Annotated in this window: 45 protein-coding genes (2 of these 45 cut by a window edge); 30 read left to right on the top strand and 15 right to left on the bottom strand. The window is 54.2% G+C overall.

The window, feature by feature from the left end; all coding sequences use genetic code 11:
• From dmsA to L466_RS06435, 5 genes are all read left to right on the top strand, one after another.
• On the top strand, positions 1-1,433 hold the 3' portion of the coding sequence (gene dmsA, locus L466_RS06415) for a dimethylsulfoxide reductase subunit A (RefSeq protein ID WP_032681335.1). It extends 1,009 nt beyond the left edge of the window; only the last 1,433 of its 2,442 coding nucleotides appear in the window; its start codon lies beyond the left edge, outside the window; it ends in the stop codon at positions 1,431-1,433.
• Between the two features lie 10 nt (positions 1,434-1,443).
• Positions 1,444-2,061, top strand: a complete 618-nt coding sequence (locus L466_RS06420; protein ID WP_014169373.1) for a DMSO/selenate family reductase complex B subunit — start codon at positions 1,444-1,446, stop codon at positions 2,059-2,061.
• Position 2,062: 1 nt separating this feature from the next.
• Positions 2,063-2,926, top strand: coding sequence for a dimethyl sulfoxide reductase anchor subunit family protein (locus tag L466_RS06425; RefSeq protein WP_014169375.1), 864 nt, complete (start codon positions 2,063-2,065; stop codon positions 2,924-2,926).
• A gap of 274 nt (positions 2,927-3,200) precedes the next feature.
• The gene (locus tag L466_RS06430) at positions 3,201-4,349 is read left to right on the top strand and encodes an MFS transporter (protein ID WP_014169376.1); all 1,149 of its coding nucleotides are present in this window, start codon (positions 3,201-3,203) and stop codon (positions 4,347-4,349) included.
• A gap of 123 nt (positions 4,350-4,472) precedes the next feature.
• The gene (locus L466_RS06435) at positions 4,473-4,994 is read left to right on the top strand and encodes an anti-virulence regulator CigR family protein (RefSeq protein ID WP_032681334.1); all 522 of its coding nucleotides are present in this window, start codon (positions 4,473-4,475) and stop codon (positions 4,992-4,994) included.
• Between the two features lie 34 nt (positions 4,995-5,028).
• Here L466_RS06435 and pflA read toward each other — a convergent pair whose 3' ends face one another.
• The 4 genes from pflA to ycaO all read right to left on the bottom strand — a co-directional run bounded on the left by pflA (position 5,029) and on the right by ycaO (position 11,332).
• On the bottom strand, positions 5,029-5,769 hold the full coding sequence (gene pflA / locus L466_RS06440) for a pyruvate formate lyase 1-activating protein (protein ID WP_020884823.1): 741 nt from the start codon (positions 5,767-5,769) through the stop codon (positions 5,029-5,031).
• Between the two features lie 204 nt (positions 5,770-5,973).
• Positions 5,974-8,256 (bottom strand): formate C-acetyltransferase, encoded by a 2,283-nt coding sequence (gene pflB / locus L466_RS06445; protein WP_014169380.1) that lies wholly within the window; start codon positions 8,254-8,256, stop codon positions 5,974-5,976.
• 51 nt (positions 8,257-8,307) lie between these two features.
• Positions 8,308-9,165 carry a formate transporter FocA gene (gene focA, locus L466_RS06450; RefSeq protein WP_025204555.1) on the bottom strand — a complete coding sequence of 286 codons (858 nt, stop codon included), beginning with the start codon at positions 9,163-9,165 and terminating at the stop codon, positions 8,308-8,310.
• 406 nt (positions 9,166-9,571) lie between these two features.
• On the bottom strand, positions 9,572-11,332 hold the full coding sequence (ycaO, locus tag L466_RS06455; protein ID WP_032677795.1) for a 30S ribosomal protein S12 methylthiotransferase accessory factor YcaO: 1,761 nt from the start codon (positions 11,330-11,332) through the stop codon (positions 9,572-9,574).
• 127 nt (positions 11,333-11,459) lie between these two features.
• Here ycaO and L466_RS06460 point away from each other — a divergent pair, with 127 nt between their 5' ends.
• The 13 genes from L466_RS06460 (at position 11,460) to L466_RS06520 (ending at position 26,455) form a co-directional block, all read left to right on the top strand.
• Positions 11,460-12,152: a DUF421 domain-containing protein gene (locus tag L466_RS06460; RefSeq protein ID WP_020884820.1), complete on the top strand. Its 693-nt coding sequence runs from the start codon at positions 11,460-11,462 to the stop codon at positions 12,150-12,152.
• 162 nt (positions 12,153-12,314) lie between these two features.
• On the top strand, positions 12,315-13,403 hold the full coding sequence (gene serC, locus L466_RS06465; protein WP_014169384.1) for a 3-phosphoserine/phosphohydroxythreonine transaminase: 1,089 nt from the start codon (positions 12,315-12,317) through the stop codon (positions 13,401-13,403).
• A 69-nt stretch (positions 13,404-13,472) separates the two neighbouring features.
• Entirely contained in the window at positions 13,473-14,756 is a 1,284-nt protein-coding gene (gene aroA / locus L466_RS06470; RefSeq protein WP_032681333.1) for a 3-phosphoshikimate 1-carboxyvinyltransferase, read from the top strand.
• Between the two features lie 253 nt (positions 14,757-15,009).
• Positions 15,010-15,693 (top strand): (d)CMP kinase, encoded by a 684-nt coding sequence (gene cmk, locus L466_RS06475; protein ID WP_014169386.1) that lies wholly within the window; start codon positions 15,010-15,012, stop codon positions 15,691-15,693.
• A 110-nt stretch (positions 15,694-15,803) separates the two neighbouring features.
• Positions 15,804-17,477 (top strand): 30S ribosomal protein S1, encoded by a 1,674-nt coding sequence (gene rpsA, locus L466_RS06480; RefSeq protein WP_014169387.1) that lies wholly within the window; start codon positions 15,804-15,806, stop codon positions 17,475-17,477.
• Between the two features lie 171 nt (positions 17,478-17,648).
• On the top strand, positions 17,649-17,936 hold the full coding sequence (gene ihfB, locus L466_RS06485; RefSeq protein ID WP_008499965.1) for an integration host factor subunit beta: 288 nt from the start codon (positions 17,649-17,651) through the stop codon (positions 17,934-17,936).
• A gap of 215 nt (positions 17,937-18,151) precedes the next feature.
• Positions 18,152-20,416 (top strand): ComEC family protein, encoded by a 2,265-nt coding sequence (locus L466_RS06490; RefSeq protein ID WP_032681332.1) that lies wholly within the window; start codon positions 18,152-18,154, stop codon positions 20,414-20,416.
• Positions 20,417-20,452: 36 nt separating this feature from the next.
• Positions 20,453-22,201 carry a lipid A ABC transporter ATP-binding protein/permease MsbA gene (gene msbA / locus L466_RS06495; RefSeq protein WP_020884816.1) on the top strand — a complete coding sequence of 583 codons (1,749 nt, stop codon included), beginning with the start codon at positions 20,453-20,455 and terminating at the stop codon, positions 22,199-22,201.
• Positions 22,198-23,175, top strand: coding sequence for a tetraacyldisaccharide 4'-kinase (lpxK, locus tag L466_RS06500; protein ID WP_032681331.1), 978 nt, complete (start codon positions 22,198-22,200; stop codon positions 23,173-23,175). The genes msbA and lpxK overlap by 4 nt, the downstream gene beginning before the upstream one ends.
• Positions 23,176-23,219: 44 nt before the next feature.
• Positions 23,220-24,449, top strand: a complete 1,230-nt coding sequence (locus L466_RS06505; RefSeq protein ID WP_032682031.1) for a winged helix-turn-helix domain-containing protein — start codon at positions 23,220-23,222, stop codon at positions 24,447-24,449.
• 45 nt (positions 24,450-24,494) lie between these two features.
• The gene (gene ycaR, locus L466_RS06510) at positions 24,495-24,677 is read left to right on the top strand and encodes a protein YcaR (RefSeq protein WP_006174474.1); all 183 of its coding nucleotides are present in this window, start codon (positions 24,495-24,497) and stop codon (positions 24,675-24,677) included.
• Positions 24,674-25,420: a 3-deoxy-manno-octulosonate cytidylyltransferase gene (kdsB, locus tag L466_RS06515; protein WP_032681330.1), complete on the top strand. Its 747-nt coding sequence runs from the start codon at positions 24,674-24,676 to the stop codon at positions 25,418-25,420. Before ycaR ends, kdsB begins: the two co-directional genes overlap by 4 nt.
• A gap of 141 nt (positions 25,421-25,561) precedes the next feature.
• On the top strand, positions 25,562-26,455 hold the full coding sequence (locus L466_RS06520; RefSeq protein WP_032681328.1) for a YcbJ family phosphotransferase: 894 nt from the start codon (positions 25,562-25,564) through the stop codon (positions 26,453-26,455).
• On the opposite strand, the gene elyC is transcribed toward L466_RS06520, so the two are convergent.
• Positions 26,432-27,211, bottom strand: a complete 780-nt coding sequence (elyC, locus tag L466_RS06525) for an envelope biogenesis factor ElyC (RefSeq protein WP_020884813.1) — start codon at positions 27,209-27,211, stop codon at positions 26,432-26,434. The genes L466_RS06520 and elyC overlap by 24 nt on opposite strands.
• Before the next feature lie 124 nt (positions 27,212-27,335).
• Between elyC and cmoM the strand changes: the two genes are divergently transcribed.
• The 7 genes from cmoM (at position 27,336) to L466_RS06560 (ending at position 37,973) form a co-directional block, all read left to right on the top strand.
• Positions 27,336-28,115: a tRNA uridine 5-oxyacetic acid(34) methyltransferase CmoM gene (cmoM, locus tag L466_RS06530; RefSeq protein WP_020884812.1), complete on the top strand. Its 780-nt coding sequence runs from the start codon at positions 27,336-27,338 to the stop codon at positions 28,113-28,115.
• 3 nt (positions 28,116-28,118) lie between these two features.
• Complete coding sequence (gene mukF, locus L466_RS06535; protein WP_014169399.1) at positions 28,119-29,441, top strand: chromosome partition protein MukF; 1,323 nt, start codon at positions 28,119-28,121, stop codon at positions 29,439-29,441.
• Positions 29,422-30,126 carry a chromosome partition protein MukE gene (mukE, locus tag L466_RS06540; RefSeq protein ID WP_014169400.1) on the top strand — a complete coding sequence of 235 codons (705 nt, stop codon included), beginning with the start codon at positions 29,422-29,424 and terminating at the stop codon, positions 30,124-30,126. The genes mukF and mukE overlap by 20 nt, the downstream gene beginning before the upstream one ends.
• Positions 30,126-34,577 (top strand): chromosome partition protein MukB, encoded by a 4,452-nt coding sequence (mukB, locus tag L466_RS06545; protein ID WP_014169401.1) that lies wholly within the window; start codon positions 30,126-30,128, stop codon positions 34,575-34,577. Before mukE ends, mukB begins: the two co-directional genes overlap by 1 nt.
• A 176-nt stretch (positions 34,578-34,753) precedes the next feature.
• On the top strand, positions 34,754-36,577 hold the full coding sequence (gene ldtD / locus L466_RS06550) for a L,D-transpeptidase (RefSeq protein WP_014169402.1): 1,824 nt from the start codon (positions 34,754-34,756) through the stop codon (positions 36,575-36,577).
• Positions 36,578-36,753: 176 nt separating this feature from the next.
• Entirely contained in the window at positions 36,754-37,305 is a 552-nt protein-coding gene (locus L466_RS06555; protein WP_014169403.1) for a peptidoglycan L,D-endopeptidase MepK, read from the top strand.
• Positions 37,306-37,325: 20 nt separating this feature from the next.
• Positions 37,326-37,973 carry an MBL fold metallo-hydrolase gene (locus L466_RS06560; protein ID WP_020884810.1) on the top strand — a complete coding sequence of 216 codons (648 nt, stop codon included), beginning with the start codon at positions 37,326-37,328 and terminating at the stop codon, positions 37,971-37,973.
• Positions 37,974-38,023: 50 nt separating this feature from the next.
• Here L466_RS06560 and aspC read toward each other — a convergent pair whose 3' ends face one another.
• The 4 genes from aspC to pncB all read right to left on the bottom strand — a co-directional run bounded on the left by aspC (position 38,024) and on the right by pncB (position 43,866).
• Entirely contained in the window at positions 38,024-39,214 is a 1,191-nt protein-coding gene (aspC, locus tag L466_RS06565) for an aspartate transaminase (protein WP_020884809.1), read from the bottom strand.
• A 185-nt stretch (positions 39,215-39,399) separates the two neighbouring features.
• Positions 39,400-40,488, bottom strand: a complete 1,089-nt coding sequence (locus tag L466_RS06570; protein WP_020884808.1) for a porin — start codon at positions 40,486-40,488, stop codon at positions 39,400-39,402.
• A 605-nt stretch (positions 40,489-41,093) separates the two neighbouring features.
• Complete coding sequence (gene asnS / locus L466_RS06575) at positions 41,094-42,494, bottom strand: asparagine--tRNA ligase (protein WP_032677806.1); 1,401 nt, start codon at positions 42,492-42,494, stop codon at positions 41,094-41,096.
• Positions 42,495-42,663: 169 nt separating this feature from the next.
• Positions 42,664-43,866 (bottom strand): nicotinate phosphoribosyltransferase, encoded by a 1,203-nt coding sequence (gene pncB / locus L466_RS06580; RefSeq protein ID WP_025204545.1) that lies wholly within the window; start codon positions 43,864-43,866, stop codon positions 42,664-42,666.
• Positions 43,867-44,121: 255 nt separating this feature from the next.
• Between pncB and pepN the strand changes: the two genes are divergently transcribed.
• Positions 44,122-46,734: an aminopeptidase N gene (gene pepN / locus L466_RS06585; protein WP_032681327.1), complete on the top strand. Its 2,613-nt coding sequence runs from the start codon at positions 44,122-44,124 to the stop codon at positions 46,732-46,734.
• 43 nt (positions 46,735-46,777) lie between these two features.
• On the opposite strand, the gene ssuB is transcribed toward pepN, so the two are convergent.
• The 5 genes from ssuB to ssuE are packed head-to-tail and all read right to left on the bottom strand — an operon-like array spanning position 46,778 to position 51,018.
• The gene (gene ssuB, locus L466_RS06590; protein ID WP_032681326.1) at positions 46,778-47,548 is read right to left on the bottom strand and encodes an aliphatic sulfonates ABC transporter ATP-binding protein; all 771 of its coding nucleotides are present in this window, start codon (positions 47,546-47,548) and stop codon (positions 46,778-46,780) included.
• The gene (ssuC, locus tag L466_RS06595) at positions 47,545-48,336 is read right to left on the bottom strand and encodes an aliphatic sulfonate ABC transporter permease SsuC (RefSeq protein ID WP_032681325.1); all 792 of its coding nucleotides are present in this window, start codon (positions 48,334-48,336) and stop codon (positions 47,545-47,547) included. The genes ssuB and ssuC overlap by 4 nt, the downstream gene beginning before the upstream one ends.
• 9 nt (positions 48,337-48,345) lie before the next feature.
• On the bottom strand, positions 48,346-49,491 hold the full coding sequence (ssuD, locus tag L466_RS06600; RefSeq protein ID WP_014169416.1) for an FMNH2-dependent alkanesulfonate monooxygenase: 1,146 nt from the start codon (positions 49,489-49,491) through the stop codon (positions 48,346-48,348).
• Positions 49,488-50,450 carry a sulfonate ABC transporter substrate-binding protein gene (locus tag L466_RS06605; protein ID WP_020884802.1) on the bottom strand — a complete coding sequence of 321 codons (963 nt, stop codon included), beginning with the start codon at positions 50,448-50,450 and terminating at the stop codon, positions 49,488-49,490. The genes ssuD and L466_RS06605 overlap by 4 nt, the downstream gene beginning before the upstream one ends.
• Positions 50,443-51,018: an NADPH-dependent FMN reductase gene (ssuE, locus tag L466_RS06610; RefSeq protein WP_032681324.1), complete on the bottom strand. Its 576-nt coding sequence runs from the start codon at positions 51,016-51,018 to the stop codon at positions 50,443-50,445. The genes L466_RS06605 and ssuE overlap by 8 nt, the downstream gene beginning before the upstream one ends.
• Positions 51,019-51,267: 249 nt before the next feature.
• Between ssuE and pyrD the strand changes: the two genes are divergently transcribed.
• Both pyrD and zapC read left to right on the top strand, forming a co-directional pair.
• The gene (gene pyrD, locus L466_RS06615; RefSeq protein WP_020884800.1) at positions 51,268-52,278 is read left to right on the top strand and encodes a quinone-dependent dihydroorotate dehydrogenase; all 1,011 of its coding nucleotides are present in this window, start codon (positions 51,268-51,270) and stop codon (positions 52,276-52,278) included.
• A 165-nt stretch (positions 52,279-52,443) separates the two neighbouring features.
• The gene (gene zapC / locus L466_RS06620) at positions 52,444-52,986 is read left to right on the top strand and encodes a cell division protein ZapC (protein ID WP_025204541.1); all 543 of its coding nucleotides are present in this window, start codon (positions 52,444-52,446) and stop codon (positions 52,984-52,986) included.
• On the opposite strand, the gene L466_RS06625 is transcribed toward zapC, so the two are convergent.
• Positions 52,983-54,092 (bottom strand): YcbX family protein, encoded by a 1,110-nt coding sequence (locus L466_RS06625; RefSeq protein ID WP_025204540.1) that lies wholly within the window; start codon positions 54,090-54,092, stop codon positions 52,983-52,985. The genes zapC and L466_RS06625 overlap by 4 nt on opposite strands.
• 98 nt (positions 54,093-54,190) lie before the next feature.
• Between L466_RS06625 and rlmKL the strand changes: the two genes are divergently transcribed.
• Both rlmKL and L466_RS06635 read left to right on the top strand, forming a co-directional pair.
• Positions 54,191-56,299, top strand: a complete 2,109-nt coding sequence (gene rlmKL / locus L466_RS06630; RefSeq protein WP_014169422.1) for a bifunctional 23S rRNA (guanine(2069)-N(7))-methyltransferase RlmK/23S rRNA (guanine(2445)-N(2))-methyltransferase RlmL — start codon at positions 54,191-54,193, stop codon at positions 56,297-56,299.
• A gap of 12 nt (positions 56,300-56,311) precedes the next feature.
• Positions 56,312-57,671, top strand: partial view of an ABC transporter ATP-binding protein gene (locus L466_RS06635; RefSeq protein WP_014169423.1) — the 5' portion only. Its footprint extends 548 nt past the window's final position; only the first 1,360 of its 1,908 coding nucleotides appear in the window; the start codon lies at positions 56,312-56,314; its stop codon lies off the right edge, out of view.

The raw sequence follows: 57,671 nt of genomic DNA, 5'->3' as shown, positions 1-57,671 counted from the left end.
AGGCCTATATTCTCGGTCAGGGCAGCGACGGTATTGCCAAAACGCCGGAATGGGCGTCCACCATCACGGGAATTCCGGTAGACCGTATTGTTCAACTGGCACGCGAGATTGGCTCGGCTAAACCGGCCTATATTAGTCAGGGCTGGGGTCCACAGCGTCATGCGAACGGTGAAATTGCCACCCGTGCCATTTCGATGCTCGCCATTCTGACGGGTAACGTGGGCATTCATGGCGGTAACACGGGTGCGCGTGAAGGCTCCTATGACGTGCCGTTTGAACGTATGCCGACGCTGGAAAACCCGGTTCAGACCAGTATCTCCATGTTTATGTGGACTGATGCCATTGAACGCGGCCCGGAAATGACTGCGCTGCGTGACGGCGTGCGGGGTAAGGACAAACTGGATGTCCCGATCAAGATGATCTGGAACTACGCCGGAAACTGTCTCATCAACCAGCACTCTGAAATTAACCGCACCCATGAAATCCTGCAGGATGACAAGAAGTGCGAGATGATTGTGGTGATCGACTGCCACATGACTTCTTCGGCAAAATATGCCGATATTATTCTCCCGGACTGCACGGCCTCTGAGCAGATGGATTTCGCGCTGGATGCCTCCTGCGGCAACATGTCCTATGTCATCTTTACCGATCAGGCCATTAAACCTCGCTTTGAGTGCAAAACCATCTATGAGATGACCTCTGAGCTGGCGAAACGTCTTGGCGTTGAGCAGCAATTTACCGAGGGGCGCACGCAGGAAGGGTGGATGCGTCATCTGCATGAACTCTCTCGCAAAGCGATCCCTGACCTCCCGGATTTCGATACCTTCCGTGAGCAGGGGATGTACAAACAGCGTGATCCGGAAGGCCACCACGTGGCGTACAAAGCTTTCCGTGACGATCCGCAGGCCAATCCGCTGACCACGCCATCGGGCAAAATTGAAATTTATTCCGAAGAGCTGGCAAAAATTGCCTCTACCTGGGAGTTGCCGGAAGGGGATGTTATCGATCCGCTGCCGATCTACACGCCGGGCTTTGAAAACTACAACGATCCGCTGACCGCGAAATTCCCGCTGCAGTTGACCGGCTTCCACTACAAAGCACGTGTTCACTCTACATATGGCAACGTCGACGTACTGAAAGCTGCCTGCCGTCAGGAGATGTGGATTAACCCGATGGATGCCAAAGCCCGTGGGATCAGCAATGGCGACCGCGTGCGCATCTTTAACGGTCGCGGTGAGGTACACATTGAAGCCAAGGTGACTCCGCGCATGATGCCTGGCGTTGTCGCGCTGGGGGAAGGGGCCTGGTATAGCCCGGATGCGAATCGCATCGACCAGGCAGGCAGTATTAACGTACTGACCACGCAGCGTCCGTCGCCACTGGCGAAGGGCAACCCGTCCCACACGAACCTTGTTCAGGTTGAAAAGGTGTAAGGAGTAACCGATGACAACCCAGTATGGATTTTTTATTGATTCCAGCCGCTGCACCGGGTGCAAAACCTGCGAGCTCGCCTGCAAGGATTACAAAGATTTAACCCCGGACGTCAGCTTCCGCCGTATTTACGAATACGCGGGCGGTGACTGGCAGGAAGACAACGGTGTCTGGCACCAGAACGTATTTGCCTACTACCTGTCGATTGCCTGCAACCACTGCGAAGACCCGGCCTGCACCAAGGTCTGCCCGAGCGGGGCGATGCACAAGCGTGACGACGGGTTTGTGGTGGTGGATGAAGATGTCTGCATCGGCTGTCGCTACTGCCACATGGCCTGTCCGTACGGTGCCCCGCAGTACAACGCCGCCAAAGGGCATATGACCAAGTGCGACGGCTGCCACACCCGCGTGGCAGACGGCAAAAAGCCGATCTGCGTGGAATCCTGCCCGCTGCGCGCGCTGGACTTCGGTCCTATCGACGAGCTGCGTAAAAAACATGGTCAGCTGGCTGCCGTCGCGCCGCTGCCGTCCGCGCACTTCACGAAGCCAAGCATCGTGATTAAACCTAACGCCAACAGCCGCCCGACAGGGGATACCACCGGCTACCTGGCAAACCCGAAGGAGGTGTGAGATGGGAAGTGGATGGCATGAATGGCCGCTGATGATCTTCACGGTCTTTGGGCAGTGTGTGGCGGGCGGTTTTATTGTCCTCGCGCTGGCGCTGCTGAAAGGAAATCTCACTGCTGAGCAACAACAACGTTTAGTGTTGAGTATGTTTGGCCTGTGGGTGCTGATGGGAATTGGCTTTATTGCCTCTACGTTGCACCTCGGCTCGCCAATGCGCGCGTTCAACTCCCTGAACCGGGTGGGCGCGTCGTCACTCAGTAATGAAATCGCCAGCGGGGCGATCTTCTTTGCTGTGGGTGGGCTGGGTTGGCTGCTGGCAGCACTGAAGAAATTGCCGGCAGGGCTGCGCAGCGTGTGGCTGATTGTCACGATGGTGCTGGGCGTGGTGTTTGTGTGGATGATGGTGCGGGTCTATAACACCATCGACACCGTGCCGACCTGGTACAGCATCTGGACGCCGATGAGCTTCTTCCTGACGCTGTTTATTGGTGGGCCGCTTCTTGGCTTCATGCTGCTGCGCGTCGCGGGTGTTGACGGTTGGGCGATGCGTTTGCTGCCTGTCGTTTCACTGCTGGCGCTGGTGGTGAGCGCAGTCGTCACCCTGATGCAGGGCGCGGAGCTGGCAACCATTCACAGCTCTGTTCAGCAGGCGTCTGCCCTGGTGCCGGCATACGGCTCGCTGATGGCCTGGCGCGTGGTACTGCTGGTGGCGGCACTGGTGTGCTGGATTGTGCCTCAGCTTAAGGGGTATCAACCCGCGCTGCCGCTCCTGTCACTGGCTTTTGTGCTGGTCCTCGCAGGTGAACTGATCGGCCGCGGTGTGTTCTACGGTTTGCATATGACCGTAGGTATGGCCGTCGCCAGTTAACGTTGCAGTGGGTGAGATAAAGCCGGGACGGAGCGCCCGGCTTTTTTTATTTTAATCATGAAATTTTTCGACTGACGTTTTGTTTTCACTTCGGGCATTAATAAATAAAAACAGATACATAATTAATATCTATAGCAGGCGTTGCATTAGCAGGATAAGTTTTTTAAATCGACAGGGAACATATCGTGCGTGGCGGTGAAACCAGTGGATTGACTTTGTTTTTGCCAGTGGCATGATGCGCACGAAATCTGAACTTCCTCACGGTTTTTAATCCATGACCATCTATACCCGGCCAGTGCTTTTATTGCTCTGTGGCCTGCTTCTGCTGACCCTGGCGATCGCAGTGTTAAATACGCTCGTCCCGCTGTGGCTCGCCCATGAAAACTTACCGACCTGGCAGGTGGGTATGGTCAGCTCGTCCTTTTTTACCGGCAACCTGCTGGGTACGCTGGTTACAGGAAGCCTGATTAAACGCTTTGGTTTTAACCGCAGCTATTATCTGGCCTCGCTGCTCTTCGCTGTCGGATGTGCCGGGCTGGGCCTGATGGTCGGCTTCTGGAGCTGGATGGTATGGCGCTTTATCGCCGGAGTGGGTTGCGCGATGATTTGGGTGGTGGTTGAAAGCGCGCTGATGTGCAGCGGCACATCACGTAACCGCGGACGCCTGCTGGCAGCCTATATGATGGTTTATTACATCGGTACCGTGCTTGGTCAACTGATGGTGAGCAAACTGCCAACCGACCTGATGAGCGTTCTGCCGTGGGTGACGGGAATGGTGCTGGCAGCAATCCTGCCGCTGCTCTTTACGCGCATTGTGAACCAGAACAGCGAACACCAGGAAGCAACCCACGTCTGGCCAATGCTGAGACTGCGTCAGGCGCGCCTTGGCGTTAATGGCTGTATTATCTCCGGAATTGTGCTTGGTTCACTGTATGGCCTGATGCCGCTTTATCTGAACCATCAGGGCGTCAGCGATTCCGGGATCGGTTTCTGGATGGCGGTGATGGTGAGTGCGGGGATCGTCGGTCAGTGGCCGATTGGACGCCTGGCCGATCGCTTTGGTCGCCTGTTGGTGCTGCGTGTTCAGGTTTTCGTGGTGATCATGGGTTGTCTCGCCATGCTCAGCAATGCGGCGATGGCGCCTGCGCTGTTTATTCTGGGTGCCGCAGGTTTTACGCTCTATCCGGTCGCGATGGCCTGGGCCTGTGAGAAAGTTGAACATCACCAGTTAGTGGCAATGAACCAGGCGTTGTTACTGAGCTATACCATCGGCAGCCTGCTGGGACCGACCTTTACCGCGATGCTGATGCAGAATTACTCCGACAATTTGCTGTTTATTATGATTGCCAGCGTATCGTTTATTTATCTCTTAATGCTGCTGCGCAAAGTGGGAGAACACCCGACGCCTGTGGCGCATGCCTGATTAATAAAAAGCCAGTCGATGACTGGCTTTTTTGTCCCCATCACATATAAGACTTTTACGTATTGTTTGTTTATTGCACCAGGCGATAATTCAGGTGAGTTCTATCACTAAAAGGCAACAATCATGTCTACTCGTCGTTTTACCACTACCGCTCTGGCAGTAGTGTTGTCTTTAACGTTTGCTACAGCTCCGGTCATGGCTAACCCGGGTAACGGGAATGGCAGTGGTCACGGGAACAGTGGCGGACAAGGTAATGGCGGCAGTCACGGCAATTCCGGTAGTCATGGCAACGGAAATTCCGATACCCACGGTAATAAACAAAATAACGGTCAGGAAAATCCAGGTAAATCGAATAAAAGCGTCAGTGACGATGTCGACACCCGTGTGAGCTTCGATCATGCCCGTCACCTGGCACTCAATTACGGCTTAACAGGTTATGAGTCACTGCCTCCGGGTATTGCGAAGAACCTCGCACGCGGTAAACCGCTCCCTCCGGGCATTGCGAAGAAAACCGTGCCGGCCTCTATGCTGGGCCAACTTCCTTCCTATCCTGGTTATGAATGGCGTGTCGTCGGTGACGATCTGGTCTTAATTGCGCTGAGTACTGCGGTTGTGACCACCATTATTAATGGCGTCTTCAGATAATATAAAAAAGGCCCGGTTCTCACCGGGCTTTTTCTTAATACATTACCTTGTGGCCGTACTGTTCAAGAATACCTTTCACGCGTTCCATCGTCTCTTTCTTCGGCGGCTTAACGCCATCGAGTTTATATTCTTCGCCCATGGCGACCCACTTGTGTTTACCCAGTTCGTGGTAGGGCAGAAGCTCAATTTTCTCAACGTTGCCCATATCGCGGGTAAATTCTCCCAGCCGATGCGCGGAATCGTCATCATCTGACCAGCCAGGTACAACAACATAGCGGATCCAGGTTTTGATGCCTTTCCCGGAGATGTATTTGGCGAACTCCAGCGTACGGTGGTTGGAAACACCCACCAGATTTTGGTGGATCTCATCGTTCATCTGTTTGAGATCGAGCATCACCAGGTCGGTGACGTCGAGCAGTTCATCAATGACCGGATCGTAGCGGCGGACAAAACCGTTTGTATCGAGACAGGTATGAATGCCTTCTTTGCGACAGGCGCGGAACCAGTCGCGCACGAATTCGGCCTGCAGAATGGCTTCACCGCCGGAAGCGGTTACGCCGCCGCCCGATGCGTTCATAAAGTGACGATAGGTCACCACCTCTTTCATCAGTTCTTCGACGGTCACTTCTTTGCCGCCGTGCGTATCCCAGGTGTCACGGTTATGGCAGTACAGGCAGCGCATCAGGCAGCCCTGGAAAAAGGTGATAAAGCGGATACCCGGGCCATCGACAGTGCCACAGGATTCAAAGGAGTGAATGCGACCAATAATTGACATTGCGGTGATATCTCCAGCATCGGCCCGTCCGGGGCCTGTGTATGCACAGCTCAAAACCGGCTGTGTTTAAGTCTGTTTTGGCTGTTATCCATAGAGTATAGATAGCGGACAAAAGAGACTGTGATGGAGAGAGTGTTAAAAAGGCCCCACGTATGTGGAGCCTTTATTGTACGCCTTTTAACGCGTGATTTCAGTCAATTCCACTTACATGGACTGAGTGAAAGTACGGGTGATAACGTCCTGCTGCTGTTCTTTCGTCAGGGAGTTAAAACGTACTGCGTAGCCGGATACACGGATGGTCAGCTGAGGATATTTCTCAGGGTGTTCCATCGCATCAAGCAGCATTTCACGGTTCATTACGTTCACGTTCAGGTGCTGACCACCTTCAATGGACGCTTCGTGGTGGAAGTAACCATCCATCAGACCCGCGAGGTTGGTTTTACGTACTTCGTCGTCTTTACCCAGCGCATTTGGCACGATAGAGAAGGTGTAAGAGATACCATCTTTCGCGTAAGCAAACGGCAGTTTAGCAACGGAGGTCAGAGAGGCAACAGCACCTTTCTGGTCACGACCGTGCATTGGGTTAGCACCAGGACCGAATGGCGCACCTGCGCGACGACCGTCTGGGGTGTTACCGGTTTTCTTACCATACACAACGTTAGACGTGATGGTCAGAACAGACTGAGTCGGGATAGCGTTACGGTAAGTGGTCAGTTTCTGAATTTTCTTCATGAAACGTTCAACCAGGTCAACCGCCATGTCATCAACGCGAGAGTCGTTGTTACCAAACTGCGGATATTCGCCTTCGATTTCGAAGTCAACAGCCAGACCGTCTTCGTCACGAATTGGTTTAACTTTCGCATATTTGATTGCAGACAGGGAGTCAGCCGCAACGGACAGACCTGCGATACCACACGCCATGGTGCGGATAACGTCACGGTCATGCAGCGCCATCAGAGAGGCTTCGTAGCTGTACTTGTCGTGCATGTAGTGGATAACGTTCAGGGCAGTGACGTACTGTTTAGCCAGCCAGTCCATGAAGTGATCCATACGCTCCATGACTTCATCGAAGTTCAGAACGTCGCCTTTGATTGGTTCAGACTTAGGACCAACCTGCATTTTCAGTTTTTCATCAACGCCGCCGTTGATTGCGTACAGCATGGTTTTCGCCAGGTTTGCACGCGCACCGAAGAACTGCATTTGTTTACCAACAACCATTGGGCTTACGCAGCATGCGATAGCATAGTCATCGTTATTGAAGTCCGGACGCATCAGGTCATCGTTCTCGTACTGCAGAGAAGAGGTGTCGATGGACACTTTAGCGGCGAATTTCTTGAAGTTCAGAGGCAGTTTTTCAGACCACAGAACGGTGATGTTCGGCTCCGGAGAAGGACCCATGGTGTACAGGGTGTTCAGGAAGCGGAAGCTGTTTTTGGTAACCAGAGTACGGCCATCAACACCCATACCACCGATAGATTCCGTTGCCCAGATTGGGTCACCAGAGAACAGCTCATCGTATTCAGGGGTACGCAGGAAGCGAACCATACGCAGTTTCATGACCAGGTGGTCAATCATTTCCTGAGCGTCTTGCTCGGTGATTTTGCCCGCTTTCATATCACGTTCGATGTAAGCATCCAGGAAGGTGGATACACGACCGAAGGACATTGCTGCACCGTTCTGAGACTTAACAGCGGCCAGGTAGCCGAAGTAGGTCCACTGGATAGCTTCCTGAGCGTTGGTTGCAGGACCAGAGATATCGCAGCCATATTTAGCCGCCATTTCTTTGATCTGACCCAGCGCGCGATGCTGTTCAGCGATTTCTTCACGCAGACGAATAGTCGCTTCCAGGTTTACACCGTTTTCCAAATCAGACTGCAGGGAAACAAACTGCGCGTATTTGTCTTTCATCAGGAAGTCGATACCGTACAGCGCAACGCGACGGTAGTCACCGATGATACGGCCACGGCCATAGGCATCTGGCAGACCAGTCAGAACGCCAGATTTACGGCAGTTCAGAATGTCTTTGGTGTAAACATCGAATACACCCTGGTTGTGGGTTTTGCGGTATTCGGTGAAGATTTTTTTCAGCATTGGGTCCAGCTCGCGGTTATACGCTTTGCAGGAACCTTCAACCATTTTGATACCACCGAACGGGATGATCGCACGTTTCAGTGGTGCTTCAGTTTGCAGACCAACGATTTTCTCAAGGGCTTTGTTAATGTAGCCAGCATCGTGAGAAGTGATGGTAGAAGCAACGGAGGTGTCAAAATCAACTGGCGCGTGAGTGCGGTTTTCCAGTTTTACGCCTTCCATTACGCTGTCCCACAGCTTGGTGGTCGCGTCAGTTGCACCAGCCAGGAAGGATTCGTCACCTTCATACGGGGTATAGTTTTTCTGAATGAAGTCACGTACGTTTACTTCATTCTGCCAGTCACCTTTCGCAAAACCTTCCCAGGCTGTGGCTAACTTTTCATTAAGCTCGGACATGTAACACCTACCTTCTTAAGTGGATTTTTTATTTACTGCCTGAGATAACCATCAATGATGGTCGTCGCCACGCAGGTAAATGACCCAGTATGTCAACCCAACTAACAGACCCCCACCGATAATGTTCCCGATAGTGACAGGGATCAGGTTATCAGTAATGAAATTCATAATAGTCAGGTGAGAGAAACTTTCCGGGGTTGAACCAACAGCAGTCCAGAACTCCGGGCTTGCAAAGTTGCGGATTACAATTCCCATTGGGATCATAAACATGTTCGCAATACTGTGCTCGAAGCCGCTGGCAACAAACATCGCAACCGGCAGAACCATAATCATGGCTTTATCCATCAGGCTACGACCCGAGTAGCTCATCCAGACAGCCAGGCAGACCATCAGGTTAGCGAGGATGCCGAGAGCAACGGCTTCGATAAATGTGTGGTGCATTTTGTGGTCTGCGGTCTGCAGGACGTTGAGTCCCCAGCCACCGTTGGCGGTCATATACTCGCCAGAGAGCCACATCAACAGAACAAAGAGCAGACAGCCAATCAGGTTGCCAACATAGACATTAAGCCAGTTGCGCGCCAGTTGACCCCAGGTAATTCTTCCGCTGGCTTTTGCCACGACAATCAACACTGTAGAAGTGAAGAGGTCGGCGCCGCAGATGACGCAAAGAATCAGTCCCAGTGAGAAGCAAATACCGCCAATCAGTTTCGCCATGCCGAAAGGCATCGCGGCAGTACCGGTGGTAGCAGTGATGTAGAAGACAAACGCGATAGAGATGAACACACCAGCCGTGATCGCCAGATAGAACGTCTTCATCGGGTGTTTCGTTGCTTTATAGACACCCGCTTCTTCGGCAACTTTGGCCATAGCAGCTGGGAGTAAAAGATCAAAAGGGTTGTCAGCTTTCACACTAACTCTCTCTTTATTAAGTCGGCGACGAGATACTAACAAAGCATTATAGAAGAGAAATTGATATAGATCATATCTCGCCTGGCTTATAGGCCCGCAATGTGTATGGATTTACAGCAAAAGCGGAGTAAGTATTTGATTATCCGTATAAAAATAAATTTTAAAAGTTATGAAAAGAGTTGAATTATTTCTTTCGGCCACCTCTGCAACAGTTAATTAATATGGAGTAATTACCATAAAAAGTAACAGTAAAGCCCAGGTAAATATTATTATATTTACCCATATTTAACTTTATTATTACAATCAACAGTCATTGCCGAAAAAAATAAAAAACGGGGCAATGAAATTGCCCCGTAATATAGCCCAGACGATTGAATACGCCTACAGCTGATAATGTTATATGCGCTTATTTTGACCAGTAAGCGGATTTCGCCTTCTGCAATTTTTCATACGCTTTCAGCAGAGACTGATGTGCCGGGAAGGCTTTCAGGTCGCTATCCACAGCCTGAAGACCATAGAACGGCGCTTCACCGCTCAGTGCTGCGCTGGCGGCTTCAACGGCGTCAGCACCGTACATGCGAACAAACGCATTCAGGTATTGCAGCGGCTGACGATCTTCTTCCTGCGCGAGAAGCAGCAGGGTTTGCAGGCAGCGATAGTAGTTAGTGCGCTCGGCAGAGAAGACAGACTGGTTAAACTCCATAGTCCACTCGGTCCAGGCCAGAGCCTGATCCAGATCGCCGCCAGCCAGTGCCAGCATTGCTTTCAGCTCACCAATACGCAGGGTATACCAGCCGTTATCTTTACCGGTCGCCAGACCCAGCAGCTCGCGTACGCGGGTGAAGTCATCATGGCCTTCCTCGTCCAGTTGCGCGATCAGGTTCAGGTAATCTTCTTTTTCCCATTCGCTGCCCGGCAAGGCCAGCAGGGTTTCACGCAGGTGCGCGCCCATGCTGTTGTTCGCCAGCCACAGATCTTCTGCCGGATAGATGTCGGACATGCCCGGCACCAGAATGCGGCAGGCGTACACGCCAAGGTGTTCGTAGTCAGCGATGTAGACTTCTTTATCTTCCGCCTTAAAGATAGCCATCAGCGTGGCGAACTCTTCTTCGGTGGTACCTGCAAAGCTCCAGTCGACGAACGGATAGTCCGCGTCCTGCTTAAACAGATCCCAGGAGATCAAACCGCTGGAGTCGATGAAGTGGGTTTCAAGGTTGGTGTGCTCGGCCACTTCTTCGTCGTCAAAGGTTGGTGGCGTAAACACGTCCAGATCTTTCAGGCCACGGCCCTGCAGTAATTCGGTGACGGTACGCTCCAGCGCCACGCCAAAGTCAGGGTGCGCGCCGAAGGAGGCGAAGCAGGTTCCGTTTTCAGGGTTAAACAGCACCACACAGATAACCGGGTATTTACCGCCCAGCGAGCCGTCATAGGCAAAGATTGGGAAACCTTCCGCTTCCAGCCTGGCGATGGATTCCACCACGCCCGGGTAGCGCGCCAGCACGTCAGCCGGAATTTCAGGCAGGCTGATGGATTCGGCAATGATGCGGTTTTTAATGTGGCGTTCGAAGACTTCAGACAGCCCCTGTACGCGCGCTTCATTACGGGTATTACCGGCAGACATACCGTTGGACACATACAGGTTGCCAACGATGTTCATCGGGATATAGACGGTCTGCTCATCAGACTGACGCGTGAACGGCAGGGCGCAGATACCACGATCCTCATTGCCGGACTGCAGATCGATCAGCATGCTGGCGGTCAGTTCGTTTTCCGGATCGTAGAACGCACGCAGACGCGCGTCGAGAATGCCTTCCGGCAGCGCGTCGTCTTCAGGCAGCGGGAACCATTTTTCGTTTGGATAGTGCACAAACGGGCCGTTGGCGATGGTTTCACCCAGCCAGAAATCGGCGAAGAAATAGTTGGTCGACAGACGTTCAAAATACTCACCCAGCGCAGAGGCCAGTGCCGCTTTTTTTGTCGCGCCTTTACCATTGGTAAAGCACAGGGCACACTCTTTATCGCGAATATGCACGGACCAGACATGAGGCACCGGGTTGAGCCAGGAGGCTTCTTCGATATTAAAGCCCAGGTCGGTCAGTTTCTGCTGGAAGCGAGCGATGGAATCTTCCAGAGCGGCGTCTTTGCCGGGGATAAACGTTTGAGTCATGGCGTTCACTTTTATCGTACGTAAAGCGCGCAATGATACGGGTTTTGCGTGACAGGTGCTATCTTCGGCGAAAATAAAAGACTCGACTATGCTTACAGACAGTAACTTACTGTTAAGGCATAGAAAAATGAAAGCATTTGATCTCCAGCGGATGGCGTTTGATAAAGTTCCTCCTGAATTTTTGGGCGAAGTGGCCCTGCGCAGCCTGTATACCTTTGTATTGGTCTTCCTGTTTCTCAAAATCACCGGGCGGCGTGGCGTCCGGCAGATGTCCCTCTTTGAGGTGCTGATTATTCTGACGCTGGGTTCAGCGGCGGGGGATGTCGCCTTTTACGACGATGTGCCGATGGTGCCGGTCTTTATCGTTTTTGTCTCACTGGCGCTACTTTACCGGCTTGTCATGTGGCTGATGTCGAAAAGTGAAAAGCTGGAAGATCTTCTCGAAGGGAAGCCGGTGGTTATCGTCGAGAACGGGCGGCTGGCCTGGGAAAATGTACAGAGTGCCAACATGACCGAGTTCGAGTTTTTTATGGAACTGCGTCTGAATAGCGTTGAACAACTCGGGCAGGTGCGGCTGGCAATCATGGAAACGAACGGGCAAATCAGCGTCTATTACTATGCTGACGACGAGGTGAAGCCGGGGCTCTGTATTCTGCCGGATATGCTTATTGAGCGTTTCACGACCGTGCCTGAGTCAGGCGAATATGCCTGTATAAGATGTAGCCATGTTGTGGCGATGCAGCCGGGCGATCATCAATTATGTCCCCGCTGTACAAATCCGGAATGGACGAAGGTTAGCCGGGCCAAACGCCTTACCTGACAGCCATATTGTCGGTTTTGCCGCAGTGAGATGGCAGATTGTATTGTGTGACGCGGGACACATTTCACCGGTCATAAGTTTTAGACATTGCGGCGCGTGTCACTGAATGATAAAACCGATATCCACAGTTATAACTTATTGCTTTTAGCGTGGTGAGGGGAAATGGCTCAAGTCTTTAATTTCAGTTCAGGTCCGGCGATGTTGCCGGCAGACGTGCTTAAACAGGCTCAACAGGAACTTTGTGACTGGAACGGTCTGGGTACGTCGGTGATGGAAATCAGCCACCGTGGTAAAGAGTTTATTCAGGTGGCGGAAGAGGCAGAAAAGGATTTTCGCGATCTGCTGAACATTCCCTCAAACTACAAAGTTTTGTTCTGCCACGGCGGTGGCCGCGGTCAGTTTGCTGGCGTCCCGCTGAATATCCTCGGCGACAAAACCACGGCAGACTACGTTGATGCGGGTTACTGGGCGGCAAGTGCGGTTAAAGAAGCCAAAAAGTACTGCTCGCCAAATGTTATCGACGCCAAAATTACCGTTGATGGCCTGCGTGCCGTGAAGCCGATGAGCGAGTGGCAGCTCTCTGATAACGCTGCGTATCTGCACTATTGCCCAAATGAAACCATCGACGGGATTGCCATCGACGAGACCCCGAACTTCGGTAAAGACGTGGTGGTTGCAGCCGATTTCTCCTCAACCATTTTGTCCGCGCCAATTGACGTCAGCCGCTACGGTGTTATCTATGCGGGTGCGCAGAAAAATATCGGCCCGGCGGGTTTGACGATCGTCATCGTGCGCGAAGATTTGCTGGGTAAAGCCCATCAGTCTTGCCCGTCTATTCTGGATTATACGGTCCTCAACGATAACGACTCCATGTTCAACACCCCCCCTACGTTTGCCTGGTACCTCTCTGGCCTGGTCTTTAAATGGCTCAAGCAAAACGGCGGCGTGGCGCAGATGGACAAAATCAATCAGCAGAAAGCCGACCTGCTGTATGGCGTGATCGATAAGAGCGATTTCTACCGTAACGATGTCTCGAAAGCTAATCGTTCTCGTATGAATGTGCCGTTCCAGCTGGCGGACAGCAACCTGGATAAAGTCTTCCTTGAAGCGTCCTTCGCTGCAGGCCTGCATGCGCTGAAAGGCCACCGTGTTGTAGGCGGTATGCGTGCCTCTATCTATAACGCGATGCCGCTGGAAGGGGTTAAAACCCTGACCGATTTCATGATCGACTTCGAACGTCGCCACGGTTAATTACGCTGTTTTTCACCCCCGTAGCCCTGCTGCGGGGTTTTTATTATGTTGAGTTGAGAGTTAAGTTTCATGGAATCCCTGACGTTACAACCTATCGCGCGGGTAGATGGCACCATTAATCTGCCTGGTTCAAAAAGTGTCTCGAACCGCGCTCTGCTGCTGGCAGCTCTGGCAAACGGCACCACCGTCCTCACAAACCTGCTGGACAGCGATGACGTGCGCCATATGCTCAATGCGCTGAAAGCGTTGGGAGTTCATTACACGCTGTCTGACGACCGCACCCGCTGTGAAGTGACCGGCAACGGCGGCGCGTTACGCTCGGCTGAAGAGCGTGAACTGTTTCTGGGTAATGCGGGGACGGCGATGCGCCCGCTGGCGGCGGCCCTGTGCCTGGGCAGCAACAATATTGTGCTATCCGGTGAGCCACGCATGAAAGAGCGTCCCATTGGTCATCTGGTGGATGCCCTTCGTCAGGGCGGCGCGCAAATTGAGTATCTGGAGCAGGAAAATTACCCGCCTCTGCGTCTGCGCGGTGGTTTCAATGGCGGTAACGTCGACGTGGATGGCAGCGTCTCCAGCCAGTTCCTGACGGCTCTGCTGATGACTGCGCCGCTGGCACCACAGGATACGGTCATCACCATCAAAGGCGACCTGGTCTCTAAACCGTACATTGATATTACGCTGCACCTGATGAAAACCTTCGGGGTTGAGGTGGAAAACCACGCTTATCAGCAATTCGTGGTTCGCGGTGCGCAGCAGTACCAGTCTCCGGGTCATTACCTTGTGGAAGGTGATGCTTCGTCTGCCTCCTATTTCCTGGCGGCAGGGGCAATTAAGGGCGGTACGGTGAAAGTGACCGGCATTGGCCGTAACAGCGTTCAGGGCGATATCCGTTTTGCTGACGTGCTGGAAAAAATGGGCGCCACGATTACCTGGGGTGATGATTTCATCTCCTGCACCCATGGCGAGCTGAACGCTATCGATATGGACATGAACCATATCCCGGATGCGGCGATGACCATTGCCACGGCGGCGCTCTTCGCAAAAGGCACCACGACGCTGCGTAACATTTACAACTGGCGCGTAAAAGAGACTGACCGTCTGTTCGCGATGGCGACCGAACTGCGTAAAGTGGGCGCCGAAGTGGAGGAGGGCGAAGACTACATCCGCGTCACGCCTCCGGCAAAACTGCAATTTGCGGAAATCGGCACCTATAACGATCACCGCATGGCAATGTGCTTCTCGCTGGTGGCACTCTCCGATACGTCGGTGACCATTCTCGACCCGAAATGTACGGCGAAAACCTTCCCGGACTACTTCGAGCAATTGGCGCGTATCAGTACCCCTGCCTGATTTGCCTTCGCGCCAGCCTCTGTGCTGGCGCGCTTACACCGTTACCACTCATTGACGTGATGATCTACACTTCTGAAGATGTGCGCCTGCCGCCTGCAAGCAACGCGAACGATGTAGAAGTATCATTGCGCAATAATTCTTCATCTAAATACCTGTAATTCGCGTTTTTGCACACAACGTTAACGATTGTGGGCATTGGCGCGTATAATGCGCGGCGTTTACGTTAACGGTATGCCTGTTTAAGGAGATAAAGATGACGGCAATTGCCCCGGTCATAACCATTGATGGCCCAAGCGGTGCAGGAAAGGGCACCTTGTGCAAGGCAATGGCGGAAGCATTGCAATGGCATCTGCTGGACTCTGGTGCTATTTACCGCGTGTTAGCGCTTGCGGCGCTGCATCACCATGTTGATGTGGCCTCCGAAGACGCGCTGGTTCCGCTGGCTACCCATCTTGATGTTCGCTTTATCTCAACCAACGGAAATCTGGAAGTGATTCTCGAAGGTGAAGATGTCAGCGGTGAAATTCGTACTCAGGACGTGGCGAATGCCGCGTCACAGGTTGCCGCTTTCCCGCGTGTGCGTGAAGCACTGCTGCGCCGTCAACGCGCCTTCCGTGAGCTGCCTGGCCTGATCGCTGACGGGCGTGACATGGGAACCGTTGTCTTCCCTGATGCGCCAGTGAAAATTTTCCTCGACGCCTCCTCGGAAGAACGGGCTCAACGCCGCATGCTTCAGTTGCAGGAAAAGGGGTTTAGTGTTAACTTTGATCGCCTTTTGTCCGAGATAAAAGAGCGCGATGACCGCGATCGTAACCGCGCCGTCGCCCCACTTGTTCCTGCAGAAGATGCATTAGTTCTGGATTCAACCAGTTTAACTATTGAGCAAGTGATTGAAAAAGCGCTACAATATGCGCGCCAAAAACTGGCACTCGCGTAATTGCGACCGATTTAGCAGTACCCCCGCTGCAATGGATTGACGGCGGGTATGTGAAACAACCCCATCCGGCACGGAGCCAGGTGGACGTTATATTAACCTGAAGATTAAACATGACTGAATCTTTTGCTCAACTATTTGAAGAATCCTTAAAAACAATCGAAACCCGTCCGGGTTCCATCGTTCGTGGTGTTGTTGTTGCTATCGACAAAGACGTAGTACTGGTTGACGCCGGTCTGAAATCTGAGTCCGCCATTCCGGCAGAGCAGTTCAAAAACGCCCAGGGCGAGCTGGAAATCCAGGTTGGTGACGAAGTTGACGTTGCTCTGGATGCAGTAGAAGACGGCTTCGGCGAAACCCTGCTTTCCCGTGAAAAAGCTAAACGTCACGAAGCTTGGATCACGCTGGAAAAAGCTTACGAAGAAGCTGAAACTGTGGTCGGTGTTATCAACGGCAAAGTTAAAGGTGGCTTCACTGTTGAGCTGAATGGTATTCGTGCGTTCCTGCCAGGTTCTCTGGTAGACGTTCGTCCAGTCCGTGACACCCTGCACCTCGAAGGCAAAGAGCTTGAGTTCAAAGTAATCAAGCTGGACCAGAAGCGTAACAACGTTGTTGTATCCCGTCGTGCCGTTATCGAATCCGAAAACAGCGCAGAACGCGATCAGCTGCTGGAAAACCTGCAGGAAGGCATGGAAGTCAAAGGTATCGTTAAGAACCTCACTGACTACGGCGCATTCGTTGACCTGGGCGGCGTTGATGGCCTGCTGCACATCACCGACATGGCGTGGAAACGCGTTAAGCACCCAAGCGAAATCGTGAACGTGGGCGACGAAATCACTGTTAAAGTGCTGAAGTTCGACCGCGAGCGTACTCGTGTATCCCTCGGCCTGAAACAGCTGGGCGAAGATCCATGGGTAGCTATCGCTAAGCGTTACCCAGAAGGTACTAAACTGACTGGTCGCGTTACCAACCTGACTGACTACGGCTGCTTCGTTGAAATCGAAGAAGGCGTTGAAGGCCTGGTGCACGTTTCCGAAATGGACTGGACCAACAAAAACATCCACCCATCCAAAGTTGTTAACGTTGGTGATGTAGTGGAAGTTATGGTTCTGGATATCGACGAAGAACGTCGTCGTATCTCCCTGGGCCTGAAACAGTGCAAAAACAACCCATGGCAGCAGTTCGCGGAAACCCACAACAAGGGTGACCGTGTTGAAGGTAAAATCAAGTCTATCACTGACTTCGGTATCTTCATCGGCCTGGACGGCGGCATCGATGGCCTGGTTCACCTGTCTGACATCTCCTGGAACGTTGCAGGCGAAGAAGCAGTTCGTGAATACAAAAAAGGCGACGAAATCGCTGCAGTTGTTCTGCAGGTTGACGCAGAGCGTGAACGTATCTCCCTGGGCGTTAAACAGCTCGCAGAAGATCCGTTCAACAACTGGGTTGCACTGAACAAGAAAGGCGCAATCGTAAACGGTAAAGTCACTGCAGTTGACGCTAAAGGCGCAACCGTAGAACTGGCTGACGGCGTTGAAGGTTACCTGCGCGCTTCTGAAGCTTCACGTGACCGCGTTGAAGATGCCACTCTGGTTCTGAACGTTGGTGACGACGTTGAAGCTAAGTTCACCGGTGTTGACCGTAAGAACCGTGCAATCAGCCTGTCTGTTCGTGCTAAAGACGAAGCTGATGAGAAAGATGCAATCGCAACTGTTAACAAACAGGAAGATGCAAACTTCTCTAACAACGCAATGGCTGAAGCTTTCAAAGCAGCTAAAGGCGAGTAATATCAGGTTGTCCGCATCATTTTGAGCTGTAACGCATTTACAGCGAGAAGGATGAGGAGCAAACTTGACAGATTAGAGGATTCGTCCTGTAATCAATAACAAAGGGCGGCTACGGCCGCCCTTGTTTAATGAGCTGTTCAGCTAATTGGTTTGAAAGGAACCGGAGGAATCATGACCAAGTCAGAATTGATTGAAAGACTTGCCAGTCAGCAACCGCATATCCCTGCGAAAGCAGTGGAGGATGCCGTAAAAGAGATGCTGGAGCATATGGCCTCCACTCTTGCCCAGGGCGAGCGCATTGAAATCCGCGGTTTCGGTAGTTTTTCTCTGCACTATCGTGCTCCACGTACCGGGCGTAACCCGAAAACTGGCGATAAAGTCGAACTGGAAGGTAAGTACGTTCCACACTTTAAGCCGGGTAAAGAACTGCGCGATCGCGCCAACATTTACGGCAACTGAGTTTAGCCATCAGCGCTAAACTGGGTTCGAAAGAAAGCACCTGCGGGTGCTTTTTTTGTGCCTGTCGCTTTTATTCTGAAGATGCCGCGCAATTTTCCTTTTGTTTTCTGCAAACGGATAAAAATGCTTCAGCGCCCGCTGTAAACCGCGTTTCTTCTGGCTGACGACTCACCCTGCCTGCTTCCATACTGTCACCCTCAAACAGGGAGGTAGTAATGGGCATTCCCGCAATAAGTCTTTGCGCCATTCTGGCGATCATGCCGTTACTCTGGTTACCCATCCTGCCTGAACGTCATACCGTGTGGGTAATGATAGCCGGTGGGATAGCGCTGGCCGCCCAGCGACACAACGTCCTGAAGTATATGGGGATCGTGGTGTTATTTTGTGTCTGGGGTCTTCTTGCTGCGCAGGAAAGCGTCTGGCCGATGCAACATTTAACGACGGGAGCAGTGCAGGCAGAGATAGAAATCACGGCCACCGATGGTGAAACAATGCATCAGGGCAACATTCTGCGTGTCGATGGTCAGCGCTGGTGGGCATCCACGGGCGTGACGCTGTATGGCAATTACCTGCCGCAAAAGGTGTGTGCCGGTCAGCGCTGGGCTATGACGCTCAGGCTCCGGCCTGTGCATGGCGAGCTAAACGACGGGGGATATGATCCCCAGCGAAGCGCCTTTGCCCGACACCAGACGCTCAGCGGACGATTTACCCAGGCGAAAATCGTCGATGAAAACTGCAGCGTGCGTGCTCAGTACCTGATGTCACTGCAACACCGGCTTTCTGCTTTTCACTGGGGCGCGGTTATGCTTGGGCTGGGGATGGGAGAACGTCTGGAGGTGCCCTGGGAAATTAAAGATCTGATGCGCGACACCGGCACGCTGCACCTGATGGCAATTTCGGGTCTGCATATTGCGCTGGCCGCATCCATCGTCTGGTTACTTGCGCGTGGGCTTCAGTTCTTGATGCCGGGCCACTGGATCCACTGGCAGATTCCTCTCCTGGCCGGGTTGCTCTTTGCCGCTTTCTACGCCTGGCTTACCGGGCTGCAACCGCCCGCATTGCGAACGGTTATCGCACTTGCCGTGCTGGCTGCATTGCGCATTGGCGCCCGTCAGTGGTCTCCCTGGCAGGTGTGGTGTTGCTGTATCGCGGCAATCCTGATAAGCGATCCCTTAGCCGTGCTTTCTCAAAGTCTGGCCCTTTCAGCTTTTGCCGTCGCCGCGCTGATTTTCTGGTTTCAGTGGCTGCCTCTTCCTCGCAGGCACCGGGTTCGCTGGTTACAGCCTCTGCTGAATCTGCTCTATCTGCAAACCGGCATGTTGCTTCTGCTCATGCCATTACAGGTGCTGATTTTTCATGGGTTTAGCCTCTCGTCCCTGGTGGCTAATCTCTTTGCCGTCCCCCTGGTCACTTTTGTCTGCGTACCGCTGATCCTGTCCGGAATGTTGCTTCATCTGTTGCCGCTGACGGCGCTGGAAAGTGCCCTCTGGTTTGCAGCCGATAAATCCCTGGGAGGGTTGTTCTGGATGCTGATGCGCCTGCCGGATGGCTGGCAGAATGTAGATGAACGGTGGCAATACCTGACGTTATTGCCCTGGCTTGCCATTATCGGCTGGCGCTTTCATGCCTGGAAATCTGTTCCTGCCGTTTGTCTGGCAGGGAGTGTCTTACTGGCATTTCCACTCTGGCGAACGGTGAGGAGTGAGGGCTGGACACTGCATATGCTGGATGTGGGGCAGGGGCTGGCAATGGTCGTTGAACGCCACGGTAAAGCCCTTCTTTATGATACCGGGCTCGCCTGGCCGGGTGGTGATAGCGCCCGGCAGTTAATCATTCCGTGGCTACGCTGGCACCATTTGCAACCAGAAGGCGTCATCCTCAGTCATGAGCATCTCGACCATGCGGGCGGTCTGGCGACGCTGCAAAAAACATGGCCCACGTTATGGATAAGAAGCCCGTTAGATCGGGCGGAACATCGGCCTTGTTTTCGCGGGCAGAGATGGATATGGGAAGGGTTAACCTTCACCGTCCACTGGCCACCTGAGGGCTATTCCGAAAGGGGGAACAATCGCTCCTGTGTGGTAAAAATCGACGATGGTGAGCAGAGTGCGTTGCTTACGGGGGATATTGAAGCGCAAGCGGAACAGACTATGCTTAGCCATTACTGGCGTCATCTGACGTCCACTGTAATACAGGTACCCCATCATGGCAGCAATACGTCTTCATCATTGCCACTGGTGCAGCGGGTAGAGGGGAGGATCGCGCTCGATTCTGCGGCCCGCTATAACGCATGGCATTTTCCGTCGGCAAAAGTTATCAGACGTTATCGAAAAGAGGGCTATATCTGGCACGATACCCCCCATTCTGGACAAATATCGGTGACATTCTCGCAACATCGATGGCAAATACAACGTGTACGTGATGAATATTTACCGCGTTGGTATCATCAGTGGTTTGGCGCGCCCGTAGATAACGGGTAGAATATGCGGCTATTTCAACAGATGCTGGTTTTTTGAATGCATAACGACAAAGATCTCTCCACGTGGCAAACCTTCCGCCGACTCTGGCCGATGATTGCACCTTTTAAAGCAGGCTTGATCGTGGCGGGTGTAGCGTTAGTCCTCAACGCAGCCAGCGATACGTTTATGTTATCGCTTCTCAAACCGTTACTGGATGACGGTTTTGGTAAAACAGATCGCTCAGTGCTGATATGGATGCCACTGGTGGTTATTGGACTGATGATCTTACGCGGTATCACCAGCTACATTTCGAGCTACTGTATCTCCTGGGTTTCCGGGAAAGTCGTTATGACCATGCGCCGTCGGCTGTTTGGCCACATGATGGGCATGCCAGTAGCGTTCTTTGATAAGCAGTCTACCGGTACCTTGCTGTCACGTATTACCTACGACTCCGAGCAGGTGGCATCATCGTCGTCCAACGCGCTGATTACCGTGGTGCGTGAAGGTGCATCGATTATCGGTCTGTTCATCATGATGTTCTATTACAGCTGGCAGCTGTCACTGATCCTTATCGTGCTGGCACCGGTTGTCTCTATTGCTATTCGCGTCGTTTCAAAGCGTTTTCGCAACATCAGTAAGAATATGCAGAACACGATGGGCCAGGTTACGACCAGCGCTGAGCAGATGCTGAAAGGGCATAAAGAGGTGTTGATTTTCGGCGGGCAGGAAGTCGAAACCAAACGCTTTGATAAAGTCAGCAACAAAATGCGTCTGCAGGGGATGAAAATGGTTTCGGCCTCTTCAATTTCTGACCCTATCATCCAGTTGATCGCTTCTCTGGCGCTGGCCTTTGTTCTGTATGCGGCCAGCTTCCCGAGCGTGATGGAGACGCTGACGGCAGGTACCATCACCGTGGTCTTCTCATCGATGATTGCCCTGATGCGTCCGCTGAAATCACTGACGAACGTCAACGCTCAGTTCCAACGCGGGATGGCTGCCTGCCAGACCCTGTTTAGCATTCTGGATACTGAACAGGAGAAAGATGAAGGTAAACGCGAGATTGAACGCGCCCACGGCGATGTTGAATTCCGCAATGTAACTTTCACCTATCCTGGCCGCGAAACGCCGGCTTTGCGTAATATCAACCTGTCCATTCCCGCGGGTAAAACCGTTGCGCTGGTAGGCCGCTCCGGCTCAGGTAAATCCACCATCGCCAGCCTGATCACCCGTTTCTATGATATCGACGAGGGTGAAATCCTGTTGGATGGCCATGACCTGCGGGAGTATACCCTGCAGTCGCTGCGTAACCAGGTGGCGCTGGTCTCCCAGAATGTGCATCTCTTCAACGATACTGTGGCAAATAACATTGCCTATGCGCGTACAGAAGAGTACAGCCGTGCAGAGATTGAAAAGGCCGCTCGTATGGCCTATGCGATGGACTTTATCAACAAGATGGATAACGGTCTGGATACCATTATCGGTGAGAACGGTGTACTGCTCTCCGGTGGCCAGCGCCAGCGTATCGCCATTGCTCGTGCGCTGTTGCGTGATAGCCCGATTCTGATTCTGGATGAAGCAACCTCTGCGCTGGATACGGAATCTGAACGTGCCATTCAGTCTGCGCTGGATGAGCTGCAAAAGAACCGTACGTCGCTGGTGATTGCGCACCGTCTGTCGACTATCGAGCAGGCTGACGAAATCGTCGTTGTTGAAGATGGCGTGATTGTCGAACGCGGAAGCCACTCTGATTTGCTGGCGCACCGCGGCGTTTACGCCCAACTGCATAAGATGCAATTCGGCGAATGATTGCACGCATCTGGTCCGGTGAATCACCGCTGTGGCTGCTGCTTCTGCCGCTTTCCTGGCTTTATGGCCTGGTGAGCGGCGTCATTCGTCTGCTTTACCGCCTGGGGTTGAAGCGAGCATGGCGCGCGCCGGTGCCGGTTGTCGTGGTGGGTAACCTGACGGCTGGCGGCAACGGTAAAACACCGGTGGTGATCTGGCTGGTGGAGCAACTGCAAAATCGCGGTATACGCCCAGGCGTGATATCGCGTGGGTATGGCGGAAAAGCGGCGCAGTATCCCCTGTTGTTGACCGCGGAAACTACGACCGCTGAAGCGGGTGATGAGCCAGTATTGATTTACCAGCGTACAGGCGCACCTGTTGCGGTTTCCCCGGTACGCAGTGATGCCGTTCAGGCACTTCTTGCCGAACACGCGGTAGACATTATTATTACTGACGATGGTCTGCAGCATTACGCGCTGGCGCGTGATAAAGAGATTGTGGTCATTGACGGGGTTCGCCGGTTCGGTAACGGCTGGTGGCTACCCGCCGGACCAATGCGCGAACGTGCTTCGCGTCTCAGGTCCGTTGATGCGGTGATTGTTAACGGTGGAGAGGCCAAACCGGGTGAGATCCCTATGCATCTCAGGCCTGGAATGGCGGTGAATCTGTTGACCGGAGAGCGCCGTGCTGTCTCCTTGTTACCCGCGCTGGTGGCCATGGCGGGTATCGGTCATCCTCCGCGTTTCTTCGCGACGCTGGAACAGTGTGGCGCCCGGCTTGAAAAACGCGTTCCGCTGGCCGATCATCAGGCGCTGGTGCCAGATCAGGTCGCGGCCCTGACTGCGCCGGGGCAGACGCTAATCATGACTGAAAAAGATGCGGTGAAATGCCGTGCCTTTGCGAAGGATAACTGGTGGTATCTGCCGGTTGACGCTGAACTCAGCGGTGAGCAACCGGAACAATTGCTCAAGGAACTGATTGCGTTAGTGCAGTAATGGCTTACGCGGTTCTGGTGGCGCTTTGTCTGACAGGAAAACGCATGTCTTTACCGCAACTCTCGCTTTCAGCCGCACGTCATTTGCACCTTGCCGCACAGGGGCTGCTCAAAAAGCCCCGCCGCCGCGCGCAGCCCGCCGATATTCTCTCTACCGTTCAGCGCATGTCGCTCCTTCAAATTGACACCATTAATATCGTGGCCCGTAGCCCTTACCTTGTGCTGTTTAGTCGACTGGGGAATTATCCTCCTCAGTGGCTGGATGACGCGCTCAGTAAGGGGGACTTAATGGAGTACTGGGCGCACGAGGCCTGTTTCCTGCCGCGCAGCGATTTTGCCCTGGTTCGCCATCGCATGCTGGCCCCCGAAAAGATGGGCTGGAAATACCGCCAGGAATGGATGCAGGAGCACGCGACTGAAATAGCACAGCTTATCGAGCATATTCAGCAAAACGGCCCTGTACGTTCCGCCGATTTTGAACATCCGAGAAAAGGGACCAGCGGCTGGTGGGAGTGGAAGCCGCACAAACGCCACCTTGAAGGACTGTTTACGTCCGGTAAGGTCATGGTGATTGAACGGCGTAATTTTCAGCGCGTGTATGACCTGACGCACCGCGTGATGCCCCACTGGGACGATGAGCGTGACTTACTCACCCAGGAGGCCGCGGAAGCCATCATGCTGGAAAACAGCGCCCGCAGTCTGGGCATTTTCCGGCCGCAGTGGCTGGCGGATTACTATCGCCTTCGCCAGCCGGCCCTGAAACCGCTGCTGGAAATGTGGCAGCGTGAACATCGTGTTATCCCCGTCACGGTAGAAACCCTCGGGGACATGTGGCTGCATTCGGATCTCCTCCCGCTCTTACCCCAGGCTCTGGAAAGTAAGCTTCAGGCAACCCACAGCGCGGTGTTATCGCCTTTCGATCCGGTCGTGTGGGACAGAAAACGGGCCGAACAGCTGTTTAATTTCAGCTATCGGCTTGAGTGTTACACCCCCGCGCCAAAGCGTCAGTACGGCTACTTTGTGTTGCCTCTGCTGCACAAAGGGCAACTGGTCGGTCGAATGGACGCCAAAATGCACCGCAAGACCGGCACGCTGGAGATTATTGCGCTCTATCTTGAAGAGGGGATCAAGACCACCGCGGCGCTGGAAAAAGGATTAACCTCCGCCATTAGCGAATTCGCATGCTGGCAGGGGGCCCACGACGTGGCGCTGGGTAGGGTGCCTGACGGGTTGTTTAGCACCTGTCGACGTGGCTGGGAAACAGACACTCCCTGAAAAAGGAATGTGTTAAGCTTTAGCGATTACCCATACGGAGGAACTATGGATCACCGTTTACTTGAAATTATTGCCTGCCCGGTGTGCAACGGCAAACTTTACTACAGCCAGGACAAACAAGAGCTGATTTGCAAGCTGGACAGTCTGGCATTCCCGCTGCGCGACGGTATTCCGGTATTGCTGGAAAACGAAGCCCGCTCCCTGGTGGCAGAAGAGAGCAAACCATGAGTTTTGTTGTCATTATTCCTGCGCGTTATGCATCAACCCGTCTGCCGGGTAAACCGCTGGTGGATATCAACGGCAAACCGATGATTGTGCATGTCCTTGAACGTGCGCGTGAGTCCGGTGCTGAGCGCGTTATCGTGGCAACCGATCATCCGGACGTTGCCCGTGCGGTTGAGGCGGCTGGTGGAGAAGTGTGCATGACCCGCGCCGATCACCAGTCCGGCACAGAGCGGCTGGCAGAAGTGGTTGAGAAATGCGGTTTCAGTGATGATACGGTCATCGTTAACGTACAGGGCGACGAGCCGATGATCCCGGCGGTCATTATTCGCCAGGTGGCGGAAAACCTGGCGCAGCGCCAGGTCGGTATGGCTACGCTCGCGGTACCTGTGCTCCACGCTGAAGAGGCGTTTAATCCGAACGCGGTGAAAGTGGTGATGGATGCCGAGGGCTATGCGCTCTACTTCTCTCGCGCCACTATTCCCTGGGATCGTGATCGTTTTGCGGTTTCAAAAGAGACCATTGATGATTCATTCCTGCGTCATCTGGGGATCTACGGCTACCGCGCTGGCTTTATTCGTCGTTATGTCACCTGGGCACCCAGCCCGCTGGAGCATATCGAAATGCTGGAGCAGCTCCGCGTGCTCTGGTACGGGGAAAAAATCCACGTTGCCGTTGCGCAGGAAGTGCCAGGTACGGGTGTTGACACCCCGGAAGATCTTGAGCGCGTCCGCGCCGAATTGCGTTAATAGCGCCCGCATCCCTCCTTACGGGGGGATGTTCTCTCCCGGTTATTTTCCCTTTCTTTTCCATAATTGATCTCTGTCGGGTGACATCTTCTGTCCGCGCGCTCATTATAAAAGCAGTGGTCTTAATGGGGGTAATCTCATATGGAACAGCTGCGTGCTGAACTGAGCCATCTGCTGGGTGAGAAGTTAAGCAGGGTTGAGTGTGTGAACGAAAAAGCAGATACCGCACTCTGGTCGTTATATGACAGCCAGGGAAACCCAATGCCGCTGATGGCCCGAAGTTTTACCTCGCCGGGCGTTGCAAGGCAGCTGGCCTGGAAAATGTCGATGCTTGCGCGACAAGGGACCGTCCGCATGCCGACGGTGTATGGCGTGATGACGCATGAAGAACACCCCGGCCCCGATGTCCTGCTGATTGAGCGGTTACGTGGCGTGCCTGTGGAAGCGCCTGCTCGTTCACCGGAACGCTGGGAACAGCTGAAAGATCAGATTGTCGAGGCGCTACTGGGTTGGCACAGACAAGACAGCGGTGGGCTCGTCGGGCCGGTAGACAGCACCCAGGAAAACCTGTGGCCACTGTGGTACCGCCAGCGGGTCGAAGTGTTGTGGGGCACCCTTAACCAGTTTAATAACACCGGTATGACCATGCAGGACAAACGTATTTTGTTCCGCACCCGGGAGTGTTTGCCCGCGCTGTTTGACGGCTTTAACGACAACTGCGTGCTGGTTCACGGCAATTTTACCCTGCGCAGCATGCTGAAAGACCCTCGCAGCGACCAGCTTCTGGCAATGGTAGGGCCGGGGATCATGCTCTGGGCACCGCGCGAGTACGAGTTGTTCAGGCTCAGCGACAGCGGGGCCGCAGAGGGGTTACTCTGGCATTATCTCCAGCGGGCGCCAGTTGCAGAAGCGTTTCTCTGGCGCCGCTGGCTCTATCTGCTCTGGGATGAAGTGGCGCAACTGGTCAATACTGGCCGTTTTAATCGCGCCAACTTCGATCTCGCCACGAAATCACTCCTGCCCTGGCTCGCCTGACGCGCCTTTTAGCCATTGCCAGAGGCGTCCAAGCGTTTCGTAACCGACACGATCGCTGTGCATCAGCCACACCGGGGACGGGATCGCCCGTTCCCACGGGTTAAGCGGCGCGTCGATGGCCATCTGGTTAGCCGGCGCGGGGAGGGGATGCAGGCCAACTCTTTCGAAGAAAATCATCGCCCGCGGCAGGTGCGAGGCGGACGTAACCAGCAGGAACGGGGCATCGCCAATCGCCTGCTTCACGGCGGCAGCTTCTTCTTCAGTGTCTTTTGGGCTGTCCAGCGTGATGATAGCGGAACGCGGTACACCCAGCGATTCAGCCACTCTGGCTCCGGCTTCGGCCGTGCTGACCGGGTTTGTTTTTGCCGCCGCACCGGTAAAGATCATTTTCGATCCCGGATTCGCCAGCCACAGGCGAATACCTTCGTTCAGTCGAGGCAGGCTGTTGTTAATCAGGTTTGAACTGGGCGCCCAGTTTGGATCCCAGGTGTAACCGCCACCCAGCACCACGATATACTTCACCTCCTGATGACCCTGCCATGTCGGGTACCTGTTTTCGACAGGGCGTAACAGGCTATCCGCGACCGGTTGCAGACTCAGCAGCAGCAGGACCAGCCAGCCGACGGTAATAAGCGTTTTGCCACTTTTCTGAAAGCGACTAAACCACACCAGCGCCAGCCCCAGCGCAATAATGATAAGCAGCAGTGGAAGGGGAAGCATCATCCCCCCAATGTATTTCTTCAGGGTAAAAAGCATCCTTTTTGGTTCCTTTTTTAACCATATAGCAGGTGATTACTCGTGATATTACACCAGAGAGGTTCATTCTCCGCGCGGGTGTGACAAAATAGCGGTTTTGCAGTTAGCGAGTGGAACTCTCCCAATGCGGGATCGCAATTTTGATGACATCGCGGAAAAGTTTTCGCGCAACATTTATGGCACCACGAAAGGGCAGTTGCGTCAGACGATCCTCTGGCAGGATCTGGACAACATCCTGGCCTCGTTTGAGGGGCAAACGTTGCGCGTGCTGGACGCTGGCGGCGGTGAAGGGCAGACGGCTATCAAAATGGCCCAGCGCGGTCATCACGTAACGCTTTGCGATCTTTCTGCTGAGATGATCGCGCGTGCGACGCGTGCCGCAGAAGAGAAAGGTGTGAGCGACAACATGCATTTTATACAATGCGCCGCTCAGGACATCGCACAGCATTTGGAAACCCAGGTTGATCTGATATTGTTTCATGCAGTGCTGGAGTGGGTTGCCGATCCGCAAAGCGTGTTACGCACCCTGTGGTCGATGTTGCGCCCGGGCGGTACGCTGTCACTGATGTTCTACAATGCTAACGGCTTCCTGATGCACAACATGGTTGCGGGTAACTTCGACTATGTTCAGGTCGGGATGCCAAAAAAGAAAAAACGCACGCTTTCCCCGGATTATCCGCGCGATCCGCAGCAGGTGTATGGCTGGCTGGAAGAGATTGGCTGGGAGATAACCGGGAAAACGGGCGTCAGGGTGTTTCATGATTATCTGCGTGAAAAACACAAACAGCGTGACTGTTTTGACACCTTAACAGAATTAGAAACGCGGTATTGCCGTCAGGAACCTTTTGTCAGTCTTGGCCGCTATATTCACGTCACCGCGCACAAGCCGCAGATGCAAGGATAACCTATGAGTGAATTTTCCCAGACAGTCCCCGAACTGGTTGCCTGGGCCAGGAAAAACGATTTCTCCATCTCGCTGCCGGTAGACAGACTCTCCTTCCTGCTGGCGGTTGCCACGCTGAACGGCGAACGGCTGGATGGCGAAATGAGCGAGGGTGAACTGGTGGATGCGTTCCGCCATGTCAGTGATGCGTTTGAGCAAACCAGCGAAACCATTAGCGTGCGTGCCAACAACGCAATCAACGATATGGTGCGTCAACGTCTGCTGAACCGCTTTACCAGCGAGCAGGCGGAAGGAAACGCCATCTATCGTCTGACGCCACTGGGTATCGGCATCACCGATTACTACATCCGCCAGCGTGAATTTTCCACGCTGCGTCTTTCCATGCAGCTCTCGATTGTGGCGGGTGAACTTAAGCGCGCCGCCGATGCAGCGGATGAAAACGGTGACGAATTCCACTGGCACCGTAACGTCTATGCGCCGCTGAAATATTCGGTGGCAGAGATTTTCGACAGCATCGATCTGACCCAGCGTCTGATGGATGAACAGCAGCAACAGGTAAAAGACGATATCGCGCAGTTACTGAATAAAGACTGGCGTGCGGCCATCTCCAGCTGTGAAATGTTGCTGTCGGAAACCTCGGGTACGCTGCGTGAACTGCAGGATACGCTGGAAGCGGCAGGGGATAAGCTTCAGGCGAACCTCCTGCGCATCCAGGATGCGACCATGGCCCATGACGATCTGCATTTTATTGACCGTCTGGTGTTCGATCTGCAGAGCAAACTCGATCGTATTATTAGCTGGGGTCAGCAGTCGATTGACCTGTGGATCGGTTATGACCGTCACGTGCATAAATTTATCCGTACCGCGATCGATATGGATAAAAACCGCGTCTTTGCTCAGCGTCTGCGCCAGTCGGTACAGACCTATTTCGATGCGCCATGGGCGCTGACTTACGCCAGTGCCGATCGTCTGCTGGATATGCGCGACGAAGAGATGGCCCTGCGCGATGAAGAAGTGACCGGTGAACTGCCACCGGATCTGGAATATGAAGAGTTCAACGAAATTCGTGAGCAACTTGCGGCGATGATCGAAGAACAGCTCGCTGTCTACAAAACCAGACAAGTGCCGCTGGATCTTGGGCTCGTGGTGCGCGACTATCTGGCGCAATATCCTCGCGCGCGCCACTTCGACATCGCCCGCATCGTGGTAGACCAGGCCGTGCGTCTGGGCGTCGCGCAAGCAGATTTCACCGGGCTGCCGCCGAAGTGGCAGCCGATTAACGATTACGGAGCCAAGGTACAGGCGCATGTCATTGACAAATATTGAACAAGTGATGCCAGTTAAGCTGGCACAGGCGCTGGCGAATCCGTTGTTTCCGGCGCTGGACAGCCAACTGCGTGCCGGTCGTCACATTGGCTTAGACGAGCTGGACAATCACGCCTTTTTGATGGACTTCCAGGAGTACCTGGAGGAGTTTTACGCCCGCTATAACGTGGAGCTTATCCGCGCACCGGAAGGGTTTTTCTACCTGCGTCCACGTTCCACAACCCTGATTCCGCGTTCCGTGCTCTCTGAGCTGGATATGATGGTCGGCAAAATTCTTTGCTACCTCTATCTCAGCCCGGAGCGTCTGGCAAATGAAGGCATCTTCACCCAGCAGGAGCTTTACGACGAGCTGCTGGCGCTGGCGGATGAGAGCAAGCTGCTTAAGCTGGTGAACAACCGCTCCACCGGCTCGGATCTTGACCGCCAGAAATTGCAGGAAAAAGTTCGCTCTTCCCTTAACCGTCTGCGTCGTCTGGGCATGGTCTGGTTTATGGGCCATGACAGCAGCAAATTCCGCATCACGGAATCTGTCTTCCGCTTCGGCGCCGATGTGCGTGCGGGCGACGATGCGCGTGAAGCGCAGCTTCGCATGATCCGCGACGGTGAAGCGATGCCGGTGGAAAACCATTTGCAGCTCGACGATGAGCATGAAGAGAATCTGCCGGATAGCGGGGAGGAAGAGTAATGATTGAACGCGGTAAATTTCGCTCACTAACGCTGATTAACTGGAACGGCTTCTTTGCCCGGACGTTCGATCTGGATGAGCTGGTTACGACGCTCTCCGGTGGTAACGGTGCGGGTAAATCCACCACCATGGCGGCGTTTGTTACGGCACTGATCCCCGATCTGACGCTGCTCCATTTCCGTAACACCACCGAAGCGGGCGCGACCAGCGGCTCTCGCGATAAAGGCCTGCACGGTAAGCTCAAAGCAGGCGTCTGTTATTCGGTTCTGGACGTGATTAACTCCCGACATCAGCGTGTGGTGGTGGGGGTACGTCTGCAGCAGGTCGCAGGCCGTGACCGTAAAGTGGACATTAAACCGTTTGCCATCCAGGGGCTGCCAACCTCCATGCAGCCCACAGCGCTGCTGACGGAAACCCTGAATGAGCGCCAGGCGCGCGTGCTGACGCTGCAGGAGCTGAAAGATAAGCTCGAAACCATCGAAGGCGTGCAGTTCAAGCAGTTCAACTCCATTACGGATTACCACTCCCTGATGTTCGATCTGGGCGTTGTGGCGCGTCGTCTGCGCAGCGCGTCTGACCGTAGCAAATACTACCGTTTGATCGAAGCATCGCTGTACGGTGGTATCTCCAGCGCCATTACCCGCTCCCTGCGCGACTACCTGTTGCCGGAAAACAGCGGCGTGCGTAAGGCCTTCCAGGATATGGAAGCTGCGCTGCGTGAAAACCGCATGACGCTCGAAGCCATTCGCGTGACGCAGTCTGACCGTGACCTGTTTAAGCACCTGATTAGCGAGGCCACCAACTACGTGGCGGCGGACTATATGCGTCACGCCAATGAACGTCGTGTCCATCTCGATCAGGCGTTAGAGTACCGCCGCGAACTGTTCACCTCCCGTAAACAGCTGGTTGCTGAGCAGTATAAGCACGTCGAAATGGCGCGTGAACTGGGCGAGCACAACGGCGCCGAAGGCGATCTGGAAGCCGATTACCAGGCTGCCAGCGATCACCTGAACCTGGTGCAGACCGCCCTGCGTCAGCAGGAGAAGATCGAGCGCTACGAAGCGGATCTCGATGAGCTGCAAATTCGTCTCGAAGAGCAAAATGAAGTGGTGGCGGAAGCTGCCGACATGCAGGAAGAGAACGAAGCACGTGCCGAGGCCGCCGAGCTGGAAGTGGATGAGCTGAAAAATCAGTTGGCCGATTACCAGCAGGCGCTGGACGTGCAGCAGACGCGTGCAATTCAGTATACCCAGGCACTTCAGGCGTTACAGCGTGCAAAAGAGCTGTGTCATCTGCCTGACCTCACCCCGGAAAGCGCTGACCAGTGGCTGGATACCTTCCAGGCCAAAGAGCAGGAAGCGACCGAGAAACTGCTCTCGCTTGAACAGAAGATGAGCGTCGCGCAAACGGCGCACAGTCAGTTTGAGCAAGCGTACCAGCTGGTTGTGGCAATTAACGGACCGCTTGCGCGTAACGAAGCGTGGGAAGTTGCCCGTGAACTGCTGCGCGACGGTGTGAACCAGCGCCATCTGGCCGAGCAGGTTCAGCCGCTGCGTATGCGCCTGAACGAACTGGAACAGCGTCTTCGCGAACAGCAGGAAGCCGAGCGTATGCTGGCGGAGTTCTGTAAGCGCCAGGGCAAAAATTACGATTTCGACGATCTTGAAGCTCTGCATCAGGAGCTCGAAGCGCGTATTGCTGCGCTTTCCGATTCCGTATCCAACGCCAGTGAACAGCGCATGACGCTGCGCCAGGAGATGGAGCAGCTGCAGTCCCGTTCTAAGGTGCTGCTGCAGCGTGCACCAGTCTGGCTGGCTGCCCAAAGCAGCCTGAACCAGCTCAGTGAACAGTGCGGCGAACAGTTTGAGTCCAGCCAGGACGTGACCGAATATCTGCAACAGCTGCTGGAGCGCGAGCGCGAGGCGATTGTTGAGCGCGATGAAGTCGGCGCCCGTAAACGTGAGATCGATGAAGAGATTGAGCGCTTAAGCCAGCCTGGTGGTTCGGAAGATTCACGTCTGAACGCCCTGGCTGAACGTTTTGGCGGCGTGCTGTTGTCCGAAATCTATGACGATGTCGGTCTGGACGATGCGCCGTACTTCTCAGCCCTGTATGGCCCATCACGTAACGCGATTGTGGTCCCGGATCTGTCGCTGATTGCTGACCAACTGGCAGGGCTGGAAGATTGCCCGGAAGACCTCTATTTAATCGAAGGGGACCCGCAGTCGTTCGATGACAGCGTATTCAGCGTCGATGAGCTGGAAAAAGCGGTTGTCGTCAAAATCGCCGATCGTCAGTGGCGTTATTCTCGCTTCCCTGAGCTTCCGCTGTTTGGTCGCGCAGCGCGTGAAAACCGGATTGAAAGTCTGCACGCCGAGCGTGAGACGCTGTCTGAACGTTTTGCGACCCTGTCGTTTGACGTGCAGAAAACCCAGCGTCTTCATCAGGCGTTCAGCCGCTTTATCGGCAGCCATCTGGGCGTGGCGTTTGAAGCTGACCCGGAAGCCGAAATTCGCAAGCTCAACACTCGTCGCGGCGAGCTTGAGCGTGCGATCTCAAACCATGAAAATGACAACCAGCAAAGCCGCGTTCAGTTCGAACAGGCGAAAGAGGGCGTTGCGGCCCTTAACCGCATCCTGCCTCGCCTGAATCTGCTGGCAGATGACACGCTGGCTGACCGCGTGGATGAGATTCAGGAACGTCTGGATGAAGCTCAGGAAGCGGCACGTTTTGTTCAGCAGTACGGTAATCAGCTGGCGAAGCTCGAACCAATGGTCTCCGTGTTGCAGAGCGATCCGGAGCAGTTCGAACAGTTAAAAGAAGATTATGCCTGGTCGCAGCAGGTGCAGCGCGAAGCGCGCCAGCAGGCGTTTGCCCTGACGGAAGTGGTGCAGCGCCGGGCCCACTTCGGCTACTCCGATTCCGCGGAGATGCTGAGCGGTAACAGCGATCTCAATGAGAAGCTGCGTCAGCGCCTTGAACAGGCTGAAGCGGAACGTACTCGCGCCCGTGACGCGATGCGTAGCCACTCGGCACAGCTAAACCAGTACAATCAGGTCCTGGCCTCGCTGAAAAGCTCCTTCGACACCAAGAAAGAGCTGTTAAACGATCTTCAGAAAGAGTTACAGGACATTGGCGTCCGTGCTGACAGCGGAGCAGAAGAGCGGGCGCGTATCCGTCGTGATGAACTGCATGCGCAGCTCAGTAATAACCGCGCACGTCGTAATCAGCTGGAAAAAGCGCTGACCTTCTGTGAAGCGGAAATGGATAACCTGACTCGTCGCCTGCGCAAGCTGGAGCGTGATTATCACGAAATGCGTGAGCAGGTCGTGACCGCGAAGGCGGGCTGGTGCGCCGTCATGCGGATGGTGAAAGACAATAACGTTGAACGCCGTCTGCATCGTCGCGAGCTGGCCTATCTCTCTGCGGATGAACTGCGCTCTATGTCGGATAAGGCGCTGGGTGCCTTGCGTCTGGCGGTGGCGGATAACGAACACCTGCGCGATGTGCTGCGTATGTCCGAAGATCCGAAACGCCCTGAGCGTAAGATCCAGTTCTTCGTGGCCGTTTATCAGCACCTGCGTGAGCGTATTCGTCAGGACATCATTCGTACCGACGATCCGGTCGAAGCCATTGAGCAGATGGAAATCGAACTGGGCCGCCTGACGGAAGAGCTGACCTCCCGCGAGCAGAAGCTGGCTATCAGTTCCCGCAGCGTGGCGAATATCATCCGTAAAACCATCCAGCGCGAGCAGAACCGAATTCGCCAGCTGAACCAGGGCTTGCAGAGCGTATCGTTTGGTCAGGTGAACAGCGTGCGTCTGAACGTGAACGTGCGTGAAGCGCACTCGACGCTGCTGGAAGTGTTGTCTGAACAGCACGAACAGCATCAGGATCTGTTCAACAGCAACCGTCTGACCTTCTCCGAAGCGCTGGCGAAACTGTATCAGCGCCTTAATCCGCAGATTGACATGGGGCAACGCACGCCGCAAACCATTGGTGAAGAGCTCCTGGATTACCGTAACTACCTGGAAATGGAAGTGGAGGTTAACCGTGGTTCAGACGGCTGGCTCCGTGCGGAGTCCGGTGCACTCTCTACCGGTGAAGCTATCGGTACCGGGATGTCGATTCTGGTGATGGTGGTCCAGAGCTGGGAAGATGAGGCGCGTCGTCTGCGCGGCAAAGATATCTCCCCATGTCGACTGCTGTTCCTGGATGAAGCTGCGCGTCTTGACGCCCGCTCAATTGCCACGCTGTTTGAACTCTGTGAGCGTCTTGATATGCAGCTCATTATCGCTGCGCCGGAGAACATCAGTCCTGAGAAAGGCACCACGTATAAACTGGTGCGTAAGGTATTCCAGAATACCGAACACGTTCACGTGGTCGGGTTACGCGGTTTTGCCCCACAGCCGCCAGAATCCTTACCGGAAACAACGGCAGACGCGTCCTGAGGCGTTTTCTAACCGTGAGCGGCGCACCAGCGCCGCTTTTTTTTCGCTTAACTTGTGTTTAAGGCTGCGTTATCTTTAAACTTCTTTACATAAGGTAAGGCAACAGGTTTGCCGTCACCCTATAATAAAAGAAAGCCCCAACGTGATGGGCATGTCGTGAAAACAGGGGGCAAGGGATGTTGCTAAAGAAAAAATGTGGTCGTCAGCTGTCTGCGCTAAGTTTATGCCTGGCAGTGACGTTTGCTCCACTGTTAACCGCTCAGGCCGACGAGCCTGAAATTGTGCCGACTGACAGCACAGCAACGACTGGCACACAGCCAACGTCGCTGTCTCAACCGCTGGAGCAGTCTCCTGCGACGGCCATCATGGCCGGTATTAAGCCGTTGCCAGAAGGCATCGACGCGGAATCGCTTCGCCAGCAGCTGCTGTCTGGGCTGCCAGCAGGCTACACGCCTGTCTATACCAGCCAGCTCACGCTGCTCTATGCGGCGCGTGACATGAAACCCATGTGGGAAAACCGTGATGCGGTGCGCGCGTTCCAGCAACAGCTGGCAGAAGTCGCCATTGCAGGGTTCCAGCCGCAGTTCACAAAATGGGTTGAGCTCTTAACCGATCCTGCTGTCACAGGGCAGGCGCGGGACGTGGTGCTTTCCGATGCCATGATGGGGTATCTCCAGTTTGTGGCCGGTATTCCGGTCAATGGTAACCGTTGGTTGTACAGCGATAAGCCTTACAAGCTGGCAACTCCGGCACTGTCGGTAATTAACCAGTGGCAACTGGCGCTGGATAGTGGCGATCTGCCGCGCTTTATTGCGAGCCTCGCGCCGGCACATCCGCAATACGCGACCATGCATCAGTCGCTTCTGGAACTGGTCGGGGATTCACGTCCATGGCCGCAGATGCGTGGTACCGCGACGCTGCGTCCTGGACAGTGGAGCAGCGATGTGCCTGCCCTGCGTGAGATCCTCAAACGCTCCGGTATTCTGGATAGCGGGCCTAAAATTGCCCTGCCGGGTGACGATGCGCAAAGCGTCGTTGTCAGCCCGTCAGCCCCGGTGAAAGAGAAAAAAGCCGCCGTTCTGAGTGATAAGCCCGCGGCCTACGATCGGGAGCTGGTTGCAGCGGTTAAGCAGTTTCAGGCTGCTCAGGGGCTGGGTGCTGATGGCGTGATTGGCCAGTCAACGCGCGACTGGCTGAACGTCTCACCTGCGCAGCGGGCAGGGGTGCTGGCGCTCAATATCCAGCGTTTACGCTTGCTGCCAGGGACCCTCTCTACCGGCATCATGGTGAATATTCCGGCGTATTCGCTGGTCTATTACCAGAACGGCAGTGAAGTGCTGGCGTCACGCGTGATTGTGGGACGTCCCGATCGCAAAACGCCGATGATGAGCAGTGCGCTGAACAACGTGGTGGTTAACCCGCCGTGGAACGTACCGCCGACGCTGGCGCGTAAAGACATTCTGCCCAAGGTCTGGAACGATCCGGGTTACCTGGAACGCCATGGCTATACGGTGATGCGCGGCTGGAACAGCAAAGAGGCGATAGACCCCTATATGGTCGACTGGTCAACCATTACCGCGTCTAATCTGCCATTCCGGTTCCAGCAGGCACCCGGTGCACATAACTCGCTCGGACGCTACAAGTTCAATATGCCGAGTTCAGATGCTATCTATCTGCACGATACGCCGAACCACAATCTGTTCCAGAAAGATACCCGCGCGCTGAGTTCAGGCTGTGTGCGTGTCAATAAAGCCTCGGAGCTGGCTAATATGCTGTTGCAGGATGCAGGCTGGAACGATACGCGCATCTCTGACGCCCTGAAGCAGGGGGATACGCGTTACGTTAATATTCGCCATAATATTCCGGTCAATCTTTATTATCTGACGGCGTTTGTGGGTGAGGACGGGCGGACGCAGTATCGTACAGATATTTACAATTATGATCTCACGGCGCGATCCGGCGCACAAATTTTGCCAAAAGCTGAACAATTAATCAGGTAAATGAAGCAGTTCGGGAAAATAGGTTGTCGTAAGTAATGGTGAATACGGGGCTATATGGCTGGAGGCCGCGTATTTACTGGGGTTGGGTGCCTTGACGTAGTCGGCTTTGCCAGTTAAGGTGCCCTTCGTGCGCTAAGCATATTTACGATAAACATTGACCTGTAGACCTGATTATCATGGACAAATTTGACGCTAATCGCCGCAAACTGCTGGCGTTAGGTGGTGTTGCGCTCGGCGCAGCGGCCATCTTGCCGACGCCAGCATTTGCCACCCTCTCGACACCTCGTCCGCGAGTTTTAACGCTCAACAATCTCCACACCGGTGAGTCGTTAAAAGCGGAGTTCTTCGATGGCAGAGGCTATATTCAGGATGAATTAGCAAGACTTAACCATTTTTTCCGTGATTTCCGCGCGAATAAAATAAAAGCCATCGACCCAGGACTGTTTGATCAGTTATTCCGCCTTCAGGGCCTGCTGGGTACCAGCAAGCCAGTGCAACTTATTTCTGGTTATCGCTCTGTTGATACCAATAATGAACTGCGCGCCCACAGCCGTGGGGTAGCGAAAAAAAGCTATCACACGAAGGGACAGGCAATGGATTTCCATATTGAAGGCGTTTCGTTAGCCAATATTCGCAAAGCTGCGTTATCTATGCGCGCAGGTGGTGTAGGATATTACCCAAGTAGCAACTTTGTGCATATTGATACCGGTCCGGTCCGGCACTGGTAATAACGAAACACAGGAGCAGTATGAACTATCGTATTATTCCGGTTACTGCATTCTCCCAGAATTGTTCATTAATCTGGTGTGAGCAAACCAAACTGGCCGCGCTTGTCGATCCCGGCGGTGACGCTGAGAAAATCAAGCAGGAAGTCGCTGATAGCGGTGTCACGCTGATGCAGATTTTACTGACGCATGGTCATCTTGATCATGTTGGTGCGGCGGCGGAGCTGGCACAGCACTTCGGTGTGCCTGTGATCGGTCCGGAAAAAGAAGATGAGTTCTGGCTGCAGGGTTTACCAGCCCAGAGCCGCATGTTTGGCCTTGATGAGTGTCTGCCCCTGACGCCCGATCGCTGGCTAAATGAAGGAGAGCGCGTTAACGTAGGGAATGTGACTTTACAGGTGTTGCATTGTCCTGGGCATACGCCAGGCCATATTGTCTTCTTTGATGACCAGTCCCGTCTGCTGATTTCCGGCGATGTGATTTTCAAAGGTGGCGTAGGACGCAGCGATTTTCCACGTGGCGACCACGGACAGCTGATTCAGTCGATTAAACAGAAGTTGTTGCCGCTGGGCGATGATGTGACGTTTATCCCTGGACACGGTCCGATGTCGACGCTGGGTTATGAACGACTCCATAACCCGTTCCTTCAGGACGAAATGCCTGTCTGGTAACCAGAATAAAAAAAAGCCTGCATTACGCAGGCTTTTTTTATGGGTGCAATTTACAGCACGGCGACGATGGCTTCGCACAGCGGCGCCATATTGTCTGGGGTCATGCCTGCAACGTTGACGCGGCCAGACGCCACGGCGTAGACGCCAAACTCTTCACGCAGACGCAGAACCTGTTCTTTGGTCAGGCCGCTGAAAGAGAACATACCGTTCTGCTTAATAATAAAGCTGAAGTCACGGTCAGCGCCTTTCTCCGCAAGGGTGTTCACAAACAGCAGACGCATGCGCTGAATACGCTGACGCATATCGTTCAGCTCTTGTTCCCAGATAGCACGCAGTGCATCGTTGCTCAGGATAGTCGCAACGACAGAGGCACCGTGTGCAGGCGGGTTAGAGTAGTTAGCGCGGATCACGGATTTCATCTGGCTGAATGCACGATCAACGGTTTCAGTATTCGCCGCAACCAGCGTACAAGCACCGACACGCTCATTGTACAGACCGAAGTTCTTGGAGTAAGAGCTTGCCACGATCAGTTCCTGATGCACGGCAGCAAAAGCGCGCAGACCTTCCGCATCTTCTTCCAGACCACGGGCGAAGCCCTGGTATGCAAAGTCAAACAGCGGCAGCCAGCCTTTTTCTACGGAGAGCTTCGCCAGCTGTTCCCACTGTTCCAGCGTTGGATCAATACCGGTTGGGTTGTGGCAGCAGCCGTGGAACAGCACCACATCACCCGCCTGAGCCTCGTTCAGGCTGGCCAGCAGACCGTCGAAGTCCAGAGAGTGGTTAGCCGCGTCGTAGTAAGCATATTCGCGTACTTCCAGGCCTGCAGAGTTGAATACGCTCTTGTGGTTTGGCCAGCTTGGGTTGCTCACCCAGACACGCTTAACAGAGGTGTTTTTCGCAAGGAAATCCGCCGCGACGCGCAGCGCGCCGGTACCGCCAGGGGTCTGTGCTGTACGCGCACGCTTGTCGCTCACAATTGCACTGCCTTTGCCGAACAGCAGTTCCTGAGTGCAACGACCAAATTCAGGGATACCATCAATACCGAGGTAATTTTTGGTGGTTTCATTTTCCAGCAGATACTGCTCAGCTTTTTTAACGCTGGTCAGCACCGGGGTTTTGCCGGTTTCATCTTTATATACACCAATACCCAGGTTGATTTTACCAGGGCGGTCGTCGGCACGAAACAGATCGGCCAGGCCCAGAATAGGGTCGGCAGGAGCGGCGGTAATGTTCTCAAACATGACGAAGTTCCATTGTGATTACAGAAGTGAAATCCGCTATCAGGTTAACGGTAGATTTACAAAATGCCAACCGTTTGCGACAAAAAGCGTGCGGCTTTTCAAAAGTCGCCATTTTTTGCTATCAGACATAAAAAAAACAGGGCCGAAGCCCTGTTCATTAAGCATATAACAAAGTGGTGTACTGATTAGAACTGGTAGGTCACAGCCATTGCAACCTGGTCGTCTTTACCGTTCACGATACCCACGCTACGAGAGTAGTCGGTGTCGTCGATCAGGTTCAGCTGGTAATCAACATAGATGTTGAAGTTTTTGTTGAAGTAGTAAGTTGCACCCAGTTCAACGAATTTCTGCAGGTCAGCATCGCCGCCAGCGAAGGTGCCACGTTGTGCAAGGTTTTTACCTTTAGACTGCACGTAGGACACGGATGGGCGCAGACCGAAGTCGAACTGGTACTGAGCGATAACTTCGAAATTCTGCGTTTTGTTTGCGAAAGAACCGTCGTCTTCACGGGTCATGTTACGCGTTTCAGCATAGGTGGTTGCCAGGTAGATGTTGTTCGCATCGTATTTAGCACCAACAGCCCATGCTTCTGCTTTCTCGCCTTTGCCGTCTGCGGATTGCCCGTCAGTACGGTCAGAGTTGCTGTATGCGCCGATCAGGCCGAAACCTTCACCGAACTCATAACCTACAGAGGTACCGAAACCGTCACCGTTAGCGGTTCTCACGTCAGTACGCTCGTTTTTGCCCTGATACTGCAGGCCCAGGCTCAGACCGTCAACCAGACCGAAGAAGTCAGAGTTGCGGTAAGTCAGGAGACCAGAGTTACGGCCAGTCATGAAGTTGTCAGAGTAGTTTGCCCAGGTCATACCTGAGAAAGATGGCGCCATATCGGTGTAGGATTCTACGTCGTATACGATACCGTAGTTACGGCCGTAGTCGATGGAACCTGCATCACCCGCTTTCAGACCGGCGAATGCCAGACGGGTACGCTGAGTCTGGTTGCTTTCTGCCTGGCTTGCCAGAGCACGGTATTCCCACTGACCGAAACCAGTCAGTTGGTCGTTAATTTGAGTCTCGCCTTTGAAACCGATCTGAGCATAGGTAGCGTCATTGCTGTCAGTGTTGTCACCAGAGGTAACGAAGTCGTGCTCACCAACCACTTTCCCGTACAGATCCAGTTTGTTGCCGCTTTTGTTATAGATTTCTGCAGCGTTAGCTGCACCGGCTACCAGCAGGGCAGGGATTACCACTGCCAGAATATTGCGCTTCATCATTATTTATTACCCTCATTGGTTTTTTTATGACACTCGCCACTGCCGTCAATAAATTCTGTCAATAAATATTTCCGGAACTATTGATGAGAGTTAGGTGTCTTTATGTATCTGACAGGCATCTTTCCATTCATAGAACCGTTTCGCTAGCCTGAAAGTGCTACAATTCTCAAGATTAAGTTACAAAAAGAAATCATATGTAACTAAATATGTATTTTTCGGAACTTTGTGAACCACCTCAAATTTCAGCGTCCACTGGCGAATTAAACGGCAGATATATTGATATCTATATGAAAAGCTTATAATTAATTTAGATAAAGGCAATTCGTATAAACAGAAGCCAAACGGCTCATTTTTTCTTATGACCCGAAAGAGACTTCTGGATGGCTGTAAAACTGGTTGAATTTTGTGCTATTGCTTCAGATTGCAATAAGCGCAATAAGAATAGGGTTTATTTTTTGTGCGTAGATGTTTCGTGGAAACAAAACGTAACAGGTAGTGGTTGTAACGGGGTTGTGGTTTAAAAATGCTGACTTTGCGCTGACGAAAACTGACAATGCAGAATAAAATAATGGCCAGTAATTGCTGGCCATTTGTTATTCAGTCGATTAGAAACTGGCGTTACGCGGTGTGCGTGGGAATGGAATAACGTCACGGACGTTCTGAACACCGGTGACATAGGCGATCAGACGCTCAAAGCCCAGACCAAAACCGGCATGCGGGACGGTACCGTAACGGCGTAAATCGCGATACCAGCTGTAATCCGCAGGATTAAGGCCCATCTCTTCCATGCGTGCGTCCAGAACGTCAAGACGCTCTTCACGCTGAGAACCACCGATGATTTCACCAATGCCCGGTGCCAGGACGTCCATCGCCGCAACGGTTTTACCGTCTTCGTTAAGGCGCATATAGAAGGCCTTAATGTCTTTCGGGTAGTTTTTCACCACAACCGGTGCTTTGAAGTGCTTCTCGGCCAGGTAACGCTCGTGCTCAGACGCCAGGTCAACGCCCCAGTAAACCGGGTTCTCAAACTTCTCACCGCATTTCTCGAGGATGGCCACCGCGTCGGTGTAGTCCACCTGCGCGAAATCTGCCGAGACGAAACGTTCCAGACGTGCGACAGCATCGCTGTCGACACGCTCTGCGAAGAATTTCATGTCATCAGGACGCTCTTCCAGCACCGCTTTGAAGACATATTTCAGCATCGCTTCTGCCAGACCCGCGACATCATCCAGATCTGCGAACGCCACTTCAGGCTCCAGCATCCAGAATTCCGCCAGGTGACGGCTGGTGTTGGAGTTTTCTGCACGGAAGGTAGGACCAAAGGTGTAGATTTTGGACAGCGCGCAGGCGTAAGTTTCACCGTTGAGCTGACCAGAAACCGTCAGGAAGGCCTCTTTACCGAAGAAGTCTTTGTCATAGTCCACTTTACCTTCTGGCGTACGCGGCAGGTTTTCCATGTCCAGCGTAGAGACGCGGAACATTTCACCCGCGCCTTCCGTATCGGACGCGGTGATCAGTGGGGTAGACACCCAGAAATAACCCTGCTCATCGAAGAAACGATGCAGCGCCTGCGCCAGTGTATGACGCACGCGGGCAACCGCACCAATCAGGTTGGTGCGTGGACGCAGGTGCGCCACTTCACGCAGGTATTCGATGCTGTGACGTTTTGCCGCCATTGGGTAGGTGTCGGGATCTTCAACCCAGCCAGTGACTTCAATGGCAGAGGCCTGAATTTCGAAACTCTGACCCTGACCAGGCGATGCCACAACAACACCGGTTACGATAACGGAACAACCCGTTGTCAGGCGCAGAACGTCATCATTGTAATTGGGCAGAGAATTATTAATGACGGCCTGTACAGGATCAAAGCAGGAACCGTCATAGACGGCAAGGAAGGAGATGCCAGCTTTAGAATCTCGGCGAGTACGCACCCATCCGCGCACGGTGACTTCTTGGTCAACGGCGACACGGCCCTGGAGTACGTCGGCTACAGGCACAACGCTCATAATATTCTCTCTGTTAATAGTCGGAAAAAATAAACACTTGCCCACCCTTACTGGGGGGGATATCTATGTTACCTGGCATCCGCCATCAGACAAGCAGATTTCGCAGTCAAAAGAGAAGAATTAAGAAATAAATTGAGGAGAGGGGAGCCTGAAAGGCTCCCGAAAGCAGTTAACTGGCTTTTTTGATCTGCGGTAGATCGAATGCTTTGCGTAATGCGCGCACAAAGGCTTTGTCATGGCAGATGGTTTTACCGGGGCTATCGGAGAGCTTCGCTACCGGCTTACCGTTACATTCCACCAGTTTTATCACGATGTTCAGAGGTTTTACCTGAGGGATGTCGCAGGTCAGGCGGGTGCCAATCCCAAAGCTCAGGTTAATTCTGGAGGTGAAATGACGATAGAGATCGACCGCTTTCGCCAGATCGAGGTTATCGGAGAAGACCAGCACCTTGCTCATCGGGTCAATGCCCAGTTTTTCGTAATGGGCTATGGCCTTTTCACCCCATTCAACCGGATCCCCGGAATCATGGCGTAATCCCTGATAACGTTCGGCAAATTCAGGGCCAAAATCACGCAGGAACGCGTCCATCGTAATACAGTCGGTAAGCGCGATGCCCAGTTGATTGGGATACTCTTCCAGCCACGCGGCCAGTGCGGCACGCTGGCTGTTTGCCAGGTCCGGGCTTATCTGCTGATGCGCCTGGAACCACTCATGCGCCTGGGTGCCCATCGGGGTCAGATCCAGACGACGTGCCAGATCGTAGTTGCTGGTGCCCACGAACCACGGCTCCTGCTGCAGACGCTTCACAATAGCCTGCTGCACTTCGCGAGAGAAACGGCGACGCGTGCCAAAATCCATCAGGCGGAAGCGGGACATATCCAGCCCTTCGGTCAGCGTTGAGAATGCGGCCAGTTTATTTTCCAGCGACGCGACTGCCTGCTCAACGCCGGTTTCCGGGGAACGGTAGCGGTGGGCCAGTTCACTGATCACCGCGAGAAGCGGAACTTCCCACATGATCACTTCACGCCACGGGCCTTCAAGACGAATATCCAGCTTGCCGTTATCATTGACCACGGTCACCTGCTCCGGCTTATAGCGGAAGTCGCGCAGCCAGTTCAGGTAGTCAGCTTTAAAGAAGGGCAGGCCAGAGAGCCACTGATATTCGTCGTCCTGCAGCGTCAGATGCTGCATAGCATCGACCTGTTCACGAATGGAGTCTGCGTAGATACCGAGCAAGTCGTCACCACGGCAGCGGAATTCCGCCGCGACATGGACGTCATAGTAATGGTGGAAAACGGCTTGCTGCATATGCAGTTTATACGCGTCGGTATCCAGCAATGTATGCAGAACAGGAGAAGCGAATTGAGTCATAGGTGCGCAGTAGCATCCTCTCACAGGAGCGTTTAGTACAATAAACAACTCCGGAGTATACCTTGTTTAGTGATTTATTGAACCCCGATCACAACATAAGCGCTCTTTATGGTCGAGGGCATTTTGTGCCCCGTGTTATACAAATGTAGCGAAAAAGGTGTTTGTACCTGAAAAGATGAACATTCTGCATAGCGCGTTTTACACAACAGGAATAGACTGGATTCGTTATTCGACAAACGATGCATAAGGTTTTCTATGACACAACAGCCACAAGCCAAATACCGCCACGACTACCGTGCGCCGGATTACCTGATTAGCGATATCGATCTGACTTTTGACCTGGATGCCACTAAAACCGTTGTCACGGCGGTAAGCCAGCTCACGCGCCAGAGCGCGACGGCTGTGCCGCTGCGTCTGGATGGTGAAGACCTGACGCTGGTCTCCGTGCAGATCAATGATCAAGCATGGTCTGACTATAAAATAGAAGGCAACCAGCTGGTTATCGACAACCTGCCGGAACGCTTTACGCTGCGCATCGTGAATGAAATCAGCCCGGCTGCCAACACGGCGCTGGAAGGGCTTTACCAGTCTGGCGTCGCCCTGTGCACCCAGTGTGAGGCCGAAGGTTTCCGCCACATTACCTGGTATCTTGACCGCCCGGACGTGCTGGCACGCTTTACAACGAAAATCATCGCCGATAAAACCCTCTATCCGTTCCTGCTTTCCAACGGCAACCGCGTAGGTGAAGGCGAGCTGGAAAACGGTCGCCACTGGGTACAGTGGCAGGATCCGTTCCCGAAACCGTGTTACCTGTTTGCGCTGGTGGCGGGTGATTTCGACGTGCTGCGTGATACGTTCAAAACCCGTTCAGGCCGCGACGTCGCGCTGGAGTTGTTCGTCGACCGCGGCAACCTGGACCGCGCGCCATGGGCGATGACCTCGCTTATCAACTCCATGAAGTGGGATGAAGAGCGCTTTGGCCTCGAGTATGACCTCGACATCTATATGATCGTTGCTGTCGACTTCTTCAACATGGGCGCGATGGAGAATAAAGGTCTTAACGTCTTTAACTCCAAATACGTGCTGGCACGTACCGATACCGCAACCGATAAAGATTACCTGGATATTGAACGCGTCATCGGACACGAGTATTTCCATAACTGGACCGGAAACCGCGTCACCTGCCGTGACTGGTTCCAGCTGAGCCTGAAAGAGGGCCTGACCGTCTTCCGTGACCAGGAGTTCAGTTCGGATCTGGGTTCCCGTGCGGTGAACCGCATTAACAACGTGCGCACCATGCGTGGCCTGCAGTTTGCGGAAGATGCCAGCCCAATGGCACACCCTATCCGTCCTGATAAAGTCATCGAGATGAATAACTTCTACACCCTGACGGTGTACGAAAAAGGGGCGGAAATTATCCGCATGATCCATACCCTGCTGGGTGAAGAGAACTTCCAGAAAGGGATGCAGCTCTACTTCGAGCGTCATGACGGCAGCGCAGCCACCTGCGACGATTTTGTGCAGGCGATGGAGGATGCGTCTAATGTCGATCTTTCCCATTTCCGCCGCTGGTACAGCCAGGCCGGCACGCCAATTGTCACCGTCAAAGACGACTACAATCCGGAAACCGAGCAGTACACCCTGACCATCAGCCAGCGCACGCCGCCAACGGCAGAGCAGGAAGAAAAACATCCGCTGCACATTCCGTTCAGTATTGACCTGTATGACAACGAAGGTAACGTGATCCCGCTGCAGAAGGGCGGTCATCCGGTCCACCACGTCCTGAACGTGACCCAGGCGGAACAGACCTTTATCTTTGATAACGTCTATTTCCAGCCGGTTCCCGCGCTGCTGTGTGAATTCTCTGCGCCCGTGAAACTGGAATATAAGTGGAGCGACCAGCAACTGACGTTCCTGATGCGCCATGCGCGCAATGACTTCTCACGCTGGGATGCGGCGCAAAGCCTGCTGGCGACCTACATCAAGCTGAACGTTAATCGTCATCAGCAGGGCCAGCCGCTGTCGCTGCCGGTCCACGTTGCGGACGCATTCCGCGCAGTCCTGCTGGATGAGAAGATTGACCCGGCGCTGGCGGCTGAAATTCTGACGTTGCCATCCGCAGGCGAAATCGCCGAACTGTTCGACATCATCGATCCGATTGCCATTGTGGCGGTGCGTGAAGCGCTGACCCGTACGCTGGCGAACGAGCTTGCAGATGAATTCCTCGCAATCTACAACGCTAATAAGCTTGACGCTTATCGTGTGGAACATGCTGACATCGGTAAACGTTCCCTGCGTAACACCTGCCTGCGTTATCTGGCCTTCGGTGAGCGCGAGCTGGCAAACACGCTGGTGAGCAAGCAGTATCACGAAGCAGACAACATGACCGACGCACTGGCAGCCCTGGCTGCAAGTGTTGCCGCCGAACTGCCGTGCCGTGATGCGCTGATGCAGGAGTACGATGATAAGTGGCATCAGGATGGTCTGGTCATGGACAAGTGGTTCATCCTGCAGGCCACCAGCCCGGCGGCCGATGCCCTCAGCAATGTACGCAGTCTGCTGAAGCATCGCTCCTTCACCATGAGCAACCCAAACCGCGTGCGTTCCCTGATTGGCGCGTTTGCCAGCAGCAACCCGGCGGCGTTCCATGCGGAAGATGGCAGCGGTTATCAGTTTATGGTGGAAATGTTGACCGAGCTGAACAGCCGTAACCCACAGGTGGCGTCACGCCTGATTGAGCCGCTGATCCGTCTGAAACGCTATGATGCACAGCGCCAGGCGAAAATGCGTGCTGCGCTTGAGCAGCTGAAAGGGCTGGAAAACCTGTCTGGCGATCTGTACGAGAAGATCGCTAAGGCACTGGCCTGATCGAAAGACCCATCCTCCCTCTCCCGGTGGGAGAGGGAGGATGTCAGCCGTGAGCCGTCATTAACGCTCGCTCGCTGACCCCGCGCTTCATCACCCGATTCAGCACTTCCGCCTCCAGCTCTGCCAGTCTTGCCGACCCTACGCGGCGCGGACGCGCAATATCGACCGTGACATCAAGACCGATTTTCCCTTCTTCTATTAGCAGCACGCGGTCTGCCATCGCGACGGCTTCGCTCACGTCGTGCGTCACCAGAAGTACCGTAAAGCCATGCTTTTGCCAGAGCGCGGCAATCAGGTCCTGCATTTCGATTCGCGTCAGGGCGTCGAGCGCGCCGAGTGGCTCATCCAACAGCAGCAAGCCCGGACGATGTATCAGCGCTCGCGCCAGCGCCACGCGTTGCTTCTGCCCGCCGGAGAGCGCAGCAGGCCATTCATCCGCACGGTTTTCCAGCCCTACGGCGGCCAACGCCTGGCGGGCTTCATCCCGCCAGTTGCCGTTGAGGCCCAGTCCGACATTATCAATCACCGTTTTCCAGGGCAGCAGGCGCGCGTCCTGAAACATCATGCGGGTATCATCCTGAATAGTGGCCAGCGGTGTCGCGCCTGCCAGAATTTCGCCGCCGTTGGGGGATTCTAGCCCGGCTAAAAGGCGTAACAGCGTACTCTTGCCGCCGCCACTGCGGCCCACAATGGCGACAAATTGTCCGGCAGGAATATGCAGATCCAGCGCGTTGAGAATCGTGTTTTCGCCATAGCGCTTCGTGACACCGTTAAGGAGCAGCGGTGTACCCTGAGTCAGTCGGGCAGTATTCATGCTTTAGCCTCCTGTGAAATATAGGCTGGATTCCAGCGCAGCCAGCTGCGTTCCAGCCACTGGGCGCTGACGTCGGCAAGTTTGCCGAGCAGGGCATAGAGGATAATGGCCACCACCACCACGTCCGTTTGCAGGAATTCGCGGGCGTTCATCGCCAGATAGCCAATCCCTGAGTTTGCAGAGATGGTCTCTGCCACAATCAGCGTCAGCCACATCAGGCCGAGCGCAAAGCGCACGCCGACCATTATGGAGGGCAGGGCGCCCGGCAGGATCACATGCATAAAGAGGGCAAAACCGGACAGGCCGTAACTGCGTGCCATTTCGACCAGTCCGCGATCGATGTTGCGGATCCCATGCCAGGTATTAATGTAAATCGGGAACAGCGTGCCCAGCGCGACGAGAAAAATTTTGGCGCTCTCATCAATACCAAACCACAAAATGACCAGCGGGATCAGCGCCAGATGCGGCACGTTACGCAGCATCTGAATGGAGGTATCGAGCAGCCGCTCGCCCCAGCGAGAAAGCCCGCTGATCAGACCCAGTACCAGGCCGATGCTTCCACCAATCGAAAAACCAATTACCGCACGCCATGAGCTGATGGCCAGATGCTGCCAGAGTTCGCCGCTGACGCTCAGCGACCAGAATGCCTCTATTACGCCCTCCGGAGAGGGCAGAATACGGCTCGACAGCCAGCCGACAGAGGACGCGAGTTGCCAGACAAGCACAATGCCAACGGGTAAAAACCATGGGGCGGCACGTAGCAACCATTTTTGTGAGGGGGCATTCATGGCAACTCCTTAGCTTTGTGCGGCTCTTCGCGGGATAAACTCGTTAGCCACGGCTTCGCCCTGAAGCTGGAGCTGGCGGGGCTGCGGTACGTCCGGGATGGCGACATCCAGATGCGGGAATAACAGCTCGCCCACTTTGTAGGCCTCTTCCAGGTGCGGATAACCGGAGAGGATAAAACTGTCGATACCCAGGTCCGCGTATTCATTGATCCGCGCAGCCACCGTTGGGCCGTCGCCGACCAGCGCGGTACCCGCACCGCCGCGCACCAGACCGACGCCCGCCCACAGGTTCGGGCTGATCTCCAGATTCTCGCGCTTACCGTTGTGCAATGACGCCATTCTGTGCTGGCCGACGGAGTCGGTTTTCGCAAACGCCGCCTGAGCTTTAGCGATAGTCTCATCATCCAGATGCGCGATCAGCCGGTCGGCCGCCTGCCAGGCTTCTTCATTGGTTTCACGCACAATCACATGCAGGCGAATACCAAAGCGTACCTTGCGACCATGCGCTGCCGCTTTGGCGCGCACCTGGGCAATTTTCTCTTTGACCAGCTCGGGCGGCTCACCCCAGGTGAGGTAGAGATCAACCTGTTCTGCCGCCAGATCCTGCGCCACATCTGATGAGCCGCCGAAGTAAAGAGGAGGGCGCGGCTGCTGCACCGGCGGGAAGTAGAGCCTGGCGTCGCGAACGTGAATATGTTTACCTTCGAAGGTGACGGTTTCCCCCTCCAGCAGACGTCGCCAGACGCGGGTGAACTCGGCGGACGCTTCATAGCGTTCGGTGTGATCGAGGAACACGCCGTCACCCGCCAGCTCCTGCGGATCGCTTCCGGTGACCAGGTTAAACAGGGCCCGGCCGTTAGAGAGCCGGTCGAGCGTTGCCGCCTGGCGCGCCGCGACGGTCGGGGAGACCACGCTCGGACGCAGTGCCACGAGGAACTTCAGGCGTTGGGTCACGGGGATCATCGATGCGGCTACCAGCCACGCATCCTCGCACGAGCGTCCGGTGGGGATCAGTACGCCGGTAAAACCGATTCGGTCAGCTGCCTGCGCAATCTGCTGCAGATAGCCGTGGTCAACCGGGCGTGAACCCTCTTCTGTGCCAAGATAGTGTCCATCACCGTGGGTGGGTAAAAACCAGAAAAGATTCAGACTCATGATTTGGTTCCTTCTTTGCCTGCGGGTTGCCAGATGCGTTCGCGAATATTCACCTGTTTTGGAACAAGGCGATTTTGATAGAAGAGATCTGCGGTTTGCTGCTGCAGCGCAGCGACGTGTGCGTCCACCGGGGTAATGGTGGTCTGTGGACGGTGATCGAGATAGCTCGCGATCACCGGCTCAGGTAAGCCCATGGTTTTCGCCAGCAGGGTAATGCTTTCCTGACGTTGGCTTTGCGTTAGCGCATCCGCCTGAGTAAAGGTGTTGAGAACATCCTGAATAAAAGCGCCATTCTTTTCCGCATACGGGCGCGCGGCGAGATAGAACGAGCCGGTTTGTTTCAGCGTGGTGCCATCTTTTAATACCCTTACGCCACCCTGCAGTAAAGCTGCGGAGTAGTAGGGATCCCAGATAGCCCACGCGTCGACATTGCCCTGCTGGAAAGCGGCTCGAGCATCAGCCGGCGTCAAATAAACGGGTTGAATGTCGGTGAATTTAAGCCCGGCCTCCTGCAGGGCCCGCAGCAGCAGGTTATGCGAGCTGGAGCCTTTCTGGAATGCAACCTTGTGGCCTTTGAGGTCGGCGACCGTCTTAATGGTGCTATTTTCAGGGACCAGAATGACCTCAGCCTTCGGCTTGGCCGGCTCAACGCCGACATAAACCAGGTCGGCCCCCGCCGCCTGCGCGAATATTGGCGGAATATCCCCGGTGCTGCCGAGGTCGATGCTTCCGACATTCAGGGCTTCCAGCATTTGCGGGCCAGCAGGGAACTCAATCCAGGAGAATGTGGTCTTCGGGAAGCGTTTTTCCAGAAGCTGATGGCTTTTAGCCAGCACCATACTGACGCTGCCTTTCTGATAGCCGATGCGTAAATGTTCAGGCGCCGTCTCTGCCGCGTGGGCCAGCGAGGTGAGCGCTAACAGCCCGGCCAGTCCGAGACGGGTTAATCTTTTAAACATGGGCGACTCCCTGTGACGGGTTAAACGCCGGGGCGTGGATATCTCTGCGGTGCAGGGCATGCCAGAAGGTTTCCAGGGCGCTGTCGAGACGGGTTTGCAGATTCGGCGTGAAGTGAGGTTTGTGTTGATAATCGATAACCTGCGAGTCGTCGGCAAAGACGCCGTGGAGGATCTCCTGCGCTTTTAGCGCATTGAGTACCGGCTTGAGGGCATAATCCACCGCCAGTAAATGGGCCACCGTACCGCCCGTTGCCAGTGGCAGAACCACTTTGCCGTCCAGCGCACGTTCAGGCAGCAGATCGAGCAGGGTTTTCAGGGCCCCGGAAAACGAAGCTTTATAGATAGGCGTCGCCACGATTAAGCCATCAGCCCCTTTAAGCTGTTCAGTCAGCGTTTGCAGCGCCGGACTGTCAAAACGGGCGTAGAGCAGATCCTCGGGGTCGAAGTTATGCAGATTCCAGTGGCATACTTCCACATCCAGAGCATTGAGCTTTTCACGGGCATATTCCAGCAGTGCGCTGGAGCGAGAGGGGAATCGTGGACTTCCGGCCAGGGTTATGACGCGCATGCATGCTCCTTATAACTAATTGTTTGCTTTTATCTAACATTCATAACAATTTTCAGGAGTGTGACACTGCCCAGTTATTCCACTAAATGATTTATCTGCAATTAAAATGCGAAAAAGCGCATAAGAACGGGGCTGCGAGGTAAACGATTGCGTCTAACGGTGTTTTTTTTGCCACAGGTCAATTCCCTTTCCGGGCCGGATCGCACATAATCCCCTCCCGGTTTGCACACCGGGAATCCAGGAGAGTTCATGTACTACCCCTTCGTTCGTAAAGCCCTTTTCCAGCTCGACCCTGAGCGCGCTCATGAATTTACATTCCAGCAGTTACGTCGTATTACCGGAACGCCGCTGGCCGCACTGGTGCGTCAAAACGTGCCGGAAAAACCTGTGCAATGCATGGGCCTGACCTTTAAAAATCCGCTGGGTCTCGCGGCAGGTCTGGATAAAAATGGTGAGTGCATTGATGCCCTGGGCGCGATGGGCTTTGGCTCCATCGAAATCGGTACCGTCACGCCGCGTCCGCAGCCAGGTAATGATAAGCCGCGTCTGTTCCGCCTGGTCGAAGCCGAAGGGCTGATCAACCGCATGGGCTTTAATAACCTCGGCGTTGATCACCTTGTTGAGAACGTAAAAAAAGCCCATTTTGATGGTGTATTGGGCATCAATATTGGCAAAAATAAAGACACGCCGGTAGAGCAGGGTAAAGATGACTATCTGATTTGTATGGAAAAAGTCTATGCCTACGCGGGGTATATTGCGGTGAATATTTCCTCACCAAATACCCCAGGTCTGCGCTCTTTACAATATGGCGAAGCACTGGACGATCTTCTGAGTGCCATTAAAAATAAACAAAATGAGCTCCAGGCGATCCACCATAAATATGTTCCGGTCGCGGTTAAGATCGCACCGGATCTTTCTGCTGAAGAATTGATCCAGGTTGCCGACAGTTTAGTTCGCCATAATATTGACGGGGTGATTGCGACCAATACCACACTCGATCGCTCGCTCGTTCAGGGAATGAAAAACTGTGACGAAGCGGGTGGGTTAAGTGGACGTCCGGTACAATTAAAAAGCACAGAAATTATTCGTGCCCTGTCAGCAGAATTAAAAGGACGACTGCCGATTATTGGCGTCGGTGGTATCGACTCCGTGATTGCGGCTCGCGAGAAGATGGCGGCGGGTGCCTCACTGGTGCAAATCTATTCCGGTTTTATTTTTAAAGGACCGCAGCTGATTAAAGAAATCGTTACTCATATCTAATCTTTTCTCTTTATCAGACAACCAGGGCTTTATTTCCAGCCCTGGTTGTTTTATATTCCGTCATTGTTGCTTATTTAGTCATTATAGTCTTTTATTAATGGTGTTATAAACGAAGCGGCAAACAGGACATTTTTAGTACAGGAAGTTTGGGGACGGGAGAGAAACATGCGAATTAAACCTGACGATAACTGGCGCTGGTATTTTTGTGACGAGCATGATCGCATGATGCTCGATTTAGCCAATGGTATGTTGTTTCGTTCCCGTTTTGCTCGCCGAATGTTAACCCCGGACGCCTTCTCCCCGTCAGGCTTTTGTGTTGACGACGCTGCGCTTTATTTCTCCTTTGAAGAAAAATGCCGCGACCTGGTGCTTTCTAAAGAGCAGCGCGCCGAACTGGTATTAAACGCGTTAGTGGCTATTCGATTCCTGAAACCGCAAATGCCGAAAAGCTGGCATTTTTTACCGCACAGCATGAACTGGACCCCCGCCACCGGCGATGCGGCGAGTGTAAACCTGAGCGATACCGCTGAAGAGGTGAGCCTGCTGGTGGTTGAGCCTGGCGAAAATGCCGCACTCTGTCTGCTGGCCCAGCCCGGAGTGACCATTGCCGGGCGGACGATGCAACTGGGGGATGCCATTAAGGTAATGAATGACAGGCTGAAACCGCAGCAACGCGTAGACGCTTTCAGCCTCGAGCAGGCCGTTTAAGCTTCCAGCTGTACCGACGTTTTCGGAATACAGCTGCAGCACAGAATTGTACCATCATCGCCAATCGCGGATTTTTTCAGCGCGCTGACTTCCCCTTCGACCAGCTTGATTCGACAGCACCCACAGATGCCTGCCCGGCAGGAGTAAGGTACGCGGATCCCCGCTTGTTCCAGCTGTTCAAGTAAAACCTGCTGATTGTTGCCGCGGATAACGGTGCCCTGCCAGTGAATGTCTACGGGCGAGCTGGCTGGCGTCTCAACGTCGACGAACTCTTCTTCCTGACCTGCGCCATACACTCTTGCGGGCCCACGGGCGAGAATTTCGACTTCGTCACCCACGCGGATGACGCCGCTTGAGCGCGGAATGAGGTTCTGGCCGAAATCCACATCGCCATTGTCCTGCGCTGTGCGGAATGACTGCAGGGTTTTTAACGGTTCGCCGGAAGGGTGTTTCTGGCCTTTTTCGGGACTGACGGTGGTAAAGATACAGCGGCTGCAGGGCTTCACGACATCAAATACCACGCTGCCGATACGGATCACCTTCCAGGTATCCTCTTCCCAGGCGTCAGCGCCTGTAACAACCAGGTTGGGACGAAACTGCTCCATCTGAACGCTGGCTTTACAGCGACGCTGCAGGTCGCGCAGGGAGGCGTCGTTAGTCAACAGGAAGGGGAAGCCGTCCGCGAAAGAGAGCGGAACCGCCTCGTGGCGCTTAACGCGCCGCGTCAGCGCCGGGCCGACCCAGCGCAGCTGCACATCCCGGGAGAAGAAGCCACTCAGCCAGCGGTTAATGTCATCCGGGGCGATGCGCGCGGTAAAATGATTGCCCCACACTTCCGTTGGCGCTTCGACAGGCGCAAAATCAGCAAAGCGGATCACCACGCTGGAGCCATCCGGCGCGGTGAGATGCAAACCGTCATAAAGCGGGGAAGGGGTAAAGCGAACCATTTGTGGGAACTGGCGTGCGGTAATGAACGTACCGTCAGGTTCGGTGACCATAAAGATACGATCGAAGGCAAATCCGCTCATGTCGGCCAGCGCGTGTGAAACGCCGATCCCGCGCATGGATTTCACCGGATGAATAAAAAGCCTGGATAACGTCGCCACTGCACAGCCCCTCGAATGAAAATAAGCCTTCAACTTTATGACATACACGCCATATTAGCTATAATGCGCGACAATTTTCTAAGAGTAAAAGTGACGATATGAATTCTCTGTTTGCCAGTACGGCCCGTGGGCTGGAAGAGCTGTTAAAAACTGAACTGGAAACCCTGGGCGCGCAAGAGTGCCAGGTGGTTCAGGGTGGTGTCCATTTTGAGGGCGACACACGGCTTATTTACCAGAGCCTGATGTGGAGCCGTCTGGCATCACGCATCATGCTGCCGATGAAAGAGTGCAAGGTTTACAGCGACCTTGACCTCTATACCGGCGTACAGATGATCGACTGGACAGAGATCTTCTCCCCGAATGCCACCTTTGCCGTGCACTTTAATGGCGTGAACGATGAGATCCGCAACAGCCAGTACGGTGCCCTGCGCGTCAAAGACGCCATTGTGGACTGCTTCACGCGTAAAAATAAGGAACGCCCAAACGTCGATCGTGAAAATCCCGATCTGCGGATCAACGTCTGGCTCAACGGCGACACCGCCAGTATCTCTCTGGATCTGAGCGGCGCGGGTCTGCACCTGCGTGGTTATCGCGATCGTACCGGTATGGCGCCCATCAAAGAGACTCTCGCCGCCGCCATCGTGATGCGTTCCGGCTGGCAGCCAGGCACACCGCTGCTCGACCCGATGTGTGGCTCCGGTACGCTGCTGATTGAGGCCGCTATGCTGGCCACCGACCGCGCACCGGGCCTGCACCGCGGCCATTGGGGCTTCAGCGGCTGGGCGCAGCACGATGAGGCGCTGTGGAAAGAGGTCAAAGACGAAGCGCAGACCCGTGCACGTAAAGGTCTGGCGGAGTACACCTCCCATTTCTACGGCTCTGACAGCGACTCACGCGTCATTGAGCGTGCGCGCAGCAACGCCCGCCGTGCCGGTATCGGCGAGCTGGTCACCTTCGAGGTGAAAGACGTGGCGAACCTGACCAATCCGCTGCCAAAAGGCCCATACGGTACCGTTATCAGCAACCCGCCTTACGGCGAGCGTCTTGATAGCGAACCGGCGCTGATTGCCCTGCACAGCCTGCTGGGCCGTAATATGAAAAATGACTTTGGCGGCTGGAACCTGTCGCTGTTTAGCGCCTCGCCAGAACTGCTGAGCTGTCTGCAACTGCGTGCCGAACGCCAGTTTAAGGCGAAAAACGGCCCGCTGGACTGCGTGCAGAAAAACTACCATCTGGCCGAGAAAGCGGCGGACAGTAAACCATCGGGTGTGGCGGAAGATTACGCTAACCGCCTGCGTAAGAATCTGAAGAAATTCGAAAAATGGGCGAAACAGGAAGGTATCGAATGTTATCGCCTGTATGATGCCGATCTGCCGGAGTACAACGTGGCGGTTGACCGTTACGCTGACTGGGTTGTGGTGCAGGAATATGCGCCGCCAAAAACGATTGATGCACAAAAAGCGCGTCAGCGTATGCTGGACGTGATTGCGGCAACAATTTCGGTGCTGGGCATTGCGCCTAACAAACTGGTGCTGAAAACCCGTGAGCGTCAGAAAGGGAAAAATCAGTATCAGAAAATGGGTGAGAAGGGTGACTTTATCGAGGTGGGCGAATACAACGCGCGCCTGTGGGTTAACCTGACCGATTATCTGGATACCGGTCTGTTCCTTGACCACCGTATCGCCCGCCGCATGCTGGGCCAGATGAGCAAGGGTAAAGACTTCCTGAACCTGTTCTCCTATACCGGCAGCGCCAGCGTGCATGCTGGCCTTGGCGGCGCGCGCAGTACCACCACGGTGGATATGTCCCGTACTTACCTGGAATGGGCAGAACGTAACCTGCGCCTGAACGGTCTCACCGGGCGTCAGCATCGTCTGATGCAGGCTGACGTGCTGGGCTGGCTACGCGAAACGGACGAACAATTTGATCTGATCTTCATCGATCCCCCAACGTTCTCTAACTCCAAGCGTATGGAAGATAGCTTTGACGTTCAACGCGATCACCTGCGCCTGATGACCGACCTGAAACGCCTGCTGCGTAAGGGCGGTACCATTATGTTCTCGAATAACAAACGCGGCTTCCGCATGGATCATGAGGGGCTGGCTGCTCTGGGGCTGAAAGCACAAGAAATTAGCCAAAAAACGCTGTCCCAGGACTTTGCCCGTAATCGTCAGATCCATAATTGCTGGTTGATCTCCGCGGTCTGAAAGGAATAATACATGTCTTTAATTAGTATGCACGGCGCGTGGCTCTCTTTCAGCGACTCGCCGCTTCTCGACAATGCAGAACTGCACATCGAGGACAACGAGCGCGTCTGTCTGGTCGGCCGTAACGGCGCGGGTAAATCCACGCTGATGAAAATCCTCAACCGCGAACAGGGCCTGGACGACGGGCGTATTGTTTACGAGCAGGATCTTATCGTCTCTCGCCTGCAGCAGGATCCGCCGCGTCACGTGACCGGCAGCGTTTACGATTTTGTTGCTGAAGGTATCTCTGAGCAGGCCGAATACCTGAAGCGTTATCACGAGATTTCTCACCTGGTGATGACCGACCCGAGCGACAAGAATCTTAACGAACTGGCAAAAGTGCAGGAGATGCTCGATCACCACGGCCTGTGGCAGCTCGAAAACCGCATCAATGAAGTGCTGGCGCAGCTCGGACTGGAACCGGACATGGAGCTGTCGGCGCTTTCTGGCGGCTGGCTGCGTAAGGCTGCGCTTGGCCGCGCGCTGGTCAGCGGGCCGAAAGTGCTGCTGCTGGATGAACCGACGAACCACCTGGATATCGAAGCGATAGACTGGCTGGAAGGGTTCCTCAAAACCTTCAACGGGACCATTATCTTTATCTCCCACGACCGTTCGTTTATCCGCAATATGGCCACGCGTATTGTCGATCTCGATCGCGGCAAGCTGGTGACCTACCCTGGCGATTACGATACCTATCTGCTGGAGAAAGAAGAAAACCTGCGTGTGGAAGAGTTGCAGAACGCTGAATTCGACCGCAAGCTGGCGCAGGAAGAGGTCTGGATCCGTCAGGGCATCAAAGCCCGTCGTACCCGTAACGAAGGCCGCGTTCGCGCGCTGAAAGCGATGCGTCGTGAACGCAGCGAGCGCCGCGAAGTGATGGGCAGCGCCAGAATGCAGGTTGAAGAGGCTTCCCGTTCCGGCAAAATTGTCTTCGAAATGGAAAACGTCAACTATCAGGTTGATGGCAAAGTGCTGGTGAAAGACTTCTCCGCACAGGTTCAGCGTGGGGATAAAATCGCGCTGATCGGGCCGAATGGCTGCGGTAAAACCACGCTGTTGAAGCTGATGCTGGATCAGCTGAAGCCTGACAGCGGCCGCATTCACTGCGGGACTAAGCTCGAAGTGGCTTACTTCGACCAGCACCGTGCGGAGCTGGATCCGGACAGAACGGTGATGGATAACCTGGCGGAAGGTAAACAAGAGGTGATGGTTAACGGTAAGCCGCGCCATGTGCTGGGCTACCTGCAGGACTTCCTGTTCCATCCGAAACGCGCGCTGACGCCGGTACGCGCGTTGTCAGGCGGTGAGCGAAATCGTCTGCTGCTGGCACGTC

This window comes from Enterobacter sp. BIDMC 30, assembly GCF_000534355.1.
GTDB lineage: Bacteria > Pseudomonadota > Gammaproteobacteria > Enterobacterales > Enterobacteriaceae > Enterobacter > Enterobacter ludwigii.
This window is presented reverse-complemented; position numbering and strand designations above follow the sequence as displayed.

What these genes read in the sequence shown, in the direction of transcription:
- L466_RS06420 (WP_014169373.1), top strand. Translation starts at nt 1,444, where the DNA reads ATGACAACCCAGTATGGATTTTTTATTGATTCCAGCCGCTGCACCGGG.
- L466_RS06425 (WP_014169375.1), top strand. Translation starts at nt 2,063, where the DNA reads ATGGGAAGTGGATGGCATGAATGGCCGCTGATGATCTTCACGGTCTTT.
- L466_RS06430 (WP_014169376.1), top strand. Translation starts at nt 3,201, where the DNA reads ATGACCATCTATACCCGGCCAGTGCTTTTATTGCTCTGTGGCCTGCTT.
- L466_RS06435 (WP_032681334.1), top strand. Translation starts at nt 4,473, where the DNA reads ATGTCTACTCGTCGTTTTACCACTACCGCTCTGGCAGTAGTGTTGTCT.
- pflA (WP_020884823.1), bottom strand. Translation starts at nt 5,769, where the DNA reads ATGTCAATTATTGGTCGCATTCACTCCTTTGAATCCTGTGGCACTGTC.
- pflB (WP_014169380.1), bottom strand. Translation starts at nt 8,256, where the DNA reads ATGTCCGAGCTTAATGAAAAGTTAGCCACAGCCTGGGAAGGTTTTGCG.
- ycaO (WP_032677795.1), bottom strand. Translation starts at nt 11,332, where the DNA reads ATGACTCAAACGTTTATCCCCGGCAAAGACGCCGCTCTGGAAGATTCC.
- L466_RS06460 (WP_020884820.1), top strand. Translation starts at nt 11,460, where the DNA reads ATGAAAGCATTTGATCTCCAGCGGATGGCGTTTGATAAAGTTCCTCCT.
- serC (WP_014169384.1), top strand. Translation starts at nt 12,315, where the DNA reads ATGGCTCAAGTCTTTAATTTCAGTTCAGGTCCGGCGATGTTGCCGGCA.
- aroA (WP_032681333.1), top strand. Translation starts at nt 13,473, where the DNA reads ATGGAATCCCTGACGTTACAACCTATCGCGCGGGTAGATGGCACCATT.
- cmk (WP_014169386.1), top strand. Translation starts at nt 15,010, where the DNA reads ATGACGGCAATTGCCCCGGTCATAACCATTGATGGCCCAAGCGGTGCA.
- rpsA (WP_014169387.1), top strand. Translation starts at nt 15,804, where the DNA reads ATGACTGAATCTTTTGCTCAACTATTTGAAGAATCCTTAAAAACAATC.
- ihfB (WP_008499965.1), top strand. Translation starts at nt 17,649, where the DNA reads ATGACCAAGTCAGAATTGATTGAAAGACTTGCCAGTCAGCAACCGCAT.
- L466_RS06490 (WP_032681332.1), top strand. Translation starts at nt 18,152, where the DNA reads ATGGGCATTCCCGCAATAAGTCTTTGCGCCATTCTGGCGATCATGCCG.
- msbA (WP_020884816.1), top strand. Translation starts at nt 20,453, where the DNA reads ATGCATAACGACAAAGATCTCTCCACGTGGCAAACCTTCCGCCGACTC.
- lpxK (WP_032681331.1), top strand. Translation starts at nt 22,198, where the DNA reads ATGATTGCACGCATCTGGTCCGGTGAATCACCGCTGTGGCTGCTGCTT.
- L466_RS06505 (WP_032682031.1), top strand. Translation starts at nt 23,220, where the DNA reads ATGTCTTTACCGCAACTCTCGCTTTCAGCCGCACGTCATTTGCACCTT.
- ycaR (WP_006174474.1), top strand. Translation starts at nt 24,495, where the DNA reads ATGGATCACCGTTTACTTGAAATTATTGCCTGCCCGGTGTGCAACGGC.
- kdsB (WP_032681330.1), top strand. Translation starts at nt 24,674, where the DNA reads ATGAGTTTTGTTGTCATTATTCCTGCGCGTTATGCATCAACCCGTCTG.
- L466_RS06520 (WP_032681328.1), top strand. Translation starts at nt 25,562, where the DNA reads ATGGAACAGCTGCGTGCTGAACTGAGCCATCTGCTGGGTGAGAAGTTA.
- elyC (WP_020884813.1), bottom strand. Translation starts at nt 27,211, where the DNA reads ATGCTTTTTACCCTGAAGAAATACATTGGGGGGATGATGCTTCCCCTT.
- cmoM (WP_020884812.1), top strand. Translation starts at nt 27,336, where the DNA reads ATGCGGGATCGCAATTTTGATGACATCGCGGAAAAGTTTTCGCGCAAC.
- mukF (WP_014169399.1), top strand. Translation starts at nt 28,119, where the DNA reads ATGAGTGAATTTTCCCAGACAGTCCCCGAACTGGTTGCCTGGGCCAGG.
- mukE (WP_014169400.1), top strand. Translation starts at nt 29,422, where the DNA reads ATGTCATTGACAAATATTGAACAAGTGATGCCAGTTAAGCTGGCACAG.
- mukB (WP_014169401.1), top strand. Translation starts at nt 30,126, where the DNA reads ATGATTGAACGCGGTAAATTTCGCTCACTAACGCTGATTAACTGGAAC.
- ldtD (WP_014169402.1), top strand. Translation starts at nt 34,754, where the DNA reads ATGTTGCTAAAGAAAAAATGTGGTCGTCAGCTGTCTGCGCTAAGTTTA.
- L466_RS06555 (WP_014169403.1), top strand. Translation starts at nt 36,754, where the DNA reads ATGGACAAATTTGACGCTAATCGCCGCAAACTGCTGGCGTTAGGTGGT.
- L466_RS06560 (WP_020884810.1), top strand. Translation starts at nt 37,326, where the DNA reads ATGAACTATCGTATTATTCCGGTTACTGCATTCTCCCAGAATTGTTCA.
- aspC (WP_020884809.1), bottom strand. Translation starts at nt 39,214, where the DNA reads ATGTTTGAGAACATTACCGCCGCTCCTGCCGACCCTATTCTGGGCCTG.
- L466_RS06570 (WP_020884808.1), bottom strand. Translation starts at nt 40,488, where the DNA reads ATGATGAAGCGCAATATTCTGGCAGTGGTAATCCCTGCCCTGCTGGTA.
- asnS (WP_032677806.1), bottom strand. Translation starts at nt 42,494, where the DNA reads ATGAGCGTTGTGCCTGTAGCCGACGTACTCCAGGGCCGTGTCGCCGTT.
- pncB (WP_025204545.1), bottom strand. Translation starts at nt 43,866, where the DNA reads ATGACTCAATTCGCTTCTCCTGTTCTGCATACATTGCTGGATACCGAC.
- pepN (WP_032681327.1), top strand. Translation starts at nt 44,122, where the DNA reads ATGACACAACAGCCACAAGCCAAATACCGCCACGACTACCGTGCGCCG.
- ssuB (WP_032681326.1), bottom strand. Translation starts at nt 47,548, where the DNA reads ATGAATACTGCCCGACTGACTCAGGGTACACCGCTGCTCCTTAACGGT.
- ssuC (WP_032681325.1), bottom strand. Translation starts at nt 48,336, where the DNA reads ATGAATGCCCCCTCACAAAAATGGTTGCTACGTGCCGCCCCATGGTTT.
- ssuD (WP_014169416.1), bottom strand. Translation starts at nt 49,491, where the DNA reads ATGAGTCTGAATCTTTTCTGGTTTTTACCCACCCACGGTGATGGACAC.
- L466_RS06605 (WP_020884802.1), bottom strand. Translation starts at nt 50,450, where the DNA reads ATGTTTAAAAGATTAACCCGTCTCGGACTGGCCGGGCTGTTAGCGCTC.
- ssuE (WP_032681324.1), bottom strand. Translation starts at nt 51,018, where the DNA reads ATGCGCGTCATAACCCTGGCCGGAAGTCCACGATTCCCCTCTCGCTCC.
- pyrD (WP_020884800.1), top strand. Translation starts at nt 51,268, where the DNA reads ATGTACTACCCCTTCGTTCGTAAAGCCCTTTTCCAGCTCGACCCTGAG.
- zapC (WP_025204541.1), top strand. Translation starts at nt 52,444, where the DNA reads ATGCGAATTAAACCTGACGATAACTGGCGCTGGTATTTTTGTGACGAG.
- rlmKL (WP_014169422.1), top strand. Translation starts at nt 54,191, where the DNA reads ATGAATTCTCTGTTTGCCAGTACGGCCCGTGGGCTGGAAGAGCTGTTA.